The sequence below is a fragment of the Actinomadura kijaniata NBRC 14229 genome (assembly GCF_001552175.1).
Classification (GTDB): domain Bacteria; phylum Actinomycetota; class Actinomycetes; order Streptosporangiales; family Streptosporangiaceae; genus Spirillospora; species Spirillospora kijaniata.
The window spans coordinates 1-50,923 of the sequence record NZ_BCQR01000082.1; the positions used below are offsets into that span (position 1 = coordinate 1).

At 73.8% G+C, this 50,923-nt stretch carries 50 protein-coding genes; 20 read left to right on the plus strand and 30 right to left on the minus strand.

Annotated elements, in window-relative coordinates; genetic code table 11:
* Both AKI01S_RS25150 and AKI01S_RS25155 read right to left on the minus strand, forming a co-directional pair.
* Positions 1 to 361 (minus strand): polysaccharide deacetylase family protein (locus AKI01S_RS25150; protein ID WP_157420118.1); only part of this gene is annotated, 361 nt, incomplete at its 3' end.
* A 693-nt stretch (positions 362 to 1,054) separates the two neighbouring features.
* The gene (locus AKI01S_RS25155) at positions 1,055 to 1,501 is read right to left on the minus strand and encodes a hypothetical protein (protein ID WP_157420120.1); all 447 of its coding nucleotides are present in this window, start codon (positions 1,499 to 1,501) and stop codon (positions 1,055 to 1,057) included.
* Positions 1,502 to 1,613: 112 nt separating this feature from the next.
* Here AKI01S_RS25155 and AKI01S_RS25160 point away from each other — a divergent pair, with 112 nt between their 5' ends.
* A complete protein-coding gene (locus AKI01S_RS25160) occupies positions 1,614 to 1,775 on the plus strand; it encodes a hypothetical protein (RefSeq protein WP_157420122.1) in 162 nt (53 codons plus the stop codon).
* Positions 1,776 to 1,994: 219 nt separating this feature from the next.
* Here the strand turns inward: AKI01S_RS25160 and AKI01S_RS50825 are convergent, their stop codons facing one another.
* Positions 1,995 to 2,162 carry a hypothetical protein gene (locus tag AKI01S_RS50825; RefSeq protein ID WP_157420124.1) on the minus strand — a complete coding sequence of 56 codons (168 nt, stop codon included), beginning with the start codon at positions 2,160 to 2,162 and terminating at the stop codon, positions 1,995 to 1,997.
* Between the two features lie 143 nt (positions 2,163 to 2,305).
* Between AKI01S_RS50825 and AKI01S_RS25165 the strand changes: the two genes are divergently transcribed.
* Complete coding sequence (locus AKI01S_RS25165) at positions 2,306 to 4,879, plus strand: helix-turn-helix domain-containing protein (protein WP_067822912.1); 2,574 nt, start codon at positions 2,306 to 2,308, stop codon at positions 4,877 to 4,879.
* Positions 4,880 to 5,069: 190 nt separating this feature from the next.
* Here the strand turns inward: AKI01S_RS25165 and AKI01S_RS25170 are convergent, their stop codons facing one another.
* Positions 5,070 to 5,870 (minus strand): SAM-dependent methyltransferase, encoded by an 801-nt coding sequence (locus tag AKI01S_RS25170; protein WP_067822914.1) that lies wholly within the window; start codon positions 5,868 to 5,870, stop codon positions 5,070 to 5,072.
* Between the two features lie 121 nt (positions 5,871 to 5,991).
* Between AKI01S_RS25170 and AKI01S_RS25175 the strand changes: the two genes are divergently transcribed.
* On the plus strand, positions 5,992 to 6,783 hold the full coding sequence (locus tag AKI01S_RS25175) for a DUF1963 domain-containing protein (RefSeq protein ID WP_067822917.1): 792 nt from the start codon (positions 5,992 to 5,994) through the stop codon (positions 6,781 to 6,783).
* 106 nt (positions 6,784 to 6,889) lie between these two features.
* Here the strand turns inward: AKI01S_RS25175 and AKI01S_RS25180 are convergent, their stop codons facing one another.
* The 4 genes from AKI01S_RS25180 to AKI01S_RS25195 form a co-directional block, all read right to left on the minus strand.
* Positions 6,890 to 8,014, minus strand: a complete 1,125-nt coding sequence (locus AKI01S_RS25180) for an IS30 family transposase (protein WP_439951681.1) — start codon at positions 8,012 to 8,014, stop codon at positions 6,890 to 6,892.
* A gap of 456 nt (positions 8,015 to 8,470) precedes the next feature.
* On the minus strand, positions 8,471 to 9,205 hold the full coding sequence (locus tag AKI01S_RS25185) for a WD40 repeat domain-containing protein (protein ID WP_084000211.1): 735 nt from the start codon (positions 9,203 to 9,205) through the stop codon (positions 8,471 to 8,473).
* A 502-nt stretch (positions 9,206 to 9,707) separates the two neighbouring features.
* Entirely contained in the window at positions 9,708 to 10,142 is a 435-nt protein-coding gene (locus AKI01S_RS25190) for a hypothetical protein (protein WP_157420128.1), read from the minus strand.
* Positions 10,143 to 10,960: 818 nt separating this feature from the next.
* The gene (locus AKI01S_RS25195) at positions 10,961 to 11,491 is read right to left on the minus strand and encodes a GNAT family N-acetyltransferase (RefSeq protein ID WP_067822930.1); all 531 of its coding nucleotides are present in this window, start codon (positions 11,489 to 11,491) and stop codon (positions 10,961 to 10,963) included.
* Positions 11,492 to 11,590: 99 nt separating this feature from the next.
* Here AKI01S_RS25195 and AKI01S_RS25200 point away from each other — a divergent pair, with 99 nt between their 5' ends.
* Complete coding sequence (locus tag AKI01S_RS25200; RefSeq protein ID WP_067822932.1) at positions 11,591 to 12,337, plus strand: cytochrome P450; 747 nt, start codon at positions 11,591 to 11,593, stop codon at positions 12,335 to 12,337.
* A 22-nt stretch (positions 12,338 to 12,359) separates the two neighbouring features.
* Here the strand turns inward: AKI01S_RS25200 and AKI01S_RS25205 are convergent, their stop codons facing one another.
* Entirely contained in the window at positions 12,360 to 14,750 is a 2,391-nt protein-coding gene (locus AKI01S_RS25205; RefSeq protein WP_067822935.1) for an FtsX-like permease family protein, read from the minus strand.
* Positions 14,747 to 15,448, minus strand: coding sequence for an ABC transporter ATP-binding protein (locus tag AKI01S_RS25210; RefSeq protein ID WP_067822938.1), 702 nt, complete (start codon positions 15,446 to 15,448; stop codon positions 14,747 to 14,749). The genes AKI01S_RS25205 and AKI01S_RS25210 overlap by 4 nt, the downstream gene beginning before the upstream one ends.
* 197 nt (positions 15,449 to 15,645) lie before the next feature.
* On the opposite strand from AKI01S_RS25210, the gene AKI01S_RS25215 reads away from it, so the two are divergent.
* The 5 genes from AKI01S_RS25215 (at position 15,646) to AKI01S_RS25235 (ending at position 20,414) form a co-directional block, all read left to right on the plus strand.
* A complete protein-coding gene (locus tag AKI01S_RS25215; RefSeq protein ID WP_245681770.1) occupies positions 15,646 to 16,986 on the plus strand; it encodes a sensor histidine kinase in 1,341 nt (446 codons plus the stop codon).
* Entirely contained in the window at positions 16,983 to 17,648 is a 666-nt protein-coding gene (locus tag AKI01S_RS25220) for a response regulator (RefSeq protein WP_067822940.1), read from the plus strand. Before AKI01S_RS25215 ends, AKI01S_RS25220 begins: the two co-directional genes overlap by 4 nt.
* Before the next feature lie 155 nt (positions 17,649 to 17,803).
* Positions 17,804 to 18,172, plus strand: a complete 369-nt coding sequence (locus tag AKI01S_RS25225) for a hypothetical protein (protein ID WP_067822943.1) — start codon at positions 17,804 to 17,806, stop codon at positions 18,170 to 18,172.
* A 291-nt stretch (positions 18,173 to 18,463) separates the two neighbouring features.
* Positions 18,464 to 19,228 (plus strand): cyclodityrosine synthase, encoded by a 765-nt coding sequence (locus AKI01S_RS25230; protein WP_084000215.1) that lies wholly within the window; start codon positions 18,464 to 18,466, stop codon positions 19,226 to 19,228.
* Positions 19,218 to 20,414 (plus strand): cytochrome P450, encoded by a 1,197-nt coding sequence (locus AKI01S_RS25235; protein WP_067822946.1) that lies wholly within the window; start codon positions 19,218 to 19,220, stop codon positions 20,412 to 20,414. The genes AKI01S_RS25230 and AKI01S_RS25235 overlap by 11 nt, the downstream gene beginning before the upstream one ends.
* An 82-nt stretch (positions 20,415 to 20,496) precedes the next feature.
* On the opposite strand, the gene AKI01S_RS25240 is transcribed toward AKI01S_RS25235, so the two are convergent.
* The 3 genes from AKI01S_RS25240 to AKI01S_RS25250 all read right to left on the minus strand — a co-directional run bounded on the left by AKI01S_RS25240 (position 20,497) and on the right by AKI01S_RS25250 (position 23,268).
* Entirely contained in the window at positions 20,497 to 20,679 is a 183-nt protein-coding gene (locus AKI01S_RS25240) for a hypothetical protein (protein WP_157420130.1), read from the minus strand.
* A 199-nt stretch (positions 20,680 to 20,878) separates the two neighbouring features.
* Positions 20,879 to 22,321 carry a DHA2 family efflux MFS transporter permease subunit gene (locus AKI01S_RS25245; RefSeq protein WP_067822952.1) on the minus strand — a complete coding sequence of 481 codons (1,443 nt, stop codon included), beginning with the start codon at positions 22,319 to 22,321 and terminating at the stop codon, positions 20,879 to 20,881.
* A gap of 2 nt (positions 22,322 to 22,323) precedes the next feature.
* On the minus strand, positions 22,324 to 23,268 hold the full coding sequence (locus AKI01S_RS25250) for an NAD(P)/FAD-dependent oxidoreductase (RefSeq protein ID WP_067822955.1): 945 nt from the start codon (positions 23,266 to 23,268) through the stop codon (positions 22,324 to 22,326).
* Positions 23,269 to 23,327: 59 nt separating this feature from the next.
* Here AKI01S_RS25250 and AKI01S_RS25255 point away from each other — a divergent pair, with 59 nt between their 5' ends.
* A complete protein-coding gene (locus AKI01S_RS25255; RefSeq protein ID WP_084000217.1) occupies positions 23,328 to 23,819 on the plus strand; it encodes a helix-turn-helix domain-containing protein in 492 nt (163 codons plus the stop codon).
* Between the two features lie 42 nt (positions 23,820 to 23,861).
* Here the strand turns inward: AKI01S_RS25255 and AKI01S_RS25260 are convergent, their stop codons facing one another.
* The 3 genes from AKI01S_RS25260 to AKI01S_RS25270 form a co-directional block, all read right to left on the minus strand.
* Positions 23,862 to 24,842 carry an NAD(P)-dependent alcohol dehydrogenase gene (locus tag AKI01S_RS25260; RefSeq protein WP_067822958.1) on the minus strand — a complete coding sequence of 327 codons (981 nt, stop codon included), beginning with the start codon at positions 24,840 to 24,842 and terminating at the stop codon, positions 23,862 to 23,864.
* A gap of 218 nt (positions 24,843 to 25,060) precedes the next feature.
* Positions 25,061 to 25,777, minus strand: a complete 717-nt coding sequence (locus AKI01S_RS25265) for a TetR/AcrR family transcriptional regulator (RefSeq protein WP_067822962.1) — start codon at positions 25,775 to 25,777, stop codon at positions 25,061 to 25,063.
* A 274-nt stretch (positions 25,778 to 26,051) separates the two neighbouring features.
* A complete protein-coding gene (locus tag AKI01S_RS25270; RefSeq protein WP_157420131.1) occupies positions 26,052 to 26,957 on the minus strand; it encodes a hydroxymethylglutaryl-CoA lyase in 906 nt (301 codons plus the stop codon).
* 85 nt (positions 26,958 to 27,042) lie between these two features.
* Here AKI01S_RS25270 and AKI01S_RS25275 point away from each other — a divergent pair, with 85 nt between their 5' ends.
* The 3 genes from AKI01S_RS25275 to AKI01S_RS25285 are packed head-to-tail and all read left to right on the plus strand — an operon-like array spanning position 27,043 to position 29,518.
* Positions 27,043 to 27,696, plus strand: a complete 654-nt coding sequence (locus tag AKI01S_RS25275) for a GntR family transcriptional regulator (RefSeq protein ID WP_067822968.1) — start codon at positions 27,043 to 27,045, stop codon at positions 27,694 to 27,696.
* Positions 27,693 to 28,886 (plus strand): CaiB/BaiF CoA transferase family protein, encoded by a 1,194-nt coding sequence (locus AKI01S_RS25280; RefSeq protein ID WP_067822971.1) that lies wholly within the window; start codon positions 27,693 to 27,695, stop codon positions 28,884 to 28,886. The genes AKI01S_RS25275 and AKI01S_RS25280 overlap by 4 nt, the downstream gene beginning before the upstream one ends.
* Positions 28,886 to 29,518: an isochorismatase family protein gene (locus AKI01S_RS25285; RefSeq protein ID WP_067822974.1), complete on the plus strand. Its 633-nt coding sequence runs from the start codon at positions 28,886 to 28,888 to the stop codon at positions 29,516 to 29,518. The genes AKI01S_RS25280 and AKI01S_RS25285 overlap by 1 nt, the downstream gene beginning before the upstream one ends.
* Positions 29,519 to 29,525: 7 nt before the next feature.
* On the opposite strand, the gene AKI01S_RS25290 is transcribed toward AKI01S_RS25285, so the two are convergent.
* Positions 29,526 to 30,194 carry an ArsR/SmtB family transcription factor gene (locus tag AKI01S_RS25290; protein WP_084000219.1) on the minus strand — a complete coding sequence of 223 codons (669 nt, stop codon included), beginning with the start codon at positions 30,192 to 30,194 and terminating at the stop codon, positions 29,526 to 29,528.
* Positions 30,195 to 30,207: 13 nt separating this feature from the next.
* Here AKI01S_RS25290 and AKI01S_RS25295 point away from each other — a divergent pair, with 13 nt between their 5' ends.
* On the plus strand, positions 30,208 to 31,428 hold the full coding sequence (locus AKI01S_RS25295; RefSeq protein ID WP_067822979.1) for an MFS transporter: 1,221 nt from the start codon (positions 30,208 to 30,210) through the stop codon (positions 31,426 to 31,428).
* On the opposite strand, the gene AKI01S_RS25300 is transcribed toward AKI01S_RS25295, so the two are convergent.
* The 12 genes from AKI01S_RS25300 to AKI01S_RS25355 form a co-directional block, all read right to left on the minus strand.
* Positions 31,402 to 32,232, minus strand: coding sequence for an HpcH/HpaI aldolase/citrate lyase family protein (locus AKI01S_RS25300; protein WP_067822982.1), 831 nt, complete (start codon positions 32,230 to 32,232; stop codon positions 31,402 to 31,404). The two genes, AKI01S_RS25295 and AKI01S_RS25300, sit on opposite strands and share 27 nt — an antisense overlap.
* Positions 32,229 to 33,392: an acyl-CoA dehydrogenase family protein gene (locus AKI01S_RS25305; protein WP_067822985.1), complete on the minus strand. Its 1,164-nt coding sequence runs from the start codon at positions 33,390 to 33,392 to the stop codon at positions 32,229 to 32,231. The genes AKI01S_RS25300 and AKI01S_RS25305 overlap by 4 nt, the downstream gene beginning before the upstream one ends.
* Positions 33,393 to 33,396: 4 nt before the next feature.
* Positions 33,397 to 33,786, minus strand: coding sequence for a Zn-ribbon domain-containing OB-fold protein (locus AKI01S_RS25310; protein ID WP_067822988.1), 390 nt, complete (start codon positions 33,784 to 33,786; stop codon positions 33,397 to 33,399).
* The gene (locus AKI01S_RS25315) at positions 33,783 to 34,925 is read right to left on the minus strand and encodes an acetyl-CoA acetyltransferase (protein WP_067822991.1); all 1,143 of its coding nucleotides are present in this window, start codon (positions 34,923 to 34,925) and stop codon (positions 33,783 to 33,785) included. Before AKI01S_RS25315 ends, AKI01S_RS25310 begins: the two co-directional genes overlap by 4 nt.
* Positions 34,922 to 35,320, minus strand: coding sequence for a MaoC/PaaZ C-terminal domain-containing protein (locus tag AKI01S_RS25320; RefSeq protein WP_067822994.1), 399 nt, complete (start codon positions 35,318 to 35,320; stop codon positions 34,922 to 34,924). The genes AKI01S_RS25315 and AKI01S_RS25320 overlap by 4 nt, the downstream gene beginning before the upstream one ends.
* Positions 35,317 to 35,814, minus strand: a complete 498-nt coding sequence (locus AKI01S_RS25325) for an FAS1-like dehydratase domain-containing protein (protein WP_067822997.1) — start codon at positions 35,812 to 35,814, stop codon at positions 35,317 to 35,319. Before AKI01S_RS25325 ends, AKI01S_RS25320 begins: the two co-directional genes overlap by 4 nt.
* Positions 35,811 to 36,884, minus strand: coding sequence for a RidA family protein (locus tag AKI01S_RS25330; protein ID WP_084000223.1), 1,074 nt, complete (start codon positions 36,882 to 36,884; stop codon positions 35,811 to 35,813). Before AKI01S_RS25330 ends, AKI01S_RS25325 begins: the two co-directional genes overlap by 4 nt.
* Positions 36,874 to 38,214: an MmgE/PrpD family protein gene (locus AKI01S_RS25335; RefSeq protein ID WP_067823000.1), complete on the minus strand. Its 1,341-nt coding sequence runs from the start codon at positions 38,212 to 38,214 to the stop codon at positions 36,874 to 36,876. The genes AKI01S_RS25330 and AKI01S_RS25335 overlap by 11 nt, the downstream gene beginning before the upstream one ends.
* Complete coding sequence (locus tag AKI01S_RS25340) at positions 38,211 to 39,413, minus strand: CaiB/BaiF CoA transferase family protein (RefSeq protein WP_067823003.1); 1,203 nt, start codon at positions 39,411 to 39,413, stop codon at positions 38,211 to 38,213. The genes AKI01S_RS25335 and AKI01S_RS25340 overlap by 4 nt, the downstream gene beginning before the upstream one ends.
* On the minus strand, positions 39,410 to 40,429 hold the full coding sequence (locus tag AKI01S_RS25345; protein WP_067823006.1) for an LLM class flavin-dependent oxidoreductase: 1,020 nt from the start codon (positions 40,427 to 40,429) through the stop codon (positions 39,410 to 39,412). Before AKI01S_RS25345 ends, AKI01S_RS25340 begins: the two co-directional genes overlap by 4 nt.
* Entirely contained in the window at positions 40,426 to 40,947 is a 522-nt protein-coding gene (locus AKI01S_RS25350) for a MaoC family dehydratase (RefSeq protein ID WP_067823008.1), read from the minus strand. Before AKI01S_RS25350 ends, AKI01S_RS25345 begins: the two co-directional genes overlap by 4 nt.
* A 68-nt stretch (positions 40,948 to 41,015) precedes the next feature.
* Complete coding sequence (locus AKI01S_RS25355; protein ID WP_218009798.1) at positions 41,016 to 41,726, minus strand: FadR/GntR family transcriptional regulator; 711 nt, start codon at positions 41,724 to 41,726, stop codon at positions 41,016 to 41,018.
* Between the two features lie 111 nt (positions 41,727 to 41,837).
* Between AKI01S_RS25355 and AKI01S_RS25360 the strand changes: the two genes are divergently transcribed.
* Both AKI01S_RS25360 and AKI01S_RS25365 read left to right on the plus strand, forming a co-directional pair.
* Positions 41,838 to 43,385: a class I adenylate-forming enzyme family protein gene (locus AKI01S_RS25360; protein WP_084000225.1), complete on the plus strand. Its 1,548-nt coding sequence runs from the start codon at positions 41,838 to 41,840 to the stop codon at positions 43,383 to 43,385.
* The gene (locus tag AKI01S_RS25365; RefSeq protein ID WP_067823013.1) at positions 43,364 to 44,587 is read left to right on the plus strand and encodes a DUF4437 domain-containing protein; all 1,224 of its coding nucleotides are present in this window, start codon (positions 43,364 to 43,366) and stop codon (positions 44,585 to 44,587) included. The genes AKI01S_RS25360 and AKI01S_RS25365 overlap by 22 nt, the downstream gene beginning before the upstream one ends.
* Positions 44,588 to 44,634: 47 nt before the next feature.
* Here AKI01S_RS25365 and AKI01S_RS25370 read toward each other — a convergent pair whose 3' ends face one another.
* Positions 44,635 to 46,065, minus strand: a complete 1,431-nt coding sequence (locus AKI01S_RS25370) for a dihydroorotase (RefSeq protein ID WP_067823016.1) — start codon at positions 46,063 to 46,065, stop codon at positions 44,635 to 44,637.
* An 80-nt stretch (positions 46,066 to 46,145) separates the two neighbouring features.
* Between AKI01S_RS25370 and AKI01S_RS25375 the strand changes: the two genes are divergently transcribed.
* From AKI01S_RS25375 to AKI01S_RS25390, 4 genes are all read left to right on the plus strand, one after another.
* Positions 46,146 to 47,336 (plus strand): CaiB/BaiF CoA transferase family protein, encoded by a 1,191-nt coding sequence (locus tag AKI01S_RS25375; protein ID WP_245681771.1) that lies wholly within the window; start codon positions 46,146 to 46,148, stop codon positions 47,334 to 47,336.
* A 2-nt stretch (positions 47,337 to 47,338) separates the two neighbouring features.
* A complete protein-coding gene (locus AKI01S_RS25380) occupies positions 47,339 to 48,157 on the plus strand; it encodes a cyclase family protein (RefSeq protein WP_084000227.1) in 819 nt (272 codons plus the stop codon).
* Positions 48,150 to 49,565 (plus strand): MmgE/PrpD family protein, encoded by a 1,416-nt coding sequence (locus tag AKI01S_RS25385; RefSeq protein WP_084000229.1) that lies wholly within the window; start codon positions 48,150 to 48,152, stop codon positions 49,563 to 49,565. The genes AKI01S_RS25380 and AKI01S_RS25385 overlap by 8 nt, the downstream gene beginning before the upstream one ends.
* A 666-nt stretch (positions 49,566 to 50,231) precedes the next feature.
* Positions 50,232 to 50,882, plus strand: coding sequence for a response regulator transcription factor (locus AKI01S_RS25390; protein ID WP_067823021.1), 651 nt, complete (start codon positions 50,232 to 50,234; stop codon positions 50,880 to 50,882).
* Positions 50,883 to 50,923 lie beyond the last annotated feature (41 nt).

Sequence of the window (50,923 nt, forward strand, 5' to 3'; positions counted from 1 at the left end):
TGCGCTTGACGAGCGCGCGGTTGCCGGCGACGTTCTGCCCCAGCATGAAGAAGGTGGCGGGCACCTTCGCCTTGCGCAGGTCGTCCAGCAGTCGCTTGGTGTGCTTGCCGGGCCCGTCGTCGAAGGTCAGCGCCACGCACTTGACCTTCGCGCAGTCGACCTTCCTCGCCGCGGCCGCCGTGACCTCGGTGGTCTCCGGAGTGCTCTCCGCCGCGGCCGGCGCGGCAACGGTCGGCGCCCCCGCGCGGCTGTCGTCCGGCCCCTTCGTCGCGGCCAGGGCGGGCGCGCCCGCCGCCGTCAACGCCCCGGCCGCCAGCGCCCCCGCCGCCACCAGTGCCGCCGCCGATCTCACACGTTTCATCAGACCCCATTTTTCGTGTTTGTCGGACATGACCTGCATAGGGGATCACTGATGGCGCATCTGATCAAGTCGGGCGGGAGGAACGGCGCCTTGACACCGAAAACCCTGCTCGCCAGGGGCCGGTGAGCGGTCGGCGCTCGCTCGGACCGGCCCGTCAGCCGGGCTCACCACGGACAAGCCGCACCGCCGAAGTGCGCCCGTTCAGCGGGTCCTCGCAGAAGAACCACACCGGAGTTCGATATCGGGCATGTGAACGTGGCCGGTTCGGGTCAGTCGGCTGATCCCGCTGGAGGAGCGCAAGGACATCAGCGGCCGCTGAACGTGGGCTCCACTCGGGGTCGCGCCACATTCCCTGCCCCAACCCGCCGAGGAATCGAATGCCGGGTTCGTCGAGTTGTGAGATGCCGGTGGTGCCGGTATAGGCGGCGAACTGCTCCCGTACCGGGCGTGCCTCGCCGGTGTGACCGCGCAGAACTCGACCATCATCAATACGGTGACGCTCTGCGTGCGCTGACCGGCGCTGGTTCCGAGATAGGTGCAGTACGAACTCAACGGCCGGTTGGGGCGGGGCGGTGTGCCCATTGAGACGAGCCGCCGCACCCGACTTCGATGACGGGCCCCAGGGCCGGTCCGCGTTGAGGCCCGCCCTACGACAAGATCGCCGATGGGCGTCCACGCCCTTGCCGGACGGTTTCAGGCGATCCCCGTGACGTACGGGCTGCAGGTGCTCGAAAGGATCGAGCCGCCCTCCGCCGCGCACACCTTGAACCTGATCCTGCTGCCTTCCGGCATGTGCAGGATCCACTGCTTCTGGGTGGTGTTGCCGGTGGTGACCGTGCCGTAGTACGGCCCGATGTTCTCCAGGTCGTAGCGATAGTTGACGACGACGACGGAGTGCCCGTCGCCCGACAGGTCCATGAGGGTGAGACCCTCGGTGCCGTCACCCATCTCGGAGACGAAGAACCCTCCGCAGGCGCTCTTGGAGTAGCCGTCGGGGGAACTGTAGGTCTTCTCGCAGTAGGCGTGGGCGTCCTGCGCCGCGAAGGCGGTCCCGGCGTTGAAGGCGATGAGGGTCGTGACAGCGGTGGCGGTGACGGCCATACGGCTCAGGATCTTCTGCACGTTGTGATCATCGATCATGCGGAGCCGGAGCGAACCGGCGGCTCTGCATAGGGCCGTCCGAGCGATTTTGTGAGCTTTGGCCCGGTTCGAGTGGTCCGTGGCATCGGAGGCGACAGGCATCATGCCGGGCGTGATCTTTCTGGAGGACCGGCTGCGGCGGGCCGCGCACCGGCATCTCCCCTCGGCGGTGGCCGACGGCCGCATCGGCGCGGGCGGGGCCACCCGCTGGAACGACTCCCCCAGCTCGCCACGGTCGGTCCGACGAGCTCTCACCCATCAAGACACGGTCTAAGCCGCCAAGGGCAACGTGGTGAAGGCGCGCATCGGCGGATCGGCGTTGCCGGCTGCGTGGCCGCGCCGGCGACGGCCGCCGAGAAGGCGTGCGGGGCGGGGCATCGAGCAGCAGGGATGCTGCGGACGTGCCGGTGCCCACCGGCTTTCCGTGTCTTCATCGTCGTCGTGTCGATCGTGTGGGGTGAGGTGTTCGGCGCGTGTGGTGCCGGACCGGATCTCACTGGTCGTCGTCCGGCGGGGTCAGGGCTGCGCGTAGGTGATGCAGGGCGGTGAGGACGGGGACGCAGGCGTGGAGGAACTCGCTGAGCGCCTGGGGCAGGCGGGCGGCGGCGGTCAGGATGACGGTGAGGGCGCCGATGAGCGCCAGGATCTCGGTGACTGTCATGGGTCCAGGGTGGAAGGCGGTGCTGTCTGGCCGCATCCGGTCGATGACGGTTTGTGGGAAAACGCAGGTGGATGGTGCTGTTCGGCCTACGTTGCCGAACGAACCGAAGGGCAGACCGAACGACACTGACGAGGAATCGCTGGATGACGACGACCGATCCGCGGCACATCACCACCCGGGCCGAGCTGCAGGCCGCGCTGGAAGCGTTGTACGAGCAGCGTGGGCTCAGCTACAACGAGCTGGCGGCCCGGACCGATCGGAGCCCGGCGACCCTGCATGCCTTGGTGAAGGGGAAGAGCTTTCCCCGGTGGCCGACGTTGCGGGAGTTCTTGGTCGTCTGCGGGGTTCCCGAGGGTGCGCTCGGCGTCTGGCACGCGGCGCACCGGCGGGCCGAGCGGGCCGGGGAGCCCGGACGGGATCCGCGGATGGAACGGGCCCGCGCCGAAGGGTTGGTGCCGCTGCCCGGCCTGGGCGACGAACCGGTCGGCGCGCCCGTCGGCCTCCATGAGCCGGATCCGCGCCGCAGTCGGGTCCGGCGCGCCGTGTGGACCGTGCTCGCCGTAGTGGTCATGGTGCTGCCGGGCCGCCGCGGGAACATCGGCGAGCTGCGGCGCAGGCGCATGCTGTTGAGGGTGCGCCGCACGATGGAGCGCATCGTGCGGGACGCCGAGACGCCGCGTTACATCACGCCCCGGTTCGTGCTGGCGCGAGAGCAGCCCGTCTCCGGCGCCCGACGCCGTTCCCGCAGTGTCCGCCGCGCCGAACCGGTGCTGGTGCCTACTGACGAGACCGACATCCGGCAGCTATATGAGAAGGCCGATGAAGAACTGGTCGTGTTGGGTACGGCCGGCATGGGCAAGACCGTCCAGCTGGCCAGGCTGACCCATGCGCTGGCCACCGAGGCTCTGGCCGAGACGGAGCGCTCGGGGCCGTCGGCGGGACCGATCCCGGTCTACCTGAACCTGTCGTCCTACCGGAGCCAGCCGCTGGAGGAGTGGATGGCCGCGGAGGTCGGCCGGTTCTACAACGGCGTGCCCGAGCGGCTGGTGCGGTCCTGGCTGGCTGCGGACCTGCTGGTGCCGATCTTCGACGGGCTGGACCAGGTGCCCGCGGCGCACCGCGGCGAGTGCGTCCGGCGGCTGCGCCGGCTGCGCGAGTCGTGCGCCGGGATCGTCGTGGGCTGCCGGTACGAGGAGCTGCCGTTGGCCCGCACGATCGACGCCGTGCTCTACGTTCAGGTCGCCGCGCCGAGCAGGGAGCAGGTCCAGGACTACCTGCTGGCCGACACCGAGGCCCTGGCCGACGTGCACGCCGCGCTGCAGGCCGACTCCGACCTGTGGCCGCTGCTGCAGTCGCCGCTGATGCTCAACGTCATCCACGGCGCCTATGCGGGCCGCACCGCCGTCGCCCTGCGCGAGCCCGGCCGCGACAACCACGACCGGCAGGGCCTCATCCTGGACGCCTACCTGCGCCGCCGGCTGCTGGACGACCCGCCCGCCGGCCGCCGCGGCGGTCCGCGTCAGGCGCTGGCCTGGCTGACCTGGTTGGCGCGCACCCTCACCGACCGCGGCGAGGAGATCCTGTACCTGGACCGCCTGGACCTGGACTGGTTGTCGGCGCGGCAGCAGATCGTCACCCGCGTCATCAACATCCAGACACCGCTGCTGCTCGGCGGCGCGTTGGTGCTGGCCTGGCTGGCCGCGTTCGTGGCCCACGGGGACCTGTCCACCAGCCTCGGTGACGCCGCTCTGCTCTGGCTGGTCACCATGGTGGTGACGACCGTCCAGGCCGTCACCGCCGAGAACCTCGACGAGGCCATGCCCGCCAGGACCGCCACGTTGGCGCGGCTGCCCGTCAAGGTCGCGGCGAACCTGCCGATGATCCTGCTGGGCGCCGTCGTGCTGAGCGTCGTCGACTGGCACGCGCCGGGGATCGTGGTGGTGGCACTGGGCTGGGCGTGGATGCAGTTCACCAGCACCGAGGACATGTTCCGGCCGACCTTGCGTCCGGTCGAGGACATCCGGTGGACGTGGCGGCCCCGGGAGTGGATCATCGCCTCCACCCCGGGCCGGAACCTGGCCATGCGGACCCTCATCTCGTTCGCCCTGGTGACCGTGCTCAGTGCCCTGTGCATGTACCTGGTGGGCCGTCTGTTCCCCGAGCCCGGCTGGTTGCCGCTGGTCGCCGCGCTGCTGCTGTGGAACGTCTACGTCTTCGGCAACGGTTTCGAGTCGTCCCTGCGCGACCGGCGTCCGCGCCCCAACGAGGGCATTCGCCGCTCGGTGCGCTTCGCGCTGGTCCACGGCGCCCTGACCGCTTTGGCCGTGACGGGGTCACTGTCGGCCTTGGTCCTGCTGGCAGTCCCAGACGCCAACGTGCACACCGCTTGGCTGGTCGCGGGGTTCCTCGGCTCCCTCTACGGCCTGGCCCGCGGTCTTCGTTACGGTGGCCTGGCGGTCGTGCAGCACTGGGCGGTCCGGGCCCACCTCTCCCGCCAGGGGCACATTCCCCGGCGTTATCTGCGGTTCCTGACCGACTGCGAACGGCGCATCATCTTGCGCCGCCTCGACAGCGGCTACTCGTTCCACCACCGCCTCATCCAGGACCACCTGTCCGCCGACCCCGACGCCCTGGCCCGCCGCCTGGGTCTCGGCACCGGTCCTGGCATCGACCCCGACACTGACCGACAGGCCAGCGCGGCCACCCCGGCCTCATGAACGGCTGGGCGGACACCCCCTGCGGAGGTATCAGGATCCGCCGGAATCCGGCCCCTTGTGCCCCACCGGCCCGGCGGGCGCGCCCGCCGGGCCGGTGGGGCACAAGGGGCCCACGAGTCACGAGACCCACGTCCATGGTCGAAGCAGCGGACGATGGAGCCGACGACCAGGACCGTGAGCCCGAAGGCCATCAGGGCTTGCGGCCGACGCCGCCTGTCATGAAGCGGACATCGATGGTGCTGGCGTCCAGGACGGGCTCGTCGGGGCGCCAGAGCGGGAGCGGGACGAGGCCGGGCGGCAGGATGTCCAGGCCGTCGAAGAAGGCGGCCAGTTCGGCGGGGGTACGGACGCGGCCGGTGCCCAACTGCTCCAGGAGCTGCTTTTCCAGCGCGACGGACTCGGGGGCGTCGCCCAGACGGGTGAAGTTGGTGATGAAGAAGAAGGAGCCGCTGGGCACCGCGTCCCGCAGGGTCTGAACGATCCGGCCGGGTTCCTCCTCGTCGGCCAGGTGGTGCAGGATGCCGACGAGCATCACGCAGACGGGCCGGTCGAAGTCGATGAGCTCGCGAACCTCCGGACGGCCCAGCAGGGCACCGGGCTGGCGGATGTCAGCGGTCACCACGGTGGTGTTGGCGTTGTCGGCCAGGATCGCGCGGCCGTGGGCCAGCACGATCGGGTCGATGTCGACGTACACCACGTGGGCCTGGGGATTGACCTCCTGGGCGACCTCATGGGTGTTGCGGACGGTCGGCAATCCCGACCCCAGGTCCAGGAACTGGGTGATCCCCTCCTCCGCGGCGAGGTAGCGGACGACGCGGTGCAACATCGCGCGGTTGTGCAGGGCGATGTCCCGCAACTCCGGCATGATCGCGAGACTGGCCTCGGCCACGGCCCGGTCCACCGCGTAATTGTCCTTGCCGCCGAGCATCACGTCATAGACGCGCGCCGCGGTCGGAACACCGGTGGGGATCTGCGGGGACGACTCGACCATATGCACCTCAAGCCTCAGAAAGATCTTGTGCGCATCCTAGCCTCGCCGAGTCGCCCAGGATGCGAAACCCCCTACCCCGCAGGCTTTCCGACTCTCGGAGGGATGTGCTGGGATACCGTGCATGGATCAGCAGTCGCAGATCGCCTTCGTCCGTGCGGTGTGCGTGGAGTTCCTCGGTGAGCACCTGGGGTCTCAGCTGACCGCGCTGGCCAGACCTGGATTCGGTCTCAGCCCGGCCGGTGGTTCCCGTCCGGCGGCGGGACGCAGTCGACTGGGCGGCCCGGCCCTTCTGGACCCGGGCACGCCGTGGCCGTACGAGGACGACCTGCCCCTCAACCTGTACGCAGTGCTCGACACCGACGAACTCGCACCATGGCTCGGGGACGAACTCCCCATCCGGCCAGGTCTGCTCAACTTCTTCGGCATCGACCATCTCCAGGTCTGTCAGATCATCCCCGCGGACCCGGCAAGAGCCATCGAGGTCACACCACCCGACACTGTCCCCTTCGCGACCGTTGCGCTGCACGCCGAACCGTGCCTGACGCTGCCCGACCCATGGTGGGGCGCGACGCTGGAGCATTTCATCGAAGGGTTCGGCCTGGACCCGGGCCCTGACCTCACCGGCATCTGCGACCCGAGTGAGCAGGTGACCGAACTGTTCGCCGGAGACTTCCCGGGCCAGCACTACCCGACATCGGGCGACCTGGACCAAGCCTTCGGCTGGCCGCCCTCGGTCCAGCCCGGCCCTCCGCTCCCAGACCTCCAGGGCGAGTACACCCACCTCCTCCGGCTCTCCAGCAACCTGGGCGACTGGGAGTTCGCCGAGGGAGGTTCGCTGCACTTCCTCATCCCCAGGCAGGCGCTGCGCGACGGACACTTCCAGCAGGCGGTCATCGCTCTGGACGATGGGTAGAGAAACCGGCTCGGAGTGGGGCCGACTCTCACCCGAACATGAACCCGCTTCCCTGGGGTGGGGCCACTTCTCGCTGGGCAGATTCCAGCGATCTTCGCAACACGGGTCATTCGCCTGTTGCGAAGAGTTCTGCGGGGGTCTGCCAGCCGAGGATCTTGCGGGGGCGGCTGTTGAGTTGGGCGGCGACGGCGTCGAGCTGTTCGGGGGTGTAGGACGACAGGTCGGTGCCCTTCGGGAAGTACTGGCGGAGCAGTCCGTTGGTGTTCTCGTTCGAGCCGCGCTGCCAGGGGCTGGCCGGATCGCAGAAGTAGACGGGAATGCCGGTGACGGCGGTGAACTCGTCGTGCCGACTCATCTCGCTGCCCTGATCCCAGGTGAGTGAGCGGGCGAGGTCGCGCGGCAGGCCGGCGAAGGTCTCGATGAGGGCGTCGCGGACGTGCTCGGAGGACTTGCCGTCGGCCAGGTGCAGCAGCATGACGTAGCGGGTGGTGCGATCGACCAGGGTGCCGATCGCTGAGCGGCTGCTCTGCCCGACGATGAGATCACCTTCCCAATGGCCGGCGATCTGGCGGTCGTCGATGTCGGCGGGCCGTTGGTGGATGAGTTTGCCGGGGTCGATGAAGCGGGTGGCGCGCTGGTCCTCGCGGCGTCGGCGGCGCCGCGCTTGGCGGCCGGTCCGCAAGGTGCCGGGCTGCCGCTCCAGGCCGCCGCGCCAGGACAGGTAGATCGCCTGGTAGATGGTCTCGTGCGCGAGGTGCCGGTCGGGCTCGTCGGGAAAGGCGATGCGCAGGTCCTGGCTGATCTGTTCCGGGCTCCACCGCTGGTCGAGGCGCTGCTGGATGTAGGTCTTCAGCTCCGGATCGCGCCGGACCTTCCCCTCCTTCGACCGCGCCCGCCGGACCGCCGCCCGTCGTTCAGCACGGAACGGGTGGTACTTGCCCGTCCGTTCGTCGCTGTTGCGACGAATCTCGCGGCTGATCGTGGCAGGGCTGCGCTCCAGCTCCCGCGCGATCGCGCGCAACGAGGTCCCAGCGCGAAGCATGTCGGCGATGACGATGCGCTCGTCCTCGGACAGGAACCGCGGTGAGATGGCCCCGCCGTCAGGCTGCTCGGTGATCGGCGCGTAGACGCGGACGTTCCCGGCCCGGTCGACGATCTTCCGTCCGTACCTCCACCGGTTGCCGGTCTTGCGGTTGATACCCAGCTCCCGGCACGCGGCCGAGTTGCTCATCCCCTGCGACATGAGCCGAAGGTATTGATCACGTTTGTCCGCCAGCGGGGCGGGTCCACGCTGTTTAGGCCGCCGATACGGCTCGGTCATTGCAACATCCCTGGGCCGGGTGTTGCGACGTGATCTAGAACCTAAGCTGAAGTGGAGCCGGAAGTGGCGCGTGGAACCACCGGCCACCACCCCGCTGTCGCCACGCGGACCCATGTTCAGCCCCTAGCGTCTGACCACCACGATCACTCCAGGGGTGGACAGCCGTGCCGTCTGGGAACCGTCGGGATCGCGCCGCCGCAGCACTGCTCGCGGTGCCGTCCGCGGTGTGGGCTGCGGTGCTGTCAGCGCTGGCAGGTTACGTCGCGTCCGCCGACCAGCGTGGCATGGTGCTCACCCTGCTCGCCCTCACCGCTGGCGTGCCGGTGCTGGCCGCTTCGAAAAAGGCCCATCACTCCTCGGAGCTTGTCAGGATTCCTCGCCGGTGGACGGGATGACGACGCCGTTGAAGCGGAACTCCTCGTGGGTGTCTCCCAGGCCGAAGGTGTATGCGAGGTTGACAGGGTGCTGGGCCACGATCGGCTCGAAGCCGTTGTGGTCGAGGTAGTCCCACCGGTCGCCGTCGCCGTCGTTGAAGTACGGCTGGGACAGGTCGAAGGTCAGGCCGGTGTGGGAATCGGTCCACCGGGTCGGTAGGACTGGCGCGATCCGGGCAGGCACATGGACGCCCATCGCACGGTGAGCGTCCAGGCCCCACACCCGCACCTCCACGCCGTCGCCGGCCACGGCGAAGGGACGCCCGCCCATCTGTGTGTAGAGCACCGAGTCGATCCCGAAGTTGATGCGGCCATCGGCCAGGGGCAGGCCGAGCTGCCGATGCTCGGCCAGGTCCCACACCCGCACCGTGCGGTCACGGCCGCCGCTGAGGGCGATGGGGCGGCCATCCGGCGTGCCGAAGGCCACCGAGGTGACGCCGCCTTCGTGAGCGCGCATGGACTCGCCGATCCGCTGACCGCTGGGCAGATGCCAGATCCGCACGGTGCCGTCTCTGCCTGCGGCGACGACCACGGGTCGACCGTCCACCAGCCCACAGGCGATCGCATCGGTGGTGCTGCCCCGTCTGATCAGGGGAGGGACGATCTGAGCGCCGAACGGAAGGGGCACATGATCCGCGCACTGGCTGTGCCGTGGCTGGTCGGGCATCGGCTCCCCTGTAGGCGGCTGATCGGCACGATGCCCCCAGCGCCCACCACGCGGCGCGAAACGCGCGCCTCCGGCCGGATCGGACGGCCGGTGGCAAGACCGCAGGGTGCGGACGTCGTCCAGACGCACCACGACGATCTGGAAGTCGTCGCCCAGGTTGCGGTGCGCTCGAACGCGGCCGTCCACTCCCTGGCGGCCCAGGCCAGGGCGGCGGCGTGTCCTGACCAGATCAGCGCCAGTCAGTCGGAATCGCTGGTCCCGGCGTCGATGCCCAGGGCCGACGAGTCGGCCCCGGAGTCCTCCAGGGGTCCCGGTAGCACTCACGGGGTTACAGGAGGAGGAACTCGCGGAGTTCGCCGCCAGTGTGGGGCGCGGGTTGCCTGGACGTAGTTGCAGGTTGGTGAGGGGTGCGAGCGGCCCACAGACCTGGGTGCCCGAGAGCGCGGCACCGCCTCCGGCCGACTGGGGAAGGGCCGGAGGCGGTGCCGTGTGAGAGGGCGGATCAGGCGATGGCCCCGATCCGGTACCGGCCGTTGTCGCCACAGCAGAACTCGTAGTCGATGGTCCGTTCCCCCTGCACGGTGAAGCCACCGATGGTGTCGTTGGGGTCGGGCCAGTCGTCGTACTCCATGAGGCGGATCTGGGCGTTGCTGGGGACGCACTTGTCGACCTCGACCCGCTGGTTCACGGCCATCGACACGTAAGCGCCCGCCGGCCAGATCTTGGTGCCGTTGCTGGTGATGTACACCTCGTCGCGGCTGTTCTCGCTGACCGCCAGAGCCCGGATGCCGTCGAGGAACACACCGGTGCCGCACTGGCCGATCCTCTTCTGGGCCGGATTCCCGTCGGCGACCGCCGCCGAGGTTCCGGTCAACGCCAGGCCTCCGGCCACCGTGACCACGGCCGCGAGTTTCGATGCTTTCCGCCAGGTGCGCATGTCGGTTCCCTTCTGCCGCTTGCTGGAGCCCCAAGTGAACGCGACGGCGGTTTCACCCGGACTTCAGTTCGGTGTCACCCCACGTCAGAAGCGGCAATCCGGTGGGGCCACCGGACCCCCTCTGGCAACAGCGCGCCGCTACCCGGCGCTCTCGTTGTCCCGGAGCACTCACGCCGTCGAGTGGGCGCAGGGTGGTCGCGCATCCAGGCGTAGACGGCCTGGTGCAGGAGGCCGTCCCACAGCGGCCGGTCATAGCGGCTGGTCATGGTCCCGACGTGCCCAAGAGACGCGGGCTTCGTCGACGCCGGCGGCGCGGGTGGCGGTGGCGATCCCGGCGCGCAGCGAGTGCGCGGCCAGCCGCTCCACGACCTCGGACGGCTGCCCGGCGTCGGTGGCCGCGGCCTTGACGATCTCGGCGACGTAACGGGCGCTCAGCGCGGTCGCGCGGGGAAACTGCCGAGGGTGACGCCCGACAGCAGCGGCGGCGCCGCCGGGCCCTGGTCAGTACGCGGGCGGCGGCGATGCGCTGGTCCACCGTGGACATCACGACCTCGGCCCGGCTCGGCCGGATATAGTGCCGCCACCTCGATCTCGGTGGCCTGCCCGGGGACGCCGATCGCCGGCTGGAAGCGGGCGCGGAACCCGGTGAACTCGCGCCAGCCGTGGGCGGCCGGGCTTCGGTTCGGCCGTCTACTGGTGCTGCTGTGTTGTCGGATGCTGCATCGACAAGCTCAAGCAATGGCTATGGCGAACGCGCCGCGCACTGCCGAGCAGCCGTCACCCCGCTCTGGATCACGTCGTGGTCCGCCGGGCGCGGCCTAGGGTTGGGTGGGGGCGGGGTGTTCGAAGACGAGTTCTCGGCCGTCCTCCTCGTCCCATCGCTCTCCCGTCTGGTGGAAGCCCAGGGCGGTGATGACGGCCAGGGAGGCGGTGTTGTCCGGGGCCACCGAGGCCCGGACGGTCCTGGCTCCCTCGTCCGCGGCGCGATGGAGGAGTTCGGTCGCGATGACCTTGCCCCAGCCTTGTCGTCGTGCGGCCGGGTCCACCGAGTAGCTGATCTCGATGGTCCCCTCGTCGTCGGCCGGGGCCTGGAAGCCGCCGTGGCCGACCACCATCCCTTCGGGTTCGGAGACCACCGCCCACACGCGGCCCTGGGGCCGGTCGGGGGCGGTCTCGCGGAGCCCGGCCCGGTAGCGCCACAGAGCCCGCAGGTCGTCGCCCACGAAGTGCTCGGTGAGGGGCACCCCCGCTTCCGCCGAGGCCGCGGCGGTGTCACCGGCCGCGAGCGCGGACATGGCCTGCGGGGTCATCTCGACCAGCCTCACGCGCCGGGAACTGTTTCTGATCATGGATGGGATGGTCGCACCGGCCGCGTGCGTGGCTCAAGACGTTGGTGGGCCCGCGTCGTTTCGGCAGTGGCCGAAACGACGCGGGCCTACGGTCGTGCCGTGCAGACATTCACGCGATACGCCGAGGTGACCGCGGTCCTGGCCGACCCGGGCTTCACCGTCGTCCCGGCCGGTGGCGGCGGCGGTCCGGGCACGTTGGACTGGCTGCGGCGTACGGTGTGCCGCTTCAGCGAAGGCGAGGCCCACCGCCGGCGCCGCGCCGTCGTGGAACGCGAGCTGGCCCGCCTCGACCCGGCCGAGCTGCGCCGCGCGGCCCGGGTCCGGCCGGACGCGGTCGCCGTCCTCGGCCGTGCGCTCGGCGTCACCGACCTGGAGACGCTGACCGCCGCGGTTCCGGTCGCGGCGGCGGGCTATCTGACCGGCGACCGTCCGCCGGGCGCCGACGCGGCGGTCGCGGCGCTGGTCGGGCTTCTCGGGCCGGGGCCGGACGAGACCGTGGCCAACCGCATCGCGATCCTCGTGCAGGCCTGCGAGGCGACCGCCACGCTCGTCCGGTCCGCGCTCGGGCTCGCCGGCCCGGACCGGTGGGACGCCGAGTCGCTGGTCGTCGAGACCCTGCGGTTCGCCCCGCCCGTCCCCGCCTTGCGCCGGGTCAGTGCGGGCACTCCGGTGGTGCTGGACGTGCGGAGCGCGAACCGCGATCCGGCCGTCTTCGCCGACCCCGAACGGTTCGATCCGGGCCGGACCGGGCCCGCGCACCTCACGTTCGGTGCGGGACGGCGGCCCTGCCCGGGCGCGGTCCACGCCGTGCAGATCGCCGCCGGGGCCGTGGAGGCGCTGCGCTGAGCCCGGCGCCGGGGATCGTCGGTCACTCGGTGCGGAGGGCGGACGCGGTGCGGATCCGGGCAGCCCAGGTGGCCGGGAGCAGGGCGCCCGCCGTCGCGATCACGAGTCCGCCCAGCAGGAGAACGGCCAGCAGCGGCGGATCGTAGGGGTCCATCACCTCGGCGGGGAGGCCCGTGCCCGCGCTCTCCCCCATGACGGGCAGCACCCGGGCGTGCAGGGCGAGACCGAGCGGTACGCCCGCCGCCCCCGCCGCGAGCCCGATCCCGGCGGCCGAGGTGAGGACCATGGCGGTCACCTGCCACGGCGTCATCCCGAGGGCGCGGAAGACGCCGAGGTCGCGGGTGCGTTCCCGGGTGTCGAGCACGACCGTGTTGAGGACGCCCAGCCCGGCGACCGCGACGAGCATCACGGTGAGCATCCCGGCGAGGGCGTCCATCGCGATGATCGTCGTGCTCGTCCCGCCCGTGTCGGCCTGCCCCCGGACGCCGAGCGGCCCGAGCGCGGCGTTGAGGGAGCGCAGGTAGGCGTCCACGTCGGTCCCGAGGGCGAGGGCCACGTGGAACCGGGCGGACTCGGGCGGGATCTCGACGCGCAGGCCCGCCAGGGACGCGGCGGGGGTCAGGACCGTCATCCCCTCGTCGCTGAGGTCCAGCGCCTCGCCGACGATCCGCACGGATGAGCTTCGGCCCTCGTAGGTCAGGGTGACGGCGTCGCCGACGCGCGTCCCGGTGGCCTTGAGGAAGCCGGTGGGGACGACGGCCTCGCCGGTGGCCCGGAACCAGCGTCCCGAGATCATCGCGAACGGTCCCCAGGACGAGTCGCCCTCGTAGGCGTGCGCGGTCACGGTGCCCGCGCGTCCGGCCACGCCGACCTTCGCCCGGCCCGTGCGGAAGTACCCGCGGGTGCCCGGCTGCGCGGCGACCTTGGCGGCGACCGCCGCCGGATCCGCGATCCGGGGAGCGCGGGGGCCGGGCGGCGCGGGTGCGGTGTCCGGCGGACCGACGGCCTGGATGACGACCTCGCCCGGCGACCGGCGGTCGAGGCCGTCCTGGAGGGTGTGCAGCGAGACGGCGAGCCCGACGCAGAACGTGACGCCGGCCGTGCCGAGCACCACCGACGCGACCATCGTCGCCGACCGGGCGGGCCTGGTGAACGGGTCGGCCAGGCCGAGGCTCACCGGGCGCGGCAGCGGCAGCCCGCCGAGCAGTCGGCGCGGGCCCCGGCCCCGCCCGGACGCGCGGTCGGCCCGTCCGACGGCGATCGCGTCGACCGTGCGCAGCCGCCCGGCGCGCAGGGCGGGGACCAGTGCGGTCACGGCGACGACGGCGAGGGCCACGGCGGCGACCGCGGCGGAGATCCAGGGCGCGACCGTCAGGGCGCCGACGCCGTAGGCGTCCTCCGCCTGGCTCATCACCGGGACCGCCAGCAGGTTGGCGAGCACGACGCCCAGGACGGTGCCGGCGGCGGCCGGGAGCAGCGCCTGCCCGACGTAGGCCCGCACGACCTGCGCGGGCGTGAGGCCGAGCGACTTCAGGATGCCGATCCGCCGGGTCGCCGCGCTGACCGCGCCGCTGACGACCACGCCGATGACCAGCACCGACATGGCCAGGCCGAGCACGCCGAACGCCACGATGAACGGCACGAACGTCGCGGCGGTGCGCTCGGCGGCCAGCCGGGTCGTGAGGTGGGAGGTCGCCCCGTCCAGCGCGCCCCGGGGCAGCGCGGCGGCGATGGCCGCGCGCGCCCGCGTCACCTCGGCGTCGGTGCCGGAGGAGGCGAGCCGGTAGCGCATCTGGTAGGCGCGGGGCGCGCCGGGGACGTGCAGGGCCGCGGCCTGCTCGGGCGGGACCCACGCGTCCGCGGTCCGGCTCACCGACCGGGCGCGGCCGACCACGGTCAGCGTGGGGCGGCCGGGCAGTCCGGGGAAGGAGAGCCGGTCGCCGATCGCGAACGGCGGGCCGTCGGCGCTCACCACGATCTGGCCCCGCCCGCTCGCCCACGCGCCCTCGATGAGGTCGGGCCGGTCGACCCCTCCTCCGGAGCGGTCCCGCCCGACGATGGTCAGCGGCGGCAGCCGCATCCCCGGCGGCACGCCCCGCCCGTCGAAGCCGTCCGACTCGACCGTGGGACGCAGCGACACCACGGGGTCGGGGCCCGCGGCGGCCGTCACGCCCGGCACCCGCGCGGTGGCGGCCAGCTGTGCGGCGGTGGCCTTGGACCCGTCGAACCGCGCCGTCAGGTGGGCGCCGTCCTGCCGTGCGAAGGCGTGCGCGAACGGCGCCCGGGACGCCACGACGAGCCCGGCGGCCAGCACCGACGCCGTCACCGCCATCATCACCGTCAGCGTCATCACCAGGGTCTGGACGCGCCGCCGACCCACGCCGCCGCGCACCACCCCGCCCAGCGCGCTCATCGGGCCGCCGCCGTCCGGCCGCGGACGTCGCGGTGGATCGCGCCGTCGACCAGCTCGATGGTCCGGGTGGCGCACGCGTTCGCGAGCGCGACGTCATGCGTGACCAGCACGAGCGTCTGCCCGTCGGCGTTGAGTTCGGTCAGCAGGCCGGTGACCTCCGCCGCGGACGCGGTGTCCAGCGCCCCGGTCGGCTCGTCCGCCAGCAGCAGCGCCGGGCGGTTGATCAACGCGCGGGCGACCGCCACCCGCTGCCGCTGCCCGCCGGACAGCCGCCCCGGGTGGGTCCGGGCGTGGTGCGGCTGGAGGCCGAGCCGTTCCAGCAGCCGCGCGGCGCGTTCGTGCGCCTCGTCCCGCGGCGTCCCGGCCAGGCGCGCCGGCAGCGCCACGTTGTCGGCGACGGTCAGGTCGTCCAGCAGGTTGAAGAACTGGAAGACCATGCCGATCCGGTCGCGCCGGTACCGCGCCGAGGCGGCCTCCGACAGCCCGTCGATCCGCAGGCCCGCCACGGTGACGCCGCCCTCGCTGGGCCGGTCCAGCCCGGCGACCAGGTTGAGCAGCGTGGACTTGCCGCTGCCCGACGGGCCGAGCACGGCCAGCGCCTCGCCCGCCTCCACCTCCAGGTCGAGGTGGTCGAGCGCGGGCCTGCCGGCGTCGTACTTCTTGCTCACATCGCGCATCTGGATGATCGGCGCGGTCATGGGGCCTCCATGAGGGGTCGGTGGGCCCCCGACGCTAGGAGCGGCGATGTGCCGGGCGCGTCGCGCGCGGTGACGACATCGCCCCCCTCGCCGGGACGACGCCGCGGCGGGTCGTCCCTGAGATGGACGCCGGCGGAGGACCTCCCATGGTCATCGAGGATGATGCCGCGCCCCCGCCCGTTTGCGACACTGTGCCGGTGAGCAGCTCAACGGTCCCGTCCGAGGCGCGGGCGCGCGCGCTGGCCGGCGGGCCGCGCGGGCTGGTCGGCCGCGCGTTCAGCCGGGCCCCCGCACCCGTGCAGCGGCTGTCGCGCTGGTCGTGGACGGCGGACGCGATGCTGGCCCTCGCGCTCGCCGTGAGCGCGCTCCAGGGCGCCCTGGGCCAGGGCGACGGCCCCGGCCCCGTGCTTCCCGCGCACCAGGCGGACCCGTCCGGGCCCCATCCGCCCCCGCCGCCGGCACTCCCCGCCCCCGGTATCGAGATCCCGCCGGTGGACGGCGCCGTCCACCCGTGGCAGATCCTGCTGGCCCTGCTGGTGGCGTTGCCGCTCGTGGTCCGGCGCCGGTATCCGCTGGCGGCGTTCGTGGTCGTCGTCGGCGCGGCGCTGCTCTACGACGGCGCCCCCGGCCTCGACCTCGCCTTCGTCTTCACCGGCTGCGTCATCGCCGCCTACAGCGCCGCCGTCTACAGCCCCTACCGGACGCCGGCCACGGGCTGTGTCATGGTCGGCGGCGCCCTGGTCATCGCCGACCACAAGGCGAGCCTGCCCGCCATCGGCACGGGATTCAGCACGTCGCTCTCCCTGCTGCTGGTGTTCCTCGCCGCGAACGCCCTGCACAGCTGGCGCCAGCGCATGCGGTCGCTGGAGGCGCGGCAGGAGGCGGCGACGCGTCTGGCCGTCGAGCGGGAGCGGTCCCGCATCGCGCAGGAACTCCACGACGTGGTCACCCACAACGTCAGCATGATGGTGGTCCAGACCGGGGCGGCCCGGAAGGTCATGGCGGCGGCGCCCGACCGCGCCGAGCAGGCGCTGCTCGCCGTCGAGTCCGGGGGCCGCGCCGCGCTGACCGAGCTGCGCCACGTCATGGGGCTGCTCACGATGAACGGGGACGACCCCGACCGGCTCACCGAGGACCTCGCCCCGCCGCCGGGGCTGGAGCAGGTGGAGGCCCTCGCCGCCCGCGTGCGCGCCACGGGCGTCCCGGTCGAGCTGTCCGTGACCGGCGCGTCCGGGCCGCTGCCGCCCGGCATCGACCTCGCCGTCTACCGGGTCGTCCAGGAGGCGCTGACCAACACCGTCAAGCACGCCGCGGGCGCGAGCGTGACCGTCACGATCGACCACGGTCCGCGCGCGCTGCGCCTGGAGGTGACCGACACCGGCGGCCGGCCGGACCCGTCCACCCGCACCGGCACCGGACGCGGCCTCATCGGCATGCGGGAGCGCCTCGCCGTCTACGGAGGCACGCTGGAGGCCGGGCCGCTGCCGGACGGCGGGTACCGCATCCGCGCCGTCGTCCCGCTGGAGGACCTCCGGTGACCGACCGGCCCCGCGTGGTGGTCGCCGACGACCAGGCCCTGGTCCGCACCGGCTTCGCGATGATCCTCGCCGCGGACGGCATCGACGTCGTCGCCGAGGCGGCCGACGGCGAGCAGGCCGTCGCGGCCGTCCGGCGGGACCGTCCCGACGTGGTCCTCATGGACATCCGCATGCCGGAGGTCGACGGGCTGGAGGCCACCCGCCGCATCCTGTCGGCCCCCGCGGGGCAGCCGCCCCGGATCATCATCCTGACCACCTACGACCTGGACCGGTACGTGTACGCGGCGCTGGCCGCGGGCGCCAGCGGCTTCCTGCTGAAGGACGTCTCGCCGGAGCACCTGGTGGCGGCGGTGCGGCTGGTGCGCACCGGCGACGCGCTGCTGGCGCCGTCCATCACGCGCCGCCTGGTCGAACGTTTCGCGCCGCGCGAGCACGGCGCCCTGCACCGCGACCTGTCCGTGCTCACGCCCCGCGAGCTGGAGGTCCTCCAGCTCCTCGCGCGCGGCCTCAGCAACGCCGAGCTCGCCGCGAGCCTGCACCTCGGCGAGACGACCGTGAAGACCCACGTGACGCGGATCCTGTCCAAGCTCGACCTGCGCGACCGCGCCCAGGCGATCGTCGTGGCGTACGAGACGGGGTTCGTGACCCCCGGAAGCCCGTGAGACCGGCCGGGCGCGCGGCCCCGACGGGACGTGGCTGAGGCCCGGACGACCCCACCCCCTACGCCTACCGGATCCTGACCAACACCCGTGCCTCCTGGTGGCGGCGCTGGGCAGGCCGCCGCCGGGCCGTCCGCGCGCTCGTCGCGACCGGTGCCGTGGCGGCCGTCGCGTCGGCTGTCCCCGACGATCCGGGCAGGGGCGGCCCGGCCGACGCCACGCTGGTGTCGGTGCGGCTCCCGCACCAGATACCGCTGCCGGGACGGGCCGGACATCTCTTCCGGGAGGGGAAACTGCCGCTCGTCGCATCACGGCAGCAGGACCGGATGGGCGTGCCGGTCCGTTTCCGGTTCACGGCGCTGAGCACCGACACCGTCTCCAACGTGCGGTGCTCGGTCCCCGGCCCCTGGATGGTGGTCAAGACCGACTCCCCCGGCCGGGCGGTCGTGGAGCGGCCGGGCCCACGACCGGGAGGTGTGGGTGCTGCCGCCGGAGGCGCGGATCGACGCGACGACCGGCATGGGTGACCCTTCCCGAGGAGACGACGGCCGCACGAGGATTTCCAACAGCCTTTGACCAGACCCGGACATACCAAGTCAAATTCAAAGCCTGCGAGCGGCGAGCAGGAAATCCTCTCTTTTTCGGAGAGGAATAGGCGGTTCCACCAGAGAGCAAGACGGCCTGCGAACGATTCGGAAGATCACCGCTGGCGGCGCGGGGTAGTCGCTCGTTGACCCTTCGCGGCTCCGGACGCTAATTTCTGGCTGCCGTCGCCACACCAGGAGCATCGGGCTCCATCGGGACTCGCGACGCGAAGGATGCTCTGCGCGTTGACGCCAACGATCAGATCTTCGACCATTCCTTCCTTCTCTCCAGCCGATGATCCGGCGCGACTCTTCGAGGTCCGGCCCTACACGCCGCACTGCCGCGTGATCTTCGAGGACCGGGATCACGCGGTCATCGGCGTGTCTCCGGGCAACAGCTACTTCTCGGCCCGCCGCCTGGTCGATCTGGCCAGGTGGGGGGCCGAGCGGTTCGACCGGGTCGACCTGGTCTACACCGACCTGCACGTGGCCGAGATGTACGCCGCGCTCGGCTACGAGCCGGGCGACGCGAGGCGCAAGGCCGGCAAGAACCTGCGCGGTGTCCGGGCCAAGGTGAGGGCCGCGGTCGACAGCGTCGGCCGGCCCGGAGCGGGGGTGAGGGCACGCCCCCTGTCGGCGCTGGCCGACATCCCGGCGTACCGCGCTCTCCACGAACACGTCCTGTCGTTGCTGGACACCGACGCGCAGTTCCGCGGTGTCTGCGATGCGCTGGTGGGCTCGTTCCTGTCCGCCAGGGTGCTCGGGGGCCGGGAGCCCACCGAACGGCAACGCCAGGCGTGCCTGCGGTACGTCTGCGCCGAGGCCCCGCTCTTCGTGGACACCCCCGCGATCCTGGGCGTTCCCTCCTCGCTCAACTGCTACCACCAACTGCTCCCGATGGCCGAGCTGCTGTACTCGCGGGGTTCGGGCCTGCGCGCCTCCCGCAACCAGGGCCATGCCGTCGTGACCCCCGCCGAGGAGGATTCCGATGACCGTTGAGACGGCGCGCGAGCCGCTGCCCGCCTTCCCCTTCTCCTGGCGCGGCGACCGGCTGCCGGACGAGGTCCGCGCGCTGCGCGGGGAGCCGGTCAAGCGGGTCCGCACGATCGCCGGCGACGAGGCCTGGCTGGTCTCCTCCCACGAGCTGTGCAAGCGGGTCCTGGAAGACCCCCGGTTCAGCCTGAAGGACACCTCCGCCGAAGGGGCGCCGCGGCAGTACGCGCTGACGATCCCCCCGGAGGTCGTCAACAACATGGGCAACATCACCGGAGCGGGCCTGCGCAAGGCCGTGCTCAAGGCGATCAACCCCAAGGCCTCCGGCCTGGAGGACTGGATGCGGGCCCACGTCGGCGACCTGCTGGACGGGCTGGTCGCCGAGGGGGCGCCGGTGGACCTGCGCGGCCGGTTCGCCAACCCCTACTCGGAGGCGATGCACTGCCGCATCCTGGGCCTTCCCCCGTCCGACGCGCCCCGGCTGGCCGCGAGCCTGGACATCGCGTTCATGAACTCCCCGGCCCCGGTCGCCGGCGCGCGGCTGAACTGGGACCGCGACATCGCCCACATGGTCGAGCGGCTGAACGACCCGGGCACCACCGGCCTGATGGGCGAGCTCGCGGCCCTGCGGTCGGACGGGGCCTACGGCCACCTCACCGACGAGATGCTCGCCACGGTCGGGGTGACGATGTTCGGAGCGGGGGTGATCTCGACCGCCTCCTTCCTCACCATGGCGGTCTTCTCCCTCCTCCAGCGCCCGCGGACGTGGGCCGAGCTGTGCGCGGCCCCCCACCGGGTCCCCGCGGCGGTGGAGGAGCTCCTGCGGGTCAACCTCTCGATCGGCGACGGCCTGCCCCGGCTGGCGCTGGAGGACGTCACCCTGGGCGAGGTGACCGTCCGCAAGGGCGAGCTGGTCCTCGTCCTGGTCGAAGGCGCCAACTTCGACCCCGCGGCCTTCCCCGACCCCCACGCCTTCGACATCGACCGTCCCAACAGCTCCGCGCACCTGTCCTTCGGCGGCGGCCGGCACTACTGCCCCGCCACCGCGCTGGGCAGGAAGCACGCCGAGGTCGCGTTGCAGGCGCTCGTGGAGCGGATGCCCGGTCTGCGGCTCGCCGTTCCCGTCCAGCAACTGGTGTGGCGGACCGGCTTCATGAAACGCATCCCCGAGCGGCTCCCCGTCATGTGGTAGCGAGAACCGCCGCCCTACGGGACGCACGCCGTCCGGGCGCCCTCCACGGAGGACGCCCGGACGGCCTCGCCGGCCTGGGCCGTCACACCTCGGCGGGTGCCCTGGCGGGTTCCATCACGAGCCGGATCTCGGGGTCGAGGGCGGCGGGGGCGAAGTCTCCGTCGCCGCGGTGCAGGGGCGGCCGGGGCGGAGGGGCGGATGCGGGTTCTCGAGGGAGCAGGGTCGACTCGAGTTTCTGCATCAGCAGCAGTACGGCGAAGGCCACCAAGGGACCGAGGAAGACCACAAGAATCGTTCACACCTCCAGCCGGGGCGTTCGCATGACCGCCGAGCGCCATGCGAAGTTCGCACTGGTTCGCGGTGTGCTGGTGTTCCGCACTGCGGACGGTTGAAACAGCCGATCCTCGATCGGGGGTCCGCCGGAGCGCCGCGACGGTGGTCGCGGCGCTCCGGCCTTCTCCGGTTCAGGACGGCGTGTCAGCCATCCGCGGTGCCGTCTCCCCCGCCGCGGGGCGGTCGACGGCCCGGGGGAGCAACGCCATCAGGGCCACCAGGACGGCGGCGGCCGGCGCACCCCAGAACAGCACGTCGGGGATCGCCTCGACGGTCGCCTCCGGGCTCGGGGCGTGGCCGTGGAGTTCCCGGGTGAGGAGGGTGCCGAAGACGGCCACGCCGAGCGAGAGCCCCAGGCCCCGCACCGACAGCGCCGCCGAGGTGGTGGCGGCCAGGTCCGCGGGGCCGACCGCGTTCTGCGCGACGACCACCAGGTTCTGCGTCAGCAGCCCGAAGGCGAGGCCCAGCACGGCGATCTCTACGGCGAAGACGGGATAGGGGGTGCCGGACGTGACCCGGCTCAGCAGCGCGAACCCCAGCACCGCGATCGCCGCGCCCGCGACCAGGGAGGGCCGGAACCGGCCGCTCGCGCCGATGCGGGCGCCGGCCAGCGAGGAGACGACCATGAACACCAGGACGTAGGGGTTGAGGGCCAGCCCCGCCCGGGTGGCGCCCATGCCGTAGGCGACCTGGAGGTAGGTGGGCAGGTAGAGGATCGATCCGCCCAGCAGCGCGCCGAGCAGCGCGGTGGCGGGCAGGACGACGCGCAGCGTGGGATGGGCGAACAGCCGCAGCGGGAGCAGCGGGTCGGCCGCGCGCCGTTCCCGCCGGACGAACAGCGCCGTCAGCACCGCCACCGTCCCGGCCAGCGCGAGGATCACGCCGGACGTCCACGCGTACGTGCGGCCGCCCCATTCGGCCACCAGCAGCAGGCTCACCGTCGCGCCCGCGATCAGGACGGCTCCGGCCACGTCCACCCGGCCGTTCCCGCCCGGCCGGGGCAACCGGAGCGCGAACGCGGTGAGGGCCATGCTCAGCAGGCCGAGGGGCAGGTTGACGTAGAAGATCCAGCGCCAGCCCCAGGCGTCGGTGATCGCTCCTCCTGCGAGCGGGCCGCCCACGCTGGCCAGCGCGAAGACGCCGCCGGTGAAGCCCTGGACCCTGCTGCGCAGGCGCCGCGGGTACAGCTCCGACAGCGCGATCGTGGGGATCACGAACAGCGCGCCGGCGCCGACGCCCTGCAGCGTCCTGGCGGCGATCAGCTGGGGCATCGTCTGGGCCAGGCCGCACAGCGCCGATCCGGTGACGAAGACGGCGACCGCGGCGACGAAGACCGCGCCGCGGCCGAACCGGTCGCTGACGCGCCCGTAGAGCGCGCCGGTCGCGGTCGAGGCCAGCACGTAGGAGGTGACGGTCCAGCCGATCCCGTCCATGCCGCCCAGGTCGGCGGCGATGTCGGGCAGGGCGATGGCGACCACCGTCTGGTCCAGGACCGACAGCAGCATGCCCAGCAGCAGGCCCGCCGTCGCGAGCGGCACGTTGCCCGGCCGGGGGGCGGGGTTCTCGGACGCCATGCTCAGCTCCTCACTCGCGCGAACGGGTCGGGCAGGCCGAAGTCGGCGCCCAGCAGGTCCTGGTCGAGGGCCGCCGCGGCCACGGTGCCGCTCGCCGCGGCGGCGATGACCGCGGCCATCGGCACCGGCATGCCGGTCCGCCGTGCCATGTCGCCCGCGGCGTAGACGCCCGGGACGCTCGTCCGGCCGAACTCGTCCACCTCCACGCACCCGTCGGCGAAGTGCGCGCAGCCCAGGCTCGCGGCCAGGCCGGAACTCTGGCGCGGGACGTTGACGACGAACACCGCGTCCCCGGCCAGCGGCGGTCCGCTTTCGAACACGATGTGCTCCAGGTCGCCGCCGGTCCCCTCCAGGCGGGCGACGGCCTCGCAACGCACCGCCACGCCGTTGGCGGTCAGCGTCTCCCGCGATCCGGGGTCCAGCGGTTCGCCGTCGGTGCACAGGACGACTTCGGCGGCGAAGCGGCTCAGTTGGAGCGCCAGCCGTATCCGGGCCGGTTCCGCGCCGAGCACCGCGACCCGCCGGCCGGTGCATTCGTAGCCGTGGCAGTAGGGGCAGTGGAAGGCGGAACGGCCCCACAGCTCCTCCACCCCGCGCGGGCCGGGCAGGTCGTCGGCCAGCCCCGTGGCCAGCAGGACGCGCCGGGCGCTGACCTCGTCCCCGTCGGACAGGCGCAGGTGGAATCCGCCCTGTTCCAGGGTCCGCGCGCCGGTGACCGTTCCGGCCCGCACCTCGACCGCCGGGTAGGCGGCCAGTTCCTCGCGGCCGAGCCCGCGCAGCTCGGCGGGCGGTGTGCCGTCGCGGGTGAGGAAGTTGTGCACCGCCCCGGCCGGAGCGTTGCGTCCCTCCCCGGCGTCGACCACGAGCACCGGGCGGTGGACCCGCCCCAGGGTCAGCGCGGCGGCCATCCCGGCCGGCCCCGCGCCGATGATGACGGCGTCGAACATGTCTGCCTCCACGAACGATCTCGCTTGACGTGGAGGCAAGTCTGCAAGTTAATGTCAACATGAAGTCAAGTGACTCGCTCCGGATCGGGGAGCTCGCCGCGCGGTTCGGTCTGGCGCCGCACGTCCTGCGCCACTGGGAGGCCATGGGCCTGCTGGTGCCCGCGGACCGGGTGAACGGCCGCCGCCGCTACACCCGCGACCACGCCGTCCGCGTCCTGACGATCCTGCGCGGCAAGTCGGCGGGGATGAGCCTGGAGCAGATCCGCGAGATGCTCGACGCCTCCGGCAGGGAGGGCCGCCAGGAGCTGCTCCGGCGGCACCACGAGGAGCTGGAGCGCCGCCTGCGGGAGATCGCGGCCTCCAAGGCGCTGATCGAGCATGCCATGCGGTGCACGGCCGAGGACTTCACGCGGTGCCCCAACTACCGGCGCGTTCTGGACCTGGAGGGGGTGGCCGGATTCCACGGCGCCCACGGGGGCGAGTGCGTGGTCAAGACCGCGCCGGTGCCCGGCGGCGACGGCACCGGCGAGGAGTCCCGCCGCGAAGCCTGACGGCAGGCTCGCGTGCCGCCCCCGTCCTTCGAAGGCGGGCGGTCAGAGGGTGATGGCGACCTTGCCGCGGGCGTGGCCCCGTTCGATGTAGCGCAGTGCCTCGGGGATCTCGGCGAACGGGTAGGTCCGGTCGATGACGGGGGCGAGCCGTTCCTCCTCCATGAGGTCGGCCAGGAGGCGCAGGTCCGCGGAGTTGGGCTTCCAGCGGACGGCGGCGATGCGCTGGCTGACGAAGGGGGAGGCCAGCGCCCCGCGGAGCATCTGCGCCGCCGGGCCCAGCAGCCCGCCGCGGGCCGAGGCGATGCCGCCCACGATCACGAGCGTCCCGCGTGGGGTCAGGGGGCGGCGCAGCTCCGCCAGTGACCGGTCGCCCACGATGTCCATGAGCAGGTCGTACCGCTCCTCCCGCTCGGTGAAGTCCTCCCGGGTGTAGTCCACGACGTCGTCCGCGCCCAGCGAGCGGACCAGGGCGACGTTGCGGGTGCTGCACACACCGGTGACCTCGGCTCCGAACGCCTTGGCTAGCTGGACGGCGAACGTGCCGATGCCGCCGGAGGCCCCGTTGACGAGGACCCGCTGCCCGGCGGCGATCCTCCCGGCGTCCCGCAGTCCCTGGAGCGCGGTGTGCGCGGCCATCGGCACCGACGCCGCCTGCTCGAAGGTGAGGGGGGCGGGTTTGAGGGCCAGCCTGTCGTGCGGGACGGCGACGGCCTCGGCGAACGAGCCCAGCCGGACCTCCCCGAAGACCTCGTCGCCGGGACGCAGCCCGGTCACCTCGTCGCCCACCCGTTCGACGACTCCGGCGAGGTCGGCGCCGGGCACCAGGCCCGGTCTCGGCCGCCGCAGGCCGATGCTCAGCCGCACCAGCTTCGGATGGGCCCGCAGGTGGCGCCAGTCGTAGGGGTTGACGGAGGCCGCCCGCACCCGGACCAGCACCTCGTCCCGGGCGATGTCGGGTTCCTCGACGTCCTTGAGGGTCAGCACGTCGGGCGGGCCGTAGCGGTCCCAGTTCCAGGCCTTCATGGCGTCTTCCCTTCGGTGGGGGGCCGTGACCCGGTGCCGATCTCCCGGGCCGGTGTCCTCGGCCGCTCTCGGCCGAGTTCCTGTCGTACGCCGTAAGGTTGTCTTACGCCGTAAGACTAACTTACGGCGTAAGAGAGTCAAGGGTGGTGGCGGAAACGGACCCGGCCGGCACCCGAGGGTGACGGAACGTCGGCGCGTTCAGTCGCGCCCGGCAGGGGTCAGGAGCCGGCGGCGCGGCGGCGTTCCAGCCCTTCGAGGATCAGGTCGAGCGCGAACTCGAACTCGAACTGGTCGTCGCAGAAGCCGAGGGTGCCTTCGGGATCGTCGTGGACGGCGTCCGCCAGCATCCCGACGATGTTCGGGAACCGGTCGGCCATCCGCTCCATCATCGCGGCGGCCTCGGCGTCCGCGGACCGCGCGCCGTCGGGCCGGAACAGCTCCTGGGTGAATCCGAGGGCGCGGCTGCCCAGGACGTGCAGCGCGCGATGGGCCAGGTCGAAGGTGAATCCGCCCGCCCGGAGGACGGCGACGACGTGGTCGTAGTAGGCGATGACGGCCGGGCTCGTGTCGGTGCGGGTTTCGAGCACCCGTGAGGCCCAGCGGTGGCGCAGGAACACCTCCCGGGCGGCGAGGATCCGCGCGCGCAGCGCCGCCCGCCAGTCCTGTTCCGGGGGCGGGGCCTCGACCGCGTCCACCGCCGCCATGACCTCTTCGAGGACCACCTCGACGACGCCGTCGAGAACGGCCTCCTTGTTAGCGACGTGGTGGTACAGCGACATCGCCTCCACCCCGACCTCCTGCGCGAGCCGGCGCATGGTGAGCGAGTCGAGGCCGTCGCGGTCGGCGAGTTCCACGGCGGCGCGCAGCACCCGTCTCCGGCTCAGCGGAACACGGGGCCGCTCGGCCGGATCGTCGGCGTCGGCCCGCAGGGTCATGGATCTTCCTTCCGACACACGCTGTCCGTACACGGTAAGTCTCCCCGGTCCGGCGCCCACGCGCGGCACCGGACCACCGGGACACCGAAGGCCCGTCCGCTCCCCTCGGAAAACCAGCGGGCCCTGTTCCGCGGCGACCGGGGCCGACGGGACGGCGAGGGCACCGCCTGGCGGTCCAGTGGAACGGCCGCGTGTGGAGCGCCACGGTGCCGCCGGGCGACCATGAGGTCTTCACCGACACTGTGGGTGAGCGGACTGGACCGGATGTTCCGGTTCAGCGGCGGTCAGGCGGGGGCGGGAAGGTTCCGGCGCGGCCGAGGAGGGCGGGGGCGGGTTTGCCGAGGTGGCCGCCGAGCCAGGCGCCGGTGGCGGCGACGGCCTCCGGGTCGACGCCGGTGGTGACGCCCTCGCGGTGGAGGGCGTAGAGGAGGTCCTCGGTGGCGATGTTGCCGGTGGCGGCGGGCGCGAACGGGCAGCCGCCGAACCCGCCGGTGCCGGCGTCCAGGACGGTGACCCCCTCGGCGACGGCGGCCAGCGCGTTGGCGTAGCCGGTGTTGCGGGTGTTGTGGAAGTGGAACCGCAGCGGGACGCCGGGGGCCGCGGCGCGGACCCGGCGGGTCAGGTCGCGGACCTGCCCCGGAACGCCGACCCCGATGGTGTCGGCCAGGGCGATCTCCCGCGCTCCGGCGGCGTGGGCGCGGCGGGCCAGCCCGGCGACGCGCGCGGGCGGGGTCTCGCCCTCGAACGGGCAGCCGAACGCGGCGGCGATCGTGATCCCGCAGCGCACGCCCGCGTCGGCGGCGGCCCCGGCGATGCCCTCGAACGCGTCCATGGCGGCGTCGGTCGTGACGCCCTGGTTGCGGACGCAGAAGGTGTCGGTGGCGACGACGACCGCGTTGACCTCGTCCACGGCGGCGGCCAGGGCGCGGTCGAGGCCGCGGCGGTTGAGGACCAGGCCGATGTAGGAGACGCCGCCCGGGCGCGGGACCCCGGCCATGACCTGTTCGGCGTCGGCCAGCCGGGGGACGCGTGCGGGGTGGGCGAAGCCGACGGCCTCGATCCGGGTGATCCCGGCGGCGACGCTGCGCTCGATCAGCTCGATCTTCACGTCGGCGGGCAGGACGCGGGCCTCGTTCTGCAGGCCGTCCCGGGGGCCGACTTCGACGATCGTTGTATGCAATTCTCCTCCATGTGATGGGCAATCCTTGTAACACCGGGAGACTATGTCCTAGATTGCATGCAATCCAGTGTCGGGAGGAAGACTCGTGCCTCGGGCCGCCGATGTCGCGTACGCGGAGCTGCGCCGCATGATCCTGTCGGGGGACGTCGCCGCCGGGTCCCGGCTGGGCGAGGCCGAGCTGGCCGGGACGCTGGGGCTGTCGCGCACGCCGGTGCGGGAGGCGTTGCAGCGGCTCGACGCCGACGGCCTGGTCGAGGTGCTCCCCCACCGGGGCGCGCGGGTGGTGCGGTGGACCGCCGCCGACCTGGCGGAGATCTTCGAGCTGCGGGGGCTGCTGGAGCCGTACGCGGCGGCGCGGGCGGCCCGGCGCGGCGTGCCCGCCGACGCCCTGGACGAGCTCGCCGCGTGCTGCGAGGCGATGGAGGCCGCGGCCGCCGAGGGCGACTTCCGGCGGGTGGCGGAGCTGAACGACCGCTTCCACGGCCGGGTGATCGCGCTGTCGGGCAACGGGCGGCTGCCCGCCATGCTGACGTCGGTGGTGCACGCGCCGCTGGTGCTGGACACGTTCCGCCGCTACGACGCCGCCGCGCTGGACCGCAGCATGCACCACCACCGCGAGCTGGTCGCCGCGCTGCGCGCGGGCGACCCCGTCTGGGCCGAGGCGGTGATGCGCTCGCACATCCGCGCCGCCGCCGACCATCTGATCGAACGCGTCCGCACCGACGAGGAGCCGACATGACCGAGACCCCCCTGGGCGACCTGCGCGTGGTGGAGATGGGACAGCTGCTCGCCGGGCCGTTCTGCGGCCAGCTGCTCGGCGACTTCGGCGCCGAGGTCATCAAGGTCGAGCCGCCGGGCGCGGGCGACCCGATGCGCGAGTGGGGGCGGGAGAAGCCGCACGGCCGGTCGCTGTGGTGGCCGATCCTGGCCCGCAACAAGAAGTCGGTGACCCTCGACCTGCGCGCGGCCGAAGGGCAGGCGCTCGCGCGGCGGCTCATCGCCGAGGCGGACGTGCTGGTGGAGAACTTCCGGCCCGGGACCCTGGAGCGCTGGGGCCTGTCCCCCGAGGCGCTGTGGGCCGACAACCCGGGGCTGGTCGTCACGCGGGTCACCGGGTACGGGCAGGACGGGCCGTACGCGCCGCGCGCCGGGTTCGGGTCGGTCGGCGAGGCGATGGGCGGCATCCGGTACGTCACCGGGGACCCCGACCGCCCGCCGTCGCGGACGGGCATCTCGCTGGGCGACGAGCTGGCCGGGACGTTCGCGGCGCTCGGCACGCTGGTGGCGCTGCACGCCCGGCGCCGCACCGGGCGCGGGCAGGTCGTGGACTCGGCGCTGTACGAGGCGGTGCTGGCGATGATGGAGTCCCTGGTGCCCGAGTGGGACATCGCGGGCTATCAGCGGGAGCGCACCGGGTCGGTGCTGCCGAACGTCGCGCCCAGCAACGTCTACCCCACCGCCGACGGCCCGGTCCTCATCGCCGCCAACCGCGACACGATCTGGCGGCGGCTGGCCGGGCTGATGGGCCGTCCCGAACTCGCCGACGACGAGCGGTACGCCACCCACGGCGCGCGCGGAGAGAACGCCGACGCCCTGGACGACCTGATCGCCGCGTGGACGTCCGGCTGGGAGTCGGGTCCGCTGCTGAGGCTGCTGCACGACAACGGCGTCCCGGCCGGGCTGATCTACCGCGCCCGGGACATGCTGGACGACCCGCACTTCCGGGCGCGGGAGGCGATCGTGCGGCTCGCGCACCCGGAGTTCGGGGACTTCCCCATGCAGAACGTGTTCCCCCGGCTGTCGGAGACCCCGGGGCGGGTGCGTTCGCCGGGTCCGGAGCTGGGGCGGCACAACGCGGAGGTGTACGGCGGGCTGCTCGGCCTGGCCGCGTCCGAGATCGCCGCGCTGGTCGGGAACGGCACGATCTGATGGACCCGCTGGAGGCCGACTACCGGGCGGCCGGGTTCGGCGGGAGGCTGCCGTTCGGGGAGCGTCCCGCCGTGCTGGTCGTCGACGTGGTCCGCGCCTACCTGGACCGGGGGTCGCCGCTGTACGCGGGGGTGGAGGACGCGGTCGCGGCGGCGGCGCGGCTGGTGGCGGCGGCGCGCGGACGCGGGGTGCCGGTGGTGTTCACGCGGGTGGAGTACGGGCCGGGCGGGCGCGACGGCGGGCTGTTCTACCGGAAGGTCCCGGCGCTGCGCTGCTTCGACCGGGGCAGCCCGTGGGGCGGCTTCCCCGCCGACCCCTCCCCCGCGCCCGACGAGACCGTGGTGGTCAAGCAGTACGCCAGCGCGTTCTTCGGCACGGGCCTGGCGGCGACGCTGACGGCGATGCGGGTGGACACCGTGCTGCTGTGCGGGCTGTCCACCAGCGGGTGCGTGCGGGCGAGCGCGGTGGACGCGGTGCAGCACGGGTTCGTCCCGGTGGTGGTGCGCGAGGCGTGCGGGGACCGCGACCCCCGCCCGCACGAGGCGAGCCTGTTCGACCTCCAGGCCAAGTACGCCGAGGTGGTGTCCCTGGAGACCGCCCTGTCCGCCCTGCCCGCGCCATCGGCCGGTTAGCTCCGCGCTACCGGCCGGTCAGCAGGGCCTCGGCGTCCGGGGCCTCGGTCAGGAGGCGCTCGTGGGGGCCGGGCCGCAGCAGGCCGCGTTCGCTGAGGGAACGCAGGATCGCCGCGCCGAGCGCGCCGCCGAGGTGGGGCGTTCCGGCGGTCGAGTCCAGGCAGCCGACCGCCAGGTGGCGGCGGCCGAGGTCGGGCGGGGTGACGCCGAGGCGCTCCAGTTCGGCCGCCAGGGCGGGCCCGGAGGTGAGGGGCGCCTCGGGACCGTCGCCGGGGACGAGGGCGCGGGCCGCGACGAGACGGCGGTAGAGCAGGACGCCCAGCTCCCCGGCGAGATGGTCGTAGCACAGGCGGGCGCGGGCGAACGCGGTCGGCTCCGGGTCGCGTTCCTCCTCCCCGGCCAGGGCGTCCAGGGCGCGCACGAACGCGGCGGTGCGGTCGGGGGCGGTCAGCCGGTAGACGGCGACGCGGCCGGAGCGGCGGGAGGCGACGAGCCCGGCGTCGCGCAGCACGGCCAGATGGTTGGCCAGCCGGGACGCGCTCACGGCGAGGCGGTCGGCCATGGCCCCGGCGGGCAGTTCCCGTTCCCGTGCCAGCAGGCGCAGAACGGCGAAGCGCAGCGGGTCGGCGACCACGCCCAGTATCCGCTCCCCCTTGACAACACGAGCGTCATTCATACTTCATTGTTGCATGAATAATGACAGCAGGCGAGTCGTGCGGCGGTTGCTGCTGGGCAGCGGGATCAATGGGCTGGGCGGTGGTGTCTGGTTCACCGTCTGGGCGCTCTACCTCACCCGCGACCTGGGCATTCCGCCGGGCCGGGCCGGGCTGGCGCTGCTCGTGGCGGGGGCGGTCGGGCTGGCGCTGGCGGTGCCGGTGGGCGCGGTCGCCGACCGGTACGGGGCGCGGCGCGTGCTGGTCGTGCTGTACCTGGTGCGGGGCGGGGCGGCGCTGGCGTTCCTGCTGGTACGGGACCTGCCGAGCCTGGTGGTGGCGGCCGCGCTGTTCGACGGCGCGCAGATCGTCGGGATGGGCGTGCAGGGCGCGCTGGTCGCCGGCCTGTTCGAGGGCGGGGAGCGGGTGCGGGTGCTGGCGCTGAACCGGGCGGTCGTGCACGCCACCAACGCGCTCGGCGCGGCGGGCGGGGCGGTGGTGCTGACGATCGACGAGCACTGGGCCTACGCGACCGCCATCGCGTTCAACGCCGTCACGTTCGTGGTCGCCGCCTGCACGCTGCGGGGCGTGCCCGAGGCCCCGACCGTGGAACGTTCCGCACGGTGGGCGGGGCTGCGCGGCGAAGCGGTCCGCGACCTGCCCTACATCGCGGTGATGGCGCCGGTGGCGGGGCTGACCCTGTGCTGGGCGATGCTGTCGGCGGGGGTGCCGCTGTGGGTGTCGGAGCACACCGACGCGCCGCCCGCCGTGGCGGCCGTGGCCGTGGTGATCAGCGCGGTGTTCATCGCGGTGCTCCAGACCCCCGTCAGCGTGCGCGTGCGGACCGTCTCCCAGGGCGCGCGGGCCGCGACGTGGGCGGGCGGGCTGCTGGCGGCGAGCTGCCTGGTGCTGGTCGGCGCGCCGTGGCTGGGCGCGGCCGTCGTGCTGGCGGCGGTGGTGGTGCACGTGGCCGGGGAGCTGCTGTTCACGGCGGGCCAGTGGCAGTTGTCGATGGAGCTGATGCGCGAGGACCGCAAGGGCGAGTACCAGGGCCTGAACGCGGCGCTGACCGGCGTGGTGATGACGTTCGCCCCCGCGGTCGTCACGGCCCTGGTCGGCGGGCTGGCGGCGGTGGGGTGGGTGGTGCTGGCGCTGGTGTTCGCGGCGTGCGCCGCGCCGGTGGTGCCGCTGGCGCGGTGGGCCGAGCGGACGCGGCCGGCCGAGGCCGTGTCAGTCCGCGAGCAGGCGGCGCGCTGAGCGGACGACCGCCTCGTCCACCAGCCGGCCGTCGTCGTCCAGGCAGACGCCGGTGCCGCCGGCCGTCGCCGCCTCGTGGCGGGCCAGCAGGTCGCGGGCGCGCGCCAGCTCGTCGGGGGTGGGGGTGAAGACCTCGTTGACGACGGGGAGCTGGGCCGGGTGGACGCAGGCGCGGCCGCGGAAGCCCAGGCGTTTGAGGGCCCGGGTCGAGTCGCGCAGGGCGGCCAGGTCGCGGACGTCGGTGCTGACGGGGGCGATCGGCGGTTCGATGCGGGCGGCGGCGCTGGCCAGCACGATCCGGGAGCGGGCGTACAGCAGCTCGCGCTCGTCGGGACCGGGTTCGACGCCGAGGTCGGCGCGCAGGTCGGCCTCGCCGAGCTGGAGGCGGACCACGCGGGGGGCGCGGGCCAGCGCGGGGGCGTCGAGGACCGCGGCGGCCGACTCCAGCAGCGGCACGACGCCGAGGCGGCGCAGGCCCCGTTCCCTCTCCAGGCCGGTGAGCAGGGCGTCCAGCGCGGCCAGCTCCCCGACGGTCTCGGCCTTGGCGACGCACACCCCGGTGAGGCCCGGCAGGGCGACGGCACGGACGTCGTCGTGTCCCCGCTCGCCGGGGTTGACGCGCACCCACACGCGGGGGCCGCGCGGACGGGTCGCCAGCCAGTCGGCGACGGTCCGGCGGGCGGCGGCCTTGGCGGCGAGGGGGACGGCGTCCTCCAGATCGACGATCAGCTCGTCGGCGTCGCGGCGCGGCGCGGTGGCGAGCTTGCCCGGGGCGTCGCCGGGGACGTACAGGGCCGACCTCATCCGATCACCGCCCGGCCGGAGGTGAGCGCGCGGGCGATGACGACGCGCATGATGTCGTTGGTGCCCTCGCCGATGCTCATCAGCGGGGCGTCCCGGTACAGGCGCTCCACCACGAACTCGGTGGAGTAGCCGTGGCCGCCGTGGATCTGCATGGCCGCCAGGGAGCAGTCGACGGCCGCCTCCGAGGCGAACGTCTTGGCCATCCCCGCCTCCATGTCCACGCGCCGGCCCGCGTCGGCCTGGGAGGCCGCCCAGTAGACCAGCAGCCGGGCGGCCTGGACCTTGATGGCCATGTCGGCGAGCTTGAGCTGCACGGCCTGGAAGTCGTGGATCGGACGGCCGAACGCCTCGCGCCGGGCGGCGTAGGCCAGCGCCTCGTCGTAGGCGGCCTGGGCGATGCCGAGGGAGCGGGCGGCGACGTTGAGGCGTCCGGTCTCCAGCCCCGACAGGACCTGCTGCATGCCCCGGCCCTCCACGCCGCCGAGCAGGTCGGCGGCCGGGACGCGGACCTCGTCCAGGACGACCTCGCAGGACTCGGTGCCCTTGTAGCCGAGCTTGGGCAGGTCGCGCAGCACCTGGAAGCCCGGGGCGGCGGCGTCGACGAGCAGGACCGACATGCCCCGGTGGGCGGGGGTCGCCGCCGGGTCGGTCTTGACCAGGACGGGCAGCGGGTCGGCGTGGCGGGCGTTGGTGATCCAGGTCTTGCGGCCGGTGACCACGTAGTGGTCGCCGTCGCGGCGGGCCACGGTCCCGATGCCCTGGAGGTCGGTGCCGGCGGAGGGCTCGGTGAGGGCGACGCCGGTGCGGCGCGCGCCGGTCGCCAGGTCGGGCAGGTGGCGCCGCCGCTGGTCAGCGGTGCCGTGGTCGGCGATCATCCGGCAGGCCAGCGAGTGGCTGCCGAGGATCCCGGCGATCCCCATCCACGCCCTGGAGATCTCCTCGAAGACGAGCGCGAACGACACCATGTCGACGGCCAGCCCGCCGTACTCCTCGGGCACGGTCAGCCCGAACAGCCCGAGCCTCCGCATCCCCTCGACGATCTCGGCCGGGTAGCGGCCGGAGGCCTCCCACTCCCGGGCGACGGGCCGGATCTCCCGGTCGGCGAACGCGCGCAGGGTGTCGCGGAACAGGCGCTGGTCGTCGTCGAGCGTGAAGTCCACCGGATCACTCCTTGGCGAAGACGGGAAGGTGGCGGCCGTCGGGCAGGGGACGCCAGGCGACGCGGACGGGTTCGTCGCACGTCCAGGCGGACGGGTCGGCGCCAACGAGGCGGGTCAGCAGGATCGGCCCCTCGGCGAGGCGGACGCGCGCCACCACGTAGGGCGTCTCCAGGCCGGGGCGCGGGGCGCGGTGGACGACGGTGAAGGAGTCGACGGTGCCGCGTCCGGAGACGTCGGTGAAGTCGAGCGCGGTGCCGCCGCAGCCGGTGCACAGCGCGCGGGGGTAGTGCTGGCGGTGGCCGCACTCCAGGCAGCGCTGGACGGTGAGGCGCCGCTCGCGGGTGGCCTCCCACCAGGGGCGGGTCACCCCGTCGACGGGGATCTCCTCGTTCATCGGTCGGCTCCCAGCAGGACGGTGGCGTGGGTGGAGAAGACGCCGCCGGTGCCGTGGGCGAGGGCGGTCTCGGCGCCCTGGACCTGCCGGTCGCCGCACTCGCCGCGTAGCTGCCGGACGGCCTCCACCAGCAGCAGCACCCCGAACTGGCCGGGGTGGTTGTAGGACAGGCCGCCGCCGGAGGTGTTGAGCGGGAACGCGCCGCCGGGACGGGTCCGGCCGTCCCCGACGAACGCGGCCGCCTCGCCCCGCCCGCAGAACCCCAGCCCTTCGAGGGTGAGCAGGACCGTGATGGTGAACGAGTCGTACAGCTGCGCCACGTCCACGTCGGCGGGCCGCAGCCCCGCCATCGCGAACGCCCGCCGCCCCGACGCGAACGAGCCGGGACGCAGCAGGTCGTCGTCGCCCGTCATGGAGGTGTGGGTGGTGGACTCGCCGTAGCCGAGCACCACGACCGGGGGCCGGGGCAGGTCGCGGGCGCGGTCCAGGGAGGTCAGCACGACCGCGCCGCCGCCGTCGGTGACCAGGCAGCAGTCGGCGGCGGTGAGCGGCGAGGAGACCATGGGCGCGCCCAGTACCGCGTCCACGGTGAGCGGGCCCGCGCCGTAGCGGTACGCCGCGGGGTTGCGCAGCGCCCATTCGCGGGCGGCGACCGCGACCTCGGCGAGGTGTTCGCGTTCGGCGCCGTAGGCGTGCAGGTAGCGTTGCGCGGCCATGGCGTAGTACGAGATCGGGTACAGCGGCCCGTAGGGCGCCTCGAACTGCGCCTCCGGGACGTGGGGCTCCACCGCGCCGCCCAGCGAGCGCGACCGCGCCGAACGCTGGTTCGACCCGTAGGAGATGACGACCGTGGAGCACTGCCCGGCGTCGATGGCCTGCGCGGCGCGCGCCACGTACATCTCGAACGCCGACCCGCCCGCGGACGTCGAGTCCGTCCAGGCGGGCCGCAGGCCCAGGTAGTCGGCGACCTGGGCGGCCGGGAAACGGGACACCCCGGCGGTGGCCAGGCCGTCCACGTCGCGCAGGGTGAGCCCGGCGTCGGCCAGCGCTCGGGTGACGGCCTGGGACTGGAGGGCGAGGACCGACTTCCCGGTGACGCCGAGGTCGGACTCGGCCGCCCCGGCGATCGCGGCGGTCATGGGCCGGTCTCCACGGTCGCGCCCGCCGGGGCGACGGCGGTCCGGCCGTCCCCGGCGACCTCGACGCGCTGCTCGACGGTGACCAGGCCGTCCCGGACGGCGGTGACCTCGCCGGTGCAGCGCACGGTCTCGCCCGCGAACACCATGCTCGCGAAGCGGAAGCGCAGGGTCCGGACGCGGGCGCGCGGGCCCAGCCAGTCCTGGAGCTGCTCGGCCAGCAGCGCGCCGAACACCTGCCCGTCCACGACGGGGCCGGGCAGGTCCCTGGCCGCCAGGTAGGCGGGGTCGTAGTGCAGGCGGTGCCAGTCCCAGGTCGCGCCCGCGTAGGCGATCATGTCGGGCAGGTCGATGCGGCGTTCCAGCGGGGGGACGGCCGTGCCGGGTGCGATGGTCATGTCTTCTCCGCCAGGGCGACGTAGACGAGGGTCTCGGTGTTGGTCGCCAGGGGTTCGCCGCGCGCGTCGGTGTAGCGGGCGGTGGAGGTGACGATCAGCAGGGGGCGGGCCCCGGTCCGTTCGGTGACGTCGTCGATCCGCCAGGTCACGGTGATGACGTCGGTGGGCAGCACGGGCCGGTGGAAGGTGTAGTGGTTGCCGCCGCGCACCAGGCGCGTCCCGGGGATGTCCAGCCGCCAGGTGTGCCCGGCGTAGCCGTCGTCGTCGCGGGGCAGCCCGGCGTACTGGTTGGTCTCGCAGACCAGTGTGGGCGGGGCGACGACCGAGGCGTACCCGTGCGCGCGGGCGTGGGTCTCGTCGGTGTAGAGCGGGTTGTCGTCGCCGACCGCGAGGGCGAAGTAGCGGATCGAGGCGCGGCCGAGCTCCTCCGGCGCGGTGTAGGAGACCTCGCGGCCGACCAGCGCCCTGATCTCCTCGGTGAGCAGGGCGGTCACGCGACCACCGCCGTGGGCACGACCTCGATGAGGAACTCGGGGCGCAGCAGCGCCGAGCAGACCACCGAGGTGAGGGCGGGGGCGTCGCCGAAGTGCGCGCGGCGCAGGCCGGTGAGCCGGTCGTGGTCGGCGGCGGCACCGGGGGTGATGTACTCGACCAGGTGGGTGACGGCCGTTCCGTCGAGACCGGCCTCGCGCAGCACGGCCGTGACGGAGGCGTAGGTGAACTCGGCCTGGGCGAGCAGGTCGCCGTCGAAGACCGCCTTCTGGGTGGCGGGCTCCAGGGCGGCGAACCCCGACATGAACAGCGTGCGGCCCGCGAGGACGCCCGGTTTGTAGGTGAGGGTGTCGTAGCGGCGCCAGCCGGGGTTGACGGCGCGGAGCGGCGCGGTGGAGGCGACGGCGGTGAGGGAGACCATCGCGCCGGGCACCACCGGGTGGTCCGTGAGGATGCCCGCCGCGCCCGGGTGCACGGGCCTGCCGTCGGCGCCGGTCCCGCCGAGCAGCTCGGCGCGCGGGCGGCCGCAGCGCGGGTATTCGGCGCGGGTGGCCCCGGCGGTGTGGTCGGTGGTCCGCACCACGGCGTCCAGGCCCAGCCCGGCGGCCTCGAGGAGGTCGCCGACGCGTTCCAGGCAGTAGCGGTACTGGGCGCGGAAGTCGCCCTCGTGGACGGGGCCGTCGCCGTCGTGCGGGTGGACGCTGGGCAGGTGGACGATCCCGTCGGCGACGCGCAGGGCGCCGCGGTGCAGGCCCCGGTCGGGGTGGGCGGTCACCAGGTCGCCGCCGCCGGGGAACGCGGTCGGCTCGACGGCGAGCTCGGCGCCGGGGCCGGGGCCGGGCAGCGCCTCGACGGGGACGGTCGCGACCGGGACGCGGTGGTCGCCCAGCGCCGCGGCGCGGGCCCGCTCCACCCGGGGGTAGTCGGCCAGCGCGGCGGCGGTGGCGTACTCCACCACGTGCACGGTGTCGGCGGGGCCCAGCCCGGCGGCCGCGAGCGAGGCGACGGCTCCGGCGTAGGCCTGTTCGGCGGTTCCGGCGACGGCGGGCGGCCGCGCGGTGTCACGGGGCATGGCTCTCCAATGCGGTCATGAGGGGGGCCGTGGACGGCAGGTCCGCCAGGGTGAGGGCGAGGTCGGCGACCGGTTCGGCCCCCGGTCCGAGGTTGGCCAGGGCCTTGGCGCGGACGGTGGCGTCGAGGTCGGGGTCGCCCGGGCCGCCGCGGCTGCGCGGCACGTGCGCGGTGACCCACTCGCCGGAGGCGGTGCGGGCGCGGACCCGGCCGGGCTGGTCGGCGGCGGCCCCGCCGAACGCGACGGTCTCGGTGCGGACGCGCGCGGCCAGGGCCAGGACCTCGGGGCGGTCGATCCGGTCGTAGGTGGCGAGGGTGACCTCGCCGTCGGTCAGCATCGCCGCCAGGCTCCACGGCAGGCTGAACCGGGCGTCGTAGGAGTTGCGCGGACGCCGCCCGCCCGGCCCGCACACGATCGCGGCGGCGTCCGGGTGGACCTCGGCGACGATCTCCACATGGTCGCCGGGCGGGAGGGCGCGGGCCGCGTCGAGCTGGGCGTGCAGGAGCTGGCAGGCCGGGTAGGGCTTGACGGTGATCCGCGTGGTCTCCCAGCGTCCGCCGAGGCCGCCGAGCAGCTCGTCCCGGTCGGGCGCGCGGGCGGCGAGGGCGCGGTAGAGGCCGCGTTCGCCCTCCAGGACCGTGGCGGGGCCGGTCATCCCGGCGGCGGCCAGCGCGGCGGCGACCATGCCGTCGTGGGCGGCGAAGCCGGGGTGGAGCCGCTTGGTGGAGGCCCCGGTGCCGAGGAACTCCAGCAGGCCGCCCGCCCGGCTCCCGGCGATGCCGAGGGCGTTGACGGCCTGGTCGGCGGTGAGGCCGCGCAGGCGCGCCGCGACGAGCGCGGCGGCGAGGACGCCGCAGACGGCGGTGGCGTGCAGGCCGCGCGCGTGGAAGGCGTGGGGCGCCGCCGCCGCGAGACGGCAGACGGTCTCCAGCCCGACGACGAGGGCGGTGATCGTCTCCTCGCCGCCGTGCCCGGCGTGTTCGGCCTCGGCGAGCACCACGGGCAGGACGGGGGCGGTGGCGTGCACGAGGCCGCGCGTGTGGGTGTCGTCGAAGTCGAGGGCGTGCACGAGCACGCCGTTGGCCAGCGCCGCCGCCGGGCGCGACAGCCGTTCGCCGGGCAGGCCGAGCACGCTCGCCTCGGGCCGCCCGCCGCCCAGCGAGCGGGCGACGTCCACGGCGGGCCCGGCGGCGCGGGCGCGGCTCGCGGCGACGGCGCAGCCCAGCCCGTCGAGCAGGTGCCGGGCCGCCGCGCTCCGGACCGCGTCCGGGACGTCGCCGGGGCGGAGGGAGAGGGCCCAGGAGGTGAGGGTCTCGGCGATCGCGGTCATGCGGGCGTCCCGAACGCGCCCGCGGCGGTCAGCTCGTCGACGCGGGCGCCGGGGTAGCCGAGGACGTCCCGCACGATGTGGTCGAAGTCCTCGCCGCGGCGCGGGGCGCGGCGGTGGGCGGGGCGTCCGGTGCCGACGCGGACCGGGGAGGCGAGGTTGCGGACGGTGCCGTAGCGGGGGTGCTCGGTCTCCACGATCAGGTCGCGGGCGAGGGTGTGGTCGTCGGTCAGCGCCCGCGCGACGTCGTTGACGGGGCCGCAGGGGACCGACGCGGCCTGGAGGGGGGCGAGCCATCCGGCGACGGTGCGGGCCGCGAAGACCTCCTCCAGCAGGGGCAGCAGGTCGGCGGCGTTGCGCCGCCGGTCGGCGAAGGTCGCGAAGCGCGGATCGGCCGCCAGCTCGGGGCGTTCGATCGCGGCGGTGAGCCGCCGCCAGAACTTCTCCTTGGCGCAGCCGACCACCAGCCAGCCGTCCTTGGCCCGGAACGCCTGGAACGGCACCAGCGACGGGTGCGCCGAGTGCCGGGTCCGCGCCGGGGTGAAGCCCGCGTTGAGGTGCCAGACGCCCGGATAGGTCAGCATCGCGATCGCGGTGTCGAACAGCGACACGTCGCAGTCCATGCCCGCGCCGTCGCGGCGCGCGGCGTGCAGCCCGGCCATCAGCGCCAGCGCGGCGACCAGCCCGCCGGAGTAGTCGACCAGCGACAGGCCCGACTTGGCGGGCGGACCGCCGGGCTCGCCGGTGAGGTCCATCCACCCGGCCAGGCCCTGGAGGACGTAGTCGTAGCCGGGGTGCGCGCTGCGCGGCCCGGTCATCCCGAAGCCCGTCAGCGAGCAGCACACGATCGCCGGGTTGAGGTGCTTGAGGTCGTCGTAGGTGATGGCGAGCCTGGCGGGGACGTCGCCGCGCAGGTTGGAGTAGACGGCGTCGCCGGCGCGGACCAGGTCCTCGAACACCGCGCGGCCCGCCGGGACCGACAGGTCCAGCGAAAGCGACCGCTTGTTGCGGTTGAACGCCTCGAAGAACAGCGAGTCCCCGTCCTCGGCGTACGGGGGGACGTGGCGTCCCACGTCGCCGCCGGTGCGCGGGTCCTCGATCTTGATGATCTCGGCGCCGAGGTCGGCCAGGTGCAGCGACCCGAACGGGCCCGCCCCGTACTGCTCCAGCGCGATGACCCGCACGTCCTGCAGGGGTCTCATGTCAGCTCCCGGATGAGGTCGATGACGCGGGCCTGGGCCCGGCGGATCTCCGCCGGGGCGAGGCCGTGGGTGGGCGGGGTGAGCTTCACGGTGTCGGCGAGGCCCGCGTAGGCGCGCAGGCGGTCCCGGACCCGGCCGGGGTCGCCGGTCAGGGTGAAGGCGTCCACCATCGCGTCGGGCACCGCGTCCGCCAGGTGGTCGGCCCCGGCCCCGGCGCGGAACGCCCCGGCCACCCGGCGCTGCGCGCCGGCGAGGCCGTGGAAGGCGAAGAAGCCGGCGTAGGTGCGCACCGAGGCGTAGAACCCGACGGGCCCGGCGGCGCGGCGGCGCGCCTCGGCGGGGTCGTCGTCGATCGAGCAGACGGCGGAGACGACCACCTCCAGGTCGGCGCGGTCGCGTCCGGCGCGGGCCAGGCCGGTGGCGAGGGCGGGCCCGGCGCGGTCGCGCAGCCAGGCGGGCGAGCACAGCTCGTGGGAGATCCAGCCGTCGCCGACCTCCCCGGCCAGCGCGGTCATCGCCGGGCCGAGGCCCGCCAGGTGGACCGGGACCGCGCGGCGGGCGGGCGGGTACGGGCGGCGGAAGCCGCGCACGCGCAGCGGCTCGTGCTCGCCCTCCAGGATCATGGGGTCGCCGTCGGCGGCGTGGGCGACGACGTGCCGGACGGCGGCGACGGTCTCGCGCAGGTGCGCGACCGGGTTCCCCCAGCGGGCGTTGTGCCAGTCCTCGTTGAGCCGCCGCACGCCGCTGCCGAGGCCCAGCGTGAACCGGCCGCCCGACAGCTCGTCCAGGTCCATGGCCTCCAGCGCGGTCACCATCGGGCTGCGGGTGAACGCCAGGGCGACCGCCGTCCCCACCCGGGCGGTGGTGGTCGCGGCGGCCAGCGCGGCGGCCGTGACGGTGGCGCTGCGGTGCAGCTCGGGCACCCACAGCGCCTCGGCGCCGGCGTCCTCGGCGGCCCGCCCGGCCGCGACCAGCTCGTCCAGCGTCTCGCCCCACGGGCCGTAGGCGATCCTCACGGCAGTTCCATGGGGCCGGTCCTGGCCTGCGGGAAGTAGCCCTTGTCGTGCGGGGCGTCGCGTTTGTAGACCATGACGGTGCGCTCCCAGGAGACGACCTCGTCGCCGTCCTGGTTGAGGCCGCGCGTGCGGCAGGTGACGATCCCGGCGTAGGGGCGGGACCGCGACTCGCGCGTGGCGGTGACCAGGGACTCGGCGTAGACGGTGTCGCCGACGAACACCGGGTGGGTGAGCCGGATGTCGGTCCAGCCCAGGTTGAGCAGCGCGGTCTGGCTCATGTCGATGACCGACAGGCCCAGCACCAGCGCCACCGTCAGCCCGGAGTTGACGATGACGCGGCCGTAGGGGGCGCGGGCGGCGAAGTCGGCGTTGAAGTGGTTCTGGTTGGTGTTGAGCGTCAGCAGCGTGAACCAGGTGTTGTCGGCCTCGGTGACCGTGCGGCCGAACGGGTGCTGGTAGACGTCGCCGACCTGGAAGTCCTCGTAGTGGCGTCCGATGTCCGGACCATGAACGGCCACGGCGTCACCCCTCGGGTGCGGGATCCGTTGTCAGCCGCCGTCACCGTAAAGGTCTGATGTTTCGGGCGTCAACCCTCGGCCCGGTCGGCGGAGTCGATGGACAGGTAGGTCGAGCGCAGGTGCCCCAGGTGCGCGCGGGCCGCCGCGCGGGCGCCGCGCTCGTCCCCGGCCTCGACGCGGGCCAGGATCTCGCGGTGGTCGGCGTCGACCCGGTGCCAGAAGCGGGGCGGGGCGTTCTCGCGCAGGAACCGCTCGTTCAGCACCCCGAACACCGGGCGGGCGACGACCTCCAGCAGCGGGTTCCCGGCGGCGCGCAGCAGGACGGCGTGGAAGTGCCGGTTCGGCTCGTAGATCTCGGCGGGGTCCACGGCGGCCGGGTCGAACAGCGCGGCGCGCAGCGCGGCCAGGTCGGCCTCGTCGCGGCGGGTCGCGGCCAGCCCCGCGGCGGGCACCTCCAGCAGCTCCCGGATCTCCAGCAGCTGGTCCACGCTGACCTGCGCGGTCCCGGCGAGCAGGCCAAGCCCGGTGGCCAGGTGCTCGCTGAGCTGCTCGGGCCGGGGGTGGGCGACGAAGGTGCCCCCGGCGACGCCGCGCACGGTGGTGACCAGGTGCTGGCTGGCCAGCAGCCGCAGCGCCTCGCGCACGGTGCTGCGGGAGACGCCGTAGCGCGCGCACATCTCCGGTTCGACCGGGAGCCGGTCCCCGGGCCGGTACTCCCCGGCGAGGATGCGGCGGCGCAGGTCGGCGGCGAGGGCGGCGTAGGCGGGTCCGGCGGTCACGCGAGGCATGCTACGGCGAAAAAGTCAGACCTTCTTGACGTCCACCGCCACGCCCCGCATGCTCGTATCGCACAACGAAACAAGATTTCTCTTACGGAAACAGGGGGTGGGATGGCGATCGTGCCGGGCGGCGCGCCGCTCACCATGGCCGGAGGCGTCCGGGAGTTCGCGGCCGCGACCCCGGACGCCGTCGCGGTGGTCGACGGCGACCGCCGCCTCACCTACCGGGGGCTGCACGACCGGTCGAGCCGCCTGGCCAACGCGCTGCTGGAACGCGGGCTGCGGCCCGGCGACCGCGTGGCGGTGCTGCTCGGCAACCGGATGGAGTACCCCGAGGTCATCGCCGGGCTGACGAAGGCGGGGCTGACGCTGGTGCCGGTCGGCACGCGCTCCTCCCCCGCCGAGGCCGCCCACGTCCTCGACCACTCCGGCAGCCGCGCCGTGGTGCTGGACGGCGCGCTGTCCGGCGTCGTCGCCGACGCGGCCGCCGGACGCGTCGTGCTGTCGCTCGGGCGGACCGATCTCGGCCCGTCCTACGACGCGGCGCTGGCCTCGGCGCCGTCCCGCGACCCACGCGTCCCGGTGGACGAGCTCGCCCCGTTCGCGGTCTACTACACCGCCGGGACGACCGGGACGCCCAAGGGCGTGCTGAGCAGCCACCGCGCCCGCGCCCTGCTGTGCTACCTGTCGGCGCTCGAATGGGGCCTCGGCGTGGGGCGCACCAGCGTCGCGGTCGCGCCGATGCACCACGGCGCCGGGATGGTCTTCGGCTACGCGCCCGTCCTGACCGGCGGCACCGTGACGATGCTGCGCTCGTGGAACCCCGAACGGCTGCTGCGCCTGGTCGAACGCGACCGTGCCCACGCGGCGTTCCTGGTCCCGACGCACGCCCACGCGCTCCGCGCCCTGGGCGAGGCGGCCCTGCGCGACCACGACCTGTCCAGCCTCGACACGCTCTACTTCAACGCCGCCGCGCTGCCGTCGGCGTTGAAGACGTGGGTGATGGAGGCGTTCCCGCGGGCCGGTGTGCACGAGCTGTACGGCTCGACCGAGGCGGGCATCGTCGCCAACTGCCGTCCCGCCGACGCCCACCGGGTCGGGTCGGTCGGCCCGCCCTGGTACCTGACCGACGTCCGGATCGTGGACGACGACGGCGCGCCCGTCGCCCCCGGCGAGCCGGGCGAGCTGTTCAGCCGCTCCCCGTTCCTGATGAGCGGCTACCTCGACGACCCGGCCGCCACGCGCGCCTGCGTCACCGACGACGGCTACCTGACCTCCGGCGACATCGTCACGCGCGACGCCGACGGCTTCCTGCGCGTCGTCGACCGCCGCACGGACATGATCATCACGGGCGGGGTCAACGTGGCGCCGCGCGAGGTGGAGGAGGTCCTGCACGCCTTCCCCGGCGTCGCCGAGGCCGCCGTGGTCGGGCTGCCCGACGAGCGCTGGGGCGAGCGGGTCGCCGCGTTCGTCGTGCCCGCGCCCGGCCACGCGCCCGACGCCGCCGCCCTGGACGCCCACTGCCGCGCCCGCCTGTCGGGCCCCAAGCTCCCCCGCGCCCTCACCTTCGTCGACTCCCTGCCCCGCAACGCCTCCGGAAAGATCCTCAAGCGCGAGCTGCGCGAGAAAGGCCGACCGTGCGCCCCCACGTCGAAGTGATCCAGGAGAACGACTACGTCCGGCACGCCGCCGAACTGCCCGGCGGCGAGGGCCGGGCCGGCGAACGCCGCCTGTCGGTCGACGAGGAGGACGGCTCCTCCTCCCTGCGGCTCGACTTCCACACCGACTGGGGCCGCGGGCCGGGCATCCACCACGCCGACACCGAGTACTACGTCCTCGAAGGCACCATGACCTACGGCGGCCGCCGGATCGGCAAGGGCGGCTACGTGCGCGCGCCCAGGGGCGTCCCCACCGCCGCCATCACGTTCCGGGAGGGCAGCCGCGTCCTGCACTACCGCGAGTACGGCGACGCGGGCTTCGACCCCGTCCAGAGCGTCCGCGCCCCGGCGTGGAGGGACGCCCGCGGACAGGTCGTCGTCCTGGACAGCGGGGCGATGCGGTGGGACGCGGTCCCCAACCCCGGCCCCATGCCGGGCATGTTCATCAAGTACCTGCACGTGGACCCGGTCACCGGCTTCTACACCCGCCTGGTGCACGCCCAGGAGGGCTGGACCGACCACCGCCTGGCCCACCACCCGTGCTTCGAGGAGGCGTACACGGTCCAGGGCCACATGGAGTACAACTTCGGCACCCTGGACCTCGGCACCTACTTCTTCCGCCCGGCCCGGGTGAAGCACGGCCACTTCACCACCATGGAGGGCGGCGCGACCTGGCTGCTGCGCTCCGACGGCGAGCTGTTCAACTGGTACACGCAGAACGAGTGGATCCGCTGGGGCGGCGAGGCCGTCAACTGGGGGCCCGGCGGCACCCGCGCGCGCTGGTCGGCCTCCTCCCACGACCTGGGCGCCGGCTCCCCGCCCCGCGGCGACCGCGACCTGCGCGACCTGCGCGCCTCGGTGGAGTTCCAGCGCGCCCGGGGCGAGCCGGACGCCGGCTTCCTCCCGCACGGCACGCTCCCCGACAAGAGCGTCCTGGCGATCGCCAAGGCCCTGGACACGGCCCGCCTCCAGCAGGGCCACGGGCATGAGCGCGGGCATGACCACGGGCACGGGGAGCCCGCGTTCGACTGGGGCACGGACCCGAGCGCGCTGGAGCACCCGTCCGAACGCACCGACGCCCACGCCCACAACCCGGGCAGGGGCCGCCCCTGGAAGCAGGGCGACCCGATCCCGGCCCCGGTCATCTCGACCCTCCCGGTCCGCAGCCGCTCCACGGGCCGCTGGGACGGCGACGGCATGTAGCCCTTCACCGGCGCCCGCCCGGCCAACCGGGCGGGCGCCGCGGCGGGTCAGGCGCGGTGCAGGTAGGCGCCGGTGGGGGTGTCGGCGGGCTTGCCGTCGCGGTAGGCGATCCGGCCGCCCACGATCGTCGTCTCCGGCCAGCCCCGCACGGTCACCCCCTCGAACGGACAGTGGTCCTGGGCCGACAGCAGCAGGTCGGCCGTGACGCGTTGCTCCCGGTCCATGTCGACGATGGCGAGGTCGGCGTCGAAGCCGACCGCCAGGCTGCCCTTGCGGCCCCACAGGTTGTAGGCGCGGGCGGGGTTGGCGGAGGCCAGCTCGGCGACGCGGGTCAGCGGGATGCCCCGCCGGTGGTGGCCCTCGCTGATCAGGACGGGGTACAGCAGCGCGGTGCCGCCGAAGCCGGGGCGGGCGGGCCACAGGTCGTCGCCCTTGTGCTCCTCCATGCAGCAGGCGTGGTCGGAGGCGACCCAGTCCACCTGGCCGTCGCGCACGCGTTCCCACAGGTGGGCGCTGTCGGCGGCGGTGCGGATCGGCGGGTTGACCTTGCCGCCCAGGCCGCCGCGCGCGTCCAGGGCGTCGTGGTCCAGGCACAGGTGGTGCAGGGTGACCTCGAAGCGCATGTCGGTGCCGTGCCGCCGGCGGGCGGCGACGGCCTCGCGCAGGGCGTCGGCACCGGACAGGTGCAGCAGGTTGACGTTGGCGCCGGTGTGCCCGGCGAGGACGGCGGCCTCGGCGATGGCGACGCGTTCGGTCAGCGGCGGGCGGGCCTCGGAGTAGGCGCGCAGGTTCTGCGGCTCGCCGCCGTCGCGGACGCGGTCCACGAACACGCGCATCAGCTCTGACTGCTCGCAGTGCAGGGACAGCGACAGCCGCAGCTCGGGGTGGTCCTCCTGGGTGGCGGCGATCCGCTCCAGCAGCAGGTACAGGTGGCCCAGGTCGTACTCGTCGCCCATGGTGAAGGCGCGGGCGTCGCGGCTGTCGGTCGCCAGGTCGAAACCCTTGTAGAACATGTAGTACTTGAACGACGAGACGCCGTGCTCGGCGACCAGCGACGGGATCTCGTCGATCTGCCCGACCGTCATCGGCGCCAGGTGGAAGCCGTAGTCGGTGAACGACCGTCCCTCGACGGCGGCCAGCACCTCGGGGAAGATCTCCCGGTAGGGCCCGGTGCGGTCCAGGTAGTGCCGCCCGGTCCGGAAGTACGACAGCACCGTGGTGGCCCCGCCGACCAGCGACGAGCGGGTCTCCTCCCGGGCGTCCAGGCCCATGTCCCGGTAGATGCCGAGGTGGAAGTGGGCGTCCACCGCGCCCGGCAGCACCGCCCGGCCGGCGGCGTCGACCACCTCCTCGGCGTCGCCGAGGTCCTCCCCGATGGCGGCGATCCGGCCTCCGGAGACGGCCAGGTCGGCGCGGATCTCCCCATGGAACGGCAGGACGAGGACGCCGTTCTTGACGAGCAGGTCGTACCGGGACATCGCATCCCCTTCTTCCCGGAATGTTTCGTAGAGCGTAACGTCGTTTCCATAAAGTGGCCATGGAGTTCCCGGGAGGACATGTGACCGGACCGCTGGACGGCGTCGTCGTGCTCGACCTCGCCACCCTGTTCGCCGGGCCGCTGGCGGCGACCGTGCTCGGCGACTACGGGGCCGAGGTCGTCAAGGTCGAGCACCCGGTGAAGGGGGATCCGGCGCGCACCCACGGCCCGGCCAAGGACGGCCACGGCCTGTGGTGGAAGATGCTCGGCCGCAACAAGAAGGCGATCACCTGCGATCTCGGCACCGCCGAGGGGGCCGGTCTGATGCGCCGCCTGGCCGGGCGCGCGGACGTGCTGATCGAGAACTTCCGGCCCGGGACGCTGGAGCGGTGGGGGCTGGCCCCCGAGGCGCTGTGGGCCGGCAACCCGGGGCTGGTGATCGCGCGGGTGACCGGGTTCGGACAGTTCGGGCCGTACGCGCGGCGGCCCGGGTTCGGCACCCTGGCCGAGTCGATGAGCGGGTTCGCGGCCGTCACCGGGGAGCCGGACGGGCCGCCGACGCTGCCGCCGTTCGGCCTCGCCGACGGGGTGGCCGCGCTCACGTGCGTGAACGCGGTGATGATGGCGCTGTTCCACCGGCAGCGCGGCGGCCCCGGGCAGGTGATCGACCTGGCCATCGTCGAGCCGCTGCTGACGCTGCTCGGCCCGCAGCCCACGGCCTGGGACCAGCTGGGGATCGTGCAGGAGCGCACCGGGAACCGGTCGGTCAACAACGCGCCCCGCAACACCTACCGGACCCGCGACGGCCGGTGGGTCGCGGTGTCCACCAGCGCGCAGAGCGTCGCCGAGCGGGTCATGCGGCTGGTCGGGCACCCCGAGGTGATCGACGAGCCGTGGTTCGCCACCGGCGCGGGGCGGGCCGCGCACGCCGACCTGCTGGACGCGCAGGTGGGCGGATGGATCGCCGGGCGCGACGCCGCGGAGGTGGTGCGGGCGTTCGAGCGGGCCGAGGCGGCGGTCGCGCCGGTCTACGACGTGCGGGACGTGTTCGCCGACCCGCAGTACCGCGCGCTGGACACGATCACGACGGTGGACGACCCGGACCTCGGCCCGCTGCGGATGCAGAACGTGCTGTTCCGGATGTCGGCCACGCCGGGCGCGATCCGCTCCACCGGCGCGGCCAGGGGCGCGCACAACGCCGAGGTGTACGGCGACCGGTTGGGGCTGTCACCCGCCGAGATCGACCGGCTGAGGGAGAAGGGCGTCATCTGACCATGGACCTGTCACGGGTGTTCGACGGCGCGCGGGTGCTGGACCTGGCGCAGCCGATGCGGCGGGGCATGCCGCAGTCGCCCAGCCATCCCCCGTTCCGCATGGCCCTGGAGCGGCGGCACGGCGACCTGGTGCGCCCCGACGGCGGATCGGCCGCCAACGAGGTCATCGTGACCGGCGGGCACGTCGGGACGCATGTGGACGCCCTGGCGCACGTCTCCCAGGACGGCCTGCTGCACGGCGGGCTGCGGCCGGAGGACGTCACGGGCCACGAGGGGTTCGCCGAGCTGGGCATCGACCGGTTCCCGCCGTTCGTGGGGCGGTGCGTGCTGCTGGACGTGGCGGCCGTGCACGGTGTGCCCGTCCTCCCGGCGGGCTACGAGGTCACCCCGGGCGACCTGGAGAGGGCGGCGGCGGGGCTGGCGATCCGGCCCGGTGACGCGCTGCTGGTCGGGACGGGCTGGTCCCGGCGGTGGGCGGAGGGGGAGGCGTTCGTCGGGCACGCCGACGGGGTGCCGGGGCCGGGCGAGGCGGCGGGCCGGTGGCTGGCCGGGCGGCGGCCCCGCGTCGTCGGCGGGGAGACGATCGCGTTCGAGCACCTGGCGCCCGGCCGGGGGCACGCGACGCTGCCGGTGCACCGCGTGCTGCTGGTGGAGTCCGGCGTCAACATCGTGGAGACCATGCGGCTGGACGCGCTGCTGGACACCGGGGTCCGGGAGTTCGCGCTCGTGCTGAACCCGCTGCCGATCGTCGGGGCGACCGGCGCCCCCGTCCGGCCGCTGGCGGTGCTCCCCGGCGAGGGGCGGCCTTCCGGTGGGTGACACCACGGCGGTCCAGGAGCTGGCGGCGTTCGCGGTCGGCTGCCGGGACCGGGGCGTCCCGCCGCGGGTCGCCGGGGACGTGACCGGGCGCGTGCTGGACGTGCTCGGCAACTGCCTGGCGGGCCTGGCCGAGGGCGGCTCCGGCGAGGCCGTCCTCGTGGCCGTCCGGGACTGGGCGGGGACGCCGCGGGCCGGGGTGGTCGGCACCGCCGACCGGCTCCCGGCGCCCGGCGCCGCCCTGGTCAACGGCACCCTGGCGCACGCCCTCGACTTCGACGACACCCATCTGCCCTCGGTGCTGCACCCCAGCGCCTCGGTCGTGCCCGCCGCGCTCGCCGCCGCCGAGGAGACCGGCGCGGGCGGGGCGGAGCTGCTGGCGGCCGTGGCGGCGGGCATCGAGATCTGCGTCCGCCTCGGCATGGCGTCCTACCTGCCGGAGATCCGCAACTCGGCGTTCTTCGAGCGGGGCCAGCACGCCACCTCCATCTGCGGCACGCTGGCCGCCGCCGCGGCGGCCGCGCTCCTGTACGGCCTGGACGCCGGCGGCGTCGCCGACGCGATCGGCGTCGCCGCCAGCATGGGCTCCGGGGTGATCGAGGCCAACCGCACCGGCGGCACCGTCAAGCGCGTCCACTGCGGCTGGGCCGCGCACGCCGGGGTCGCGGCGGCGGCCCTGGCCCGGGCCGGGATCACCGGGCCGCCCACGGTGCTGGAGGGCCGGTTCGGGTTCTTCCGCGCCTGGCTGGACGGCCGGTACGACGCCGACGCGCTGCTGGGCGGGCTCGGCGAACGCTGGGAGGCGCCCCGGACCGTCTACAAGCCGTACCCGTCCAACCACTTCACCCATCCGGCGATCGACTGCGCGCTGGCGCTGCGGGACGGCGGCCTCGACCCCGGCGACATCGCCGCGATCGAGCTGGGGCTGCCCGCGCCGACGCTGCGGACCGTCGCCGAGCCGCGGGAGGAGAAGGCGCGGCCGCGCACGCCCTACCACGCGAAGTTCTCCGGGCCGTTCACCGTGGCGACCGCGCTGCTGGGCGGCGGCGGGCTCGGCGTCCATCTGGACGACTTCACCGAGGAGACGCTGCGCGACCCCGCGCGGCTGGCGCTGGCGGCGAAGGTGGCGTGCGTCGCCGACGAGCGCGCCGGGGCGGTCTTCCCGACCGCGTTCGCGGCCGTGCTGCGGGTGCGGACCCGTGGCGGCGCGACGCTGGAGCACCGGGTCGACTCCTCCCGGGGCGGCCCGGGGCACCCTCTGACGCGCGCGGAGCTGCTCACCAAGTTCCGCCTCAACGCCGCCCGGGCGCTCCCCGGCGGCCGGGCGGCGGAGCTGGTGCGGGCGGTCGAGGGGCTCGGCTCCCTGCCGGACGTGGGCGTACTGGCGGCATTGGCGCGCGTGCCCGAATGAGTTGTGCGGGAGGAAGTTTGGAAAGGTTTCCCGTGGATATGCTCGTCGGGTTACCAAGGACACGGAAGGGACGCGGCAAGCGCCGACGCGTCGCCCGAGCCATCCCGAACGGACGTTCGGAAAACGTGTTCCACCAGGATGCGCGGTGCCTTAAACAGTGCTTGACAAAGGACTCGATCAACTTTGCCCTGCGACAAGTAGTGCGCCTTCCTGAACAAACCCTGAATGTTTCCGGACCGCCTTTCCCTCCCTCATGGACCTCCAGTCCATGAGGGGTCGCGGATTGTAGCGCAAGCAGTGACACGCGGCCAGAAAGTGGCCCGATCCGGACGCCACACTTTACGCAATCCTTGCCATCTCTTCCTGGCGGACACGCTCCGTCAGCCCTCCGTAACGCCCCGACCTGCGTCTTTACTGGCGGTACGAGAACGGGGAAGGGAGGACCTTGCCGAAAATCAGTGACCGGCGGCGGCACCGGCGCGTTTGACGTTTACTGCAAGATCCATCACTCTGAATGCCGCCCCCTCGACTCAGCCCGGTTAAGGCGGCAAAAAGATGATCTCCAAATCCCCTGTGAAGCCCCCGCCCACCCCGCTTTCCCGGGGCCGCCCCGCCTTTTCGCTCTCCCCTCCGAGAACGAGACGGAACGAGCCTCGGGAAGGCAGAATGATCCGAATTGTGATCGCCGAACGCCTCCATCTTTTCCGCAGCGGCCTGGTGGCCCTGCTCGCCGGGGAGCCCGGCCTGGCCGTCGCGGAGGCGGCGGACTCGGGCGCGGCGCTGGTGGCCGCCTGCCGCCACCACCGCCCCGACGTCGCGCTCGTGGGGACCGAGCTGCCCGACATGCCCGGCGTCGACGCGGTGCGGGCGGTGCTCCGGACCGAGCGCCGGTGCGCGGTCGTCGTCGTGGCCGACCGGCCCCGGCCCGGCGAGCTGCGCGCCGCCGTCGACGGCGGCGCGCTCGGCTTCGTCCTGCGCGACTCCTCCCCCACCGACCTGGTGGACGTCATCCACCGGGTCGCGCGGGGCGAGCACGCCGTGGACGGCAGGCTGGCGCTCGCCGAGCTGGCCGCCGCCCGCAACCCCCTGACCCCGCGCGAACGCGACGTGCTGGCGGCGGTGGCCGAGGGCGCCACGGTCGGCGAGATCGCCGGGCAGCTCTGCCTGTCGACCGGCACCGTCCGCAACTACGTGGCCCGCGTGCAGGCCAAGCTCGGCGCGCGCACCCGTGTCGAGGCGGTCAGCATCGCGCGCGAGCACGGCTGGCTGCCGTACGGCGCGCGCGACGGATCGGGCCGCTACCCGCTGAACCGCTGACCCGGGGCGGCCCGCTCGGCCACCGGGCCGGGCGGGCCGCC

Excerpts from the sequence above, each read along its gene's own strand:
- AKI01S_RS25155 (WP_157420120.1), bottom strand. The coding sequence starts at position 1,501 with ATGATCGATGATCACAACGTGCAGAAGATCCTGAGCCGTATGGCCGTC.
- AKI01S_RS50825 (WP_157420124.1), bottom strand. The coding sequence starts at position 2,162 with ATGACAGTCACCGAGATCCTGGCGCTCATCGGCGCCCTCACCGTCATC.
- AKI01S_RS25165 (WP_067822912.1), top strand. The coding sequence starts at position 2,306 with ATGACGACGACCGATCCGCGGCACATCACCACCCGGGCCGAGCTGCAG.
- AKI01S_RS25170 (WP_067822914.1), bottom strand. The coding sequence starts at position 5,870 with ATGGTCGAGTCGTCCCCGCAGATCCCCACCGGTGTTCCGACCGCGGCG.
- AKI01S_RS25175 (WP_067822917.1), top strand. The coding sequence starts at position 5,992 with ATGGATCAGCAGTCGCAGATCGCCTTCGTCCGTGCGGTGTGCGTGGAG.
- AKI01S_RS25180 (WP_439951681.1), bottom strand. The coding sequence starts at position 8,014 with ATGAGCAACTCGGCCGCGTGCCGGGAGCTGGGTATCAACCGCAAGACC.
- AKI01S_RS25185 (WP_084000211.1), bottom strand. The coding sequence starts at position 9,205 with ATGCCCGACCAGCCACGGCACAGCCAGTGCGCGGATCATGTGCCCCTT.
- AKI01S_RS25190 (WP_157420128.1), bottom strand. The coding sequence starts at position 10,142 with ATGCGCACCTGGCGGAAAGCATCGAAACTCGCGGCCGTGGTCACGGTG.
- AKI01S_RS25195 (WP_067822930.1), bottom strand. The coding sequence starts at position 11,491 with ATGATCAGAAACAGTTCCCGGCGCGTGAGGCTGGTCGAGATGACCCCG.
- AKI01S_RS25205 (WP_067822935.1), bottom strand. The coding sequence starts at position 14,750 with ATGAGCGCGCTGGGCGGGGTGGTGCGCGGCGGCGTGGGTCGGCGGCGC.
- AKI01S_RS25210 (WP_067822938.1), bottom strand. The coding sequence starts at position 15,448 with ATGACCGCGCCGATCATCCAGATGCGCGATGTGAGCAAGAAGTACGAC.
- AKI01S_RS25230 (WP_084000215.1), top strand. The coding sequence starts at position 18,464 with ATGCTCTGCGCGTTGACGCCAACGATCAGATCTTCGACCATTCCTTCC.
- AKI01S_RS25235 (WP_067822946.1), top strand. The coding sequence starts at position 19,218 with ATGACCGTTGAGACGGCGCGCGAGCCGCTGCCCGCCTTCCCCTTCTCC.
- AKI01S_RS25245 (WP_067822952.1), bottom strand. The coding sequence starts at position 22,321 with ATGGCGTCCGAGAACCCCGCCCCCCGGCCGGGCAACGTGCCGCTCGCG.
- AKI01S_RS25250 (WP_067822955.1), bottom strand. The coding sequence starts at position 23,268 with ATGTTCGACGCCGTCATCATCGGCGCGGGGCCGGCCGGGATGGCCGCC.
- AKI01S_RS25255 (WP_084000217.1), top strand. The coding sequence starts at position 23,328 with ATGAAGTCAAGTGACTCGCTCCGGATCGGGGAGCTCGCCGCGCGGTTC.
- AKI01S_RS25260 (WP_067822958.1), bottom strand. The coding sequence starts at position 24,842 with ATGAAGGCCTGGAACTGGGACCGCTACGGCCCGCCCGACGTGCTGACC.
- AKI01S_RS25265 (WP_067822962.1), bottom strand. The coding sequence starts at position 25,777 with ATGACCCTGCGGGCCGACGCCGACGATCCGGCCGAGCGGCCCCGTGTT.
- AKI01S_RS25280 (WP_067822971.1), top strand. The coding sequence starts at position 27,693 with ATGACCGAGACCCCCCTGGGCGACCTGCGCGTGGTGGAGATGGGACAG.
- AKI01S_RS25285 (WP_067822974.1), top strand. The coding sequence starts at position 28,886 with ATGGACCCGCTGGAGGCCGACTACCGGGCGGCCGGGTTCGGCGGGAGG.
- AKI01S_RS25290 (WP_084000219.1), bottom strand. The coding sequence starts at position 30,194 with ATGAATGACGCTCGTGTTGTCAAGGGGGAGCGGATACTGGGCGTGGTC.
- AKI01S_RS25295 (WP_067822979.1), top strand. The coding sequence starts at position 30,208 with ATGAATAATGACAGCAGGCGAGTCGTGCGGCGGTTGCTGCTGGGCAGC.
- AKI01S_RS25300 (WP_067822982.1), bottom strand. The coding sequence starts at position 32,232 with ATGAGGTCGGCCCTGTACGTCCCCGGCGACGCCCCGGGCAAGCTCGCC.
- AKI01S_RS25310 (WP_067822988.1), bottom strand. The coding sequence starts at position 33,786 with ATGAACGAGGAGATCCCCGTCGACGGGGTGACCCGCCCCTGGTGGGAG.
- AKI01S_RS25315 (WP_067822991.1), bottom strand. The coding sequence starts at position 34,925 with ATGACCGCCGCGATCGCCGGGGCGGCCGAGTCCGACCTCGGCGTCACC.
- AKI01S_RS25320 (WP_067822994.1), bottom strand. The coding sequence starts at position 35,320 with ATGACCATCGCACCCGGCACGGCCGTCCCCCCGCTGGAACGCCGCATC.
- AKI01S_RS25330 (WP_084000223.1), bottom strand. The coding sequence starts at position 36,884 with ATGCCCCGTGACACCGCGCGGCCGCCCGCCGTCGCCGGAACCGCCGAA.
- AKI01S_RS25335 (WP_067823000.1), bottom strand. The coding sequence starts at position 38,214 with ATGACCGCGATCGCCGAGACCCTCACCTCCTGGGCCCTCTCCCTCCGC.
- AKI01S_RS25340 (WP_067823003.1), bottom strand. The coding sequence starts at position 39,413 with ATGAGACCCCTGCAGGACGTGCGGGTCATCGCGCTGGAGCAGTACGGG.
- AKI01S_RS25360 (WP_084000225.1), top strand. The coding sequence starts at position 41,838 with ATGGCGATCGTGCCGGGCGGCGCGCCGCTCACCATGGCCGGAGGCGTC.
- AKI01S_RS25370 (WP_067823016.1), bottom strand. The coding sequence starts at position 46,065 with ATGTCCCGGTACGACCTGCTCGTCAAGAACGGCGTCCTCGTCCTGCCG.
- AKI01S_RS25380 (WP_084000227.1), top strand. The coding sequence starts at position 47,339 with ATGGACCTGTCACGGGTGTTCGACGGCGCGCGGGTGCTGGACCTGGCG.
- AKI01S_RS25390 (WP_067823021.1), top strand. The coding sequence starts at position 50,232 with ATGATCCGAATTGTGATCGCCGAACGCCTCCATCTTTTCCGCAGCGGC.